Origin of the sequence: Sporosarcina aquimarina (assembly GCF_019748715.1) — a bacterium.
Lineage (GTDB): Bacteria > Bacillota > Bacilli > Bacillales_A > Planococcaceae > Sporosarcina > Sporosarcina newyorkensis.
On sequence record NZ_JACLBZ010000012.1, the window covers coordinates 115,343 to 173,013 of the forward strand.

A 57,671-nucleotide genomic window follows, 5' to 3' on the forward strand; every position below is an offset into this window, starting at 1 on the left:
TCCAAACCAAATAAACGCGTTTCGATTAAATAATAAAAACCAATCCCTACATATAAAGCACTCATTGCAGAAAATGCGACGTCTTCAAAAGTTGAACGGTTTTTCACTAGCACCGTGTAGACCAACAGCAATAAGACCAATACGTATACCATTTCCAACTTCTCTAAATGAAGATTGCCTTCCACTTGTTCAGTCCATTTGGAAGGCAATAAGATGACGAGTAATAGCAACCATGCTAGAAAGCCACGAACCGAGAAAATGGACATATTCCGCATGCGAAGTAACTCATATAAACCAATCGTAGAAATTGCATAGATCGCAATAATAAAAGGCAATCCTCCCATTACGACGACTGGGACAAAAAATGCAAGTGCTACGATTGCAGTTATGATTCTTTGTTTCATCCCTTCTGATCTCCTTCCAAGCTTCCAAATCGACGATCTCGATGTTGGAACTCTTCAATCGCTTGTAACAAACTTTCTTCATTAAAATCTGGCCACAGCACATCAGTAAAGATAAATTCTGCATATGCAAGTTGCCATAACATGAAATTGGACAGACGAACTTCTCCGCTCGTGCGGATTAATAAATCCGGTTCAGGTAAGTGAGCTGTCATTAATCTGGAGTTGATCAGATTTTCATCTATATCATCCGTTTGTAATGCGCCGTCTGTTACTTCTTGTGCAAGCTGCTTCATAACATGAACCAATTCTAATCTACTACCGTAATTCATGGCAAAATTCAATATAAGTCCTTTATTATCCTTCGTTATTTCGATCGCTTTTGTGATGGCTTTTCTAGTATGTCCAGGAAGTGCATCCATATTTCCGATCATTTCTACCTTTATTCCTTTTTCCATTAACTCAGGTAAATATGTATTAAGGAATTCGCCGGGAAGATTCATCAAGAAGTCGATTTCAATTTTAGGTCGTTTCCAATTTTCGGTAGAAAATGCATAGAGAGTCAGAGTTTTAACACCCAGTTCATTTGCGAAATTGGTAATTTGACGGACAGTTTTCATCCCTTCATGATGACCAGCAATTCGTGGCATTTTCCTTTGCTTCGCCCATCTTCCATTTCCATCCATGATGATTGCGACATGGAGAGGAATCTGTCTTTTTTTTACGGCGTCGATTCGTTCATCCAATAACTGAATGTTTGCCGTTTTTTTTCGCATTAGTTTTCTAAGCATAGCGTTCCTCCACTTGGCTCTTTTCGGATACTCCTACAGCCTATCCTACCAAATTGCATAGTAAATAGCATGCAAAAGACAGAAAAGAGCGTCCTAAAAGTAGGACGCTCCTCCTTATAGAAAGTTCTATACTTAAATTTCTAAAATCTCGTTTTCTTTATCTTTTGCAGTCTGATCGATTTTCTCGATGAAGTCATCCGTCATTTTCTGTACTTGATCATTGTAACGACGTAACTCATCTTCTGTGATTTCTCCGTCTTTTTCAATCTTCTTCAGTTCTTCATTACTATCACGACGGACATTACGAATAGCTACTTTTGCGTCTTCTGCTTCACGCTTAACTTCTTTCACAAGCTCTTTACGGCGCTCTTCTGTTAACGCGGGAACAGCTAAACGAATCACTGATCCATCGTTTGATGGTGTGATACCGATATCAGATTTCATAATTGCTTTTTCAATTTCACCAATCGTCGTTTTATCGTATGGCTGAACAACAATAAGGCGTGGTTCAGGTACTGAAATCCCAGCCATTTGGTTTAGAGGCGTCGGTGCACCATAATAGATGACAGAAATTCTGTCCAATAAACTAGCATTGGCTCTTCCAGCTCGGATCGATGCCAATTGTCTTGTATACGCACTATGTGCTTTTTCCATACGTTCACTCGTTTGATTCATAATTTCTTTTGTCATTATTTATTCCTCCTGACCACCGTACCAATGTCTTCTCCAAGCACGGCTTTTTTAATGTTACCATTTTCCATAATTGAGAATACTACGAGCGGTATATCATTGTCCATACATAAGGTTGAAGCTGTTGAGTCCATAACTTCCAGACCTTGACTGATCACTTCTAAGTAGGATAGCTCTAAATATTTTGTCGCATTAGCATCTTTCATTGGATCTGCTGAGTACACACCATCTACATTATTTTTCGCCATTAAAATAACATCTGCTTCAATTTCTGCAGCACGTAAAGCGGCTGTCGTATCAGTAGAAAAATACGGATTTCCTGTTCCGGCAGCAAAAATAACAACACGGTTTTTCTCCAAATGACGGATAGCTTTTCGGCGTATGTAAGGTTCTGCCACTTGTCTCATGTCAATGGAGGACATTACGCGCGTTTCAGGTCCAAGCTTTTCAAGAGCATCTTGCAATGCTAGAGAGTTCATTACCGTAGCTAGCATCCCCATATAGTCGGCAGTCGTACGGTCCATACCCATCTCACTTCCGACTTTACCTCTCCATATGTTACCTCCGCCCACAACTACAGCAACTTCTACGCCTAGTTCAACGACTTCTTTTACCTGACTGGCAACTGATTTTACAACTTCCGGAGACAAACCATACCCTTGTTCTCCTGCTAATGCTTCTCCACTTAACTTTAACACGATCCGTTTATATCTTGGATTACTCATTTAGACCCTCCTGCAATTCCCTATTCTCAAAAAAGAGGAACACATAATGGATGTGCCCCTCTGTACGATTGGTTTTAGACTTAGTTTCCTTTAACTTGGCTCATTACTTCGTCAGCAAAGTTATCTTCACGCTTCTCAATACCTTCGCCCACTTCATAACGAATAAACTCGACTAATGTTCCGCCTGTTGATTTAACGAAATCACGGACTTTCTGATCAGAGTTTTTAACGAAAGCTTGGTCTAGCACACAAATTTCCTCGAAGTATTTTCCAAGGCGGCCTTCAACCATTTTCGCTACGATGTTTTCAGGCTTACCTTCATTCAACGCTTGTTCAGTCAATACTTTACGCTCATGCTCTACTTCTTCTTCAGACACTTGATCGCGTGAAATGTATTTAGGGTTCATCGCTGCAATGTGCATCGCTACATCTTTCGCTGCGTCCGAATCTGTTGAACCTTCAAGAACAGTTAGAACCGCAATGCGTCCACCCATATGCAAGTAAGGTCCGAATGCATCTGCATCTGTTTTTGTACGAATTTCAAAACGACGAAGAGTGATTTTCTCTCCGATTTTAGCTACTGCATTAGAGATATGTTGAGATACCGTCAAACCGCTGTCCATTTTAGCTTCATTCGCTTCTTCAACTGTTGCCGGCTTAGTTGCAAGCAAGAATTCAGAAAGTTCTTTAACTAATTGTTGGAATCCTTCGTTTTTCGCTACGAAATCTGTTTCAGCGTTCACTTCAAGGATTACTGCTTCGTTACCTTGAACTAAAATATTCGCTACACCTTCAGCAGCAATACGATCTGCTTTCTTCGCTGCGCTTGAAAGACCTTTTTCACGCAAGAAATCGATAGCTGCTTCCATATCGCCATTAACTTCACTTAGTGCTTTTTTGCAGTCCATCATACCTGCGCCTGTTTTTTCACGAAGTTCTTTAACCATTTGGGCTGTAATTGTTGCCATTTGAGAATTCCTCCTAATAAAATTCATTTACAAATATTACTTTAAAAAAAGACGATAAGGGGTACGCCGCTTATCGTCTCATCATTTACATTAGTCTGCAGCTACAGTTTCTGTTTCGTTCGCTGTTTCAGCAGTCGCTTCATCGTCTTCACCTTGACGGGATTCAATCAAAGCATCTGCCATTTTGCTTGTAAGTAAACGTACTGCGCGGATTGCATCGTCGTTCGCCGGGATGACATAGTCGATTTCGTCCGGATCACAGTTAGTATCTACGATTCCAACGAGTGGAATATTCAATTTGATTGCTTCAGCTACCGCGATACGCTCTTTACGTGGATCCACGATGAAAATTACATCTGGCAATCCTTTCATATCACGGATACCGCCTAGGAATTTCACCAGACGATCATGTTCTTTATTTAATTGAGAAACTTCTTTCTTAGGAAGTACGTCGAATGTGCCGTCTTCTTCCATTTTCTCAATAGCTTTCATGCGTGCTACACGCTTTTGAATTGTACCAAAGTTTGTTAATGTTCCACCCAACCAACGTTGGTTGATGTAGTACATTCCTGCACGTTCTGCTTCTTCTTTGATCGCTTCTTGTGCTTGTTTCTTCGTACCTACGAAAAGGACTTTTCCTCCATCAGCACCGACTTGGCGCATGAAGTTGTAAGCTTCCTCTAATTTTTTCACCGTCTTTTGTAGATCGATGATGTAAATGCCGTTACGCTCCACAAAAATGTATTTCTTCATTTTCGGGTTCCAGCGGCGTGTTTGGTGTCCGAAATGAACACCTGCTTCTAGTAATTGCTTCATTGAGATTACTGACATGGTAATTCCTCCTATTGGTTTTTGTCCTCCGTGTACTTCCTGCGAAAAAGCGACCATAATGGCACCAACTCTTTCTTCCGCACACGTGTGTAGTAATACCATCTACTAAAATAACACAGATATAAACCTTTTGCAACAGAAGCCAATTGTTTTAGCCAAATTTCAATAATAATTCAATCTCAGTCTGACCTTTTCCAAGCTCCTTTGCAATTTCCTGTACCGACTTACCTTCTGCAAGAAGCTGTTTCGCCTTGTCCCGATCACTTAATGGAGCTATTTCTAAAGAATCTGTCGTGGCAGCATTCTTCTGATACGAACGCAATGCGAATTGAACAGGGACTGGATGTGATTTTTGCTGAACTTTTTCTGGTTCAGCAGCAGTTTCTTCGTTCTGTGAATAAGTCTGTGGAAAAGCAACCTTAGATGACGGTTTATTCACCGGTCTTTTATTCAACTGTTCAATCAACCGATCATTTTCTTCTTTGATTTCTGCCAAATAAGCCATGATAGACTGATCCATCTCGTGCATAAGTTTTTGCTGTTTTTTCTCCAAGTTATTGAATTTGGAGACTTTCATATACAGTAAGGTCATAATCATAAAACTAATGATTTGTAAAATAAATAAAATAGCTACTACGATTCCCATGATATGTCACCCATTATAATCGAAAAACGAGCCCTTAAAAGGATGTTTAACTCGCTGTTCCGCTTTCTCCTGTTTTTCTCTCTTCTGCTGTTCAGATTGCTCATCTGGTTGGGAGTCGTCAGCATCCAGCTTGGCATATGGATCGGATTCAAGGACAGTTTCTTGGTTTTTAATCACTTGTTTTTCCATCGACGTATTGGCATGTTGCTGTGCAATTTGTGATTGTTGCTGTTTTTGCTCAGCAATTTTACCTGCTTCAAACGTTTTAGGTATGGCAATTTGCAATTCGATACTTTTCAAGCTCATAAAATCCCTCCATCCGTAATCTCAGCTGCCAACAATGAACGCAATTTAAACAAAGCTTTCGAATGAATCTGAGAAATTCTAGAAGTTGATAAACTTAAAATTTCACCTATTTCCGTTAGTGTCATATCTTCTTGATAAAATAAACTTAAAACAAGCTGTTCATTTTCATTCAACTCTTTAATTTTTATCACCAGATCACTAATTAATTCTTCTTTGACAGCTAACTGTTCTGGTGTTTTTATGTGATCATCCCGTAAGACAAACGTTTGGTCATTCTGCTCGTCGTCATCGTTCATCTTTTCATCAATCGACAAAACGTTAGCAAAATACTGTTCATGAACAGTCTGGTAAACTTCATCCGCTGTCATGCCAAGATGATCTGCGACTTCTTCAGGCGTCACGGACCGTAAATAAGATTGTTCGAGTTTGCTGATCTCCTCATCCAACTTTTTCGACTTTTCTCTGGAAGAACGCGATAGCCAGTCTTCTTTACGCAAGCCATCTATAATTGTTCCTCGGATACGAAAGGATGCATACGTATCGAATTTCAAATCTCGGGTCGGGTCAAATTTTGTTAAAGCATCAAACAGGCCTTGATAGCCTAGAGATTTAATTTCATCTCGCGAGACATTTTTCGGCAACCCCGCACTAATTCGTTGAACGTGATAGTTCACTAATGGTGTGTATAGTTGGACTAGTGCGTCACCTGCATCAGGATCACGGTCTTCGAGCCATAACTTCCACTGATGCCGTTCAGTCGTTTCTTGCTTTGTCATCGAATTCACGCCTTTCCTGTCAGCTACCGTCTGTCTACTTTTATCTCTTATCTAGTAGTATAGCAAATCTCCATAAAGAAAGGCGACTAATGAAATAGCCGCCTCTGTTTTACATTGAACGCTTAGATTTCCTGCGTACCCGCGTTAACGGTACGTATATGGAGAATACAAGTCTCCGGATCAAATTCAATCGTTCGTCCGCTCGATCCCCCGGTATCTTCTGACACAATAGGAATGGAAAGTCTTTTCAATTCTGCTTTTACCGCTTCTACATTCCTTGGACCGATTCTGATCGTGTCATTGGAACCAAATTGGAACATTTGTGCGCCGCCAGCAATTTTCGCCTTCAGACTAAATGGCCGAACTCCTTTGGCTTTTAACATTTCCATCATGGCGTAAATCCCGGTATCCGCAAATTTAGCGACGTTTATTTTTGTGGATTTTCCTAATTGGCTATCAGGCAACATGACGTGGACCATGCCTGCAATTTGCTTTGTTTTATCGTATAACACTACGCCTACACACGAGCCCAGACCAGACGTACGGATTGTCTGGGGTGTTTTGGCTATATTCATATCCGCAATCCCGACACGTACTACTGTTTTTGTATTCAGCATTTACAAAACACCTAAAGAACTGAAAATCGTGCGATACGAGGGTGGGTCTGGTAATAAGAAAAAATGTCCCGCTAAACTCGAAATACCTTGTTCCCCTTCTTGCAAAATTTCAGTTTCGATGACAATGACTTCATCGCTGTACTGAGATACTTCAATCAGCCCAAAACTGACGATCGCACCTACCATATCCACACTTAAAGAAGGTACGGTTGGATAAATATTCAAAGAGGTGAAATCGGAAAGTGCAGATAAATAAGAACCTGAAAGAATATTACCTAATTCTTGCAATGCAGAAGCACCTAAACCTAAATCTTCTACTTGGGAAAACACAAATGTTGGATCGCCGATCAATTTACGAATAAACTCTGTAGCGGATTCAATCGTCAACACGAAGAACATACTGCCAGTCAAATCTCCTTCAATTCGCAAGAAAATCCCAGCAACAATCTTTTCAGTGCCTCCTGCAAGTTCGAACATTTCATCAAAGGAAACCAACTCTACATTTGGGACCCGCATATCAATCTTATGCCCTAGCAGCTGAGACAAAGATGTCGCTGCATGAGCTGCCCCTATGTTGCCGATTTCTTTTAACACATCGAGATGCATTTCAGTAATTTCATTGTCAGAGTTCATCTGCATTCACCTTTTTGATCGGTTGAAGCACTTTTTCTAAATTCAACATGACGAGCAGACGTTTATCCACTTTAGCCACCCCAGAAATGAATTCTGATTCTACAGAACCGACTACTTCCGGCTGAGGTCCAATCACGCTTGTAGGTACGTCCATGACATCATTGGCGTCGTCCACGATTAAACCAACTTCCGAATCAGCATGTGAAACGATAATAATGCAGCTTGATTCATCAAATTCTTTTGGTTCCATATCAAAGCGTTCACGTAAATCTACTACTGGCGTCACGACACCTCGCAAATTCAACACACCTTTAACATATGAAGGCATTCTAGGTACCCGTGTAATGGATAAAGATTTCTCAATTGATTCCACCACATCCAAACCAATCGCATATTCCTTATTCATCAGTTGGAAGACAATTACTTTCATATCACTTACTTCAACAGCTTTTGCCATGCTTCTAGTCACCTCGATTTATTTAATCAGTGCATTACAGTCGACAATTAATGCCACTTGGCCGTTTCCGAGTATGGTGGCGCCTGATATTGCAAAAACACTCTGCAAGTAGTTTCCAAGCGATTTCAAAACAATTTCTTGTTGCCCGATAAATGAATCTACGACCAAGCCTGCTAGACTTTCTCCTTTGCGCACAATTACGATGGATTGGAAATCTTCCTCTTCGCGACGATTTTCCATTTCAAAAATCTCTTTTAAATCCACCAATGGCACGATAGTTCCTCTGAAATCAATGACTGGCTGATTGTGAGCGTTCAAAATATCTGATTTTTGAACGATTGCCGTTTCAATGATTGAAGAGAGAGGGATTGCATATATCTCTTGATCTAATTCCACTAGCATTACGGAAATGATTGATAGTGTTAGCGGTAATTGAACTTGGAATAACGAGCCTTTACCTTCTTTGGAATCAATCGAAATATGGCCGCCAAGTGACTCGATTGTGCTTTTCACAACATCCAAACCAACTCCGCGTCCCGAGACGTCTGTAATCGCTGCAGCAGTTGAGAAACCAGATGCCAGAATCAGTTCTGCTACTTGTCGGTCGGATAAAGTAGGCGCGATTTCTTCACTTACAATTCCTCGCTCGATCGCTTTGCCTAATACGCGCTCACGATTCACTCCGGCACCATCATCTTCCAGTTCAATAAATACATGGTTCCCTGAATGATAAGCCCTCAGCGTAACAGTGCCTTCTTCCGGCTTACCTTTCGCAATACGCTCCTCAGGACTCTCAATGCCATGATCTAGCGCATTTCGAATTAAGTGGACGAGCGGATCGCCGATTTCATCGATAACTGTCCGATCGAGTTCAGTTTCTGCACCGATGATTTCTAAATTTATTTTCTTGTTTAAATCACGTGCCAACGTACGAACCATTTTAGGGAACCGATTGAAAACTGTCTCCACAGGAACCATCCGCATATTTAATATAATATTTTGTAGGTCGCCTGAAACTCTCGTCATTCTTTCCACTGATTCATTCAATTCGGGGTTATGCAACTCACTTGCAATCGATTGAAGGCGCCCCCGATCAATGACGAGTTCTTCAAATAAGTTCATTAAGATGTCTAAACGATCGATGTTTACTCGGATAGTCTTATTTGAAGAGGCGTGATTCGTCTTCTTGACTTGAGTAGCTTCCTTTGGCGCAGCTTTTGCTTTCTCTGTTGCCGCAGGAAGGGTGTCTGCGATATTTGGTTTTTCTTGCGGTTGCTCATCATGCTGTTCAAATTCGATTTGTTTATATTTCTTGATATATTCATCTGTAATATGCTTAATACGAACTTCTTCGATTTCTGAAACCTTCATAATTTTAGCTTTCAAGTCGTCCGCATCTTCATGAGTCAATAAGACAATCGTAAAGTTTTGATCGAACTCTTCGTTTTCAAGCTTCTCTACAGTCGGAACGGTTTTGATTACTTCGCCGGATTTTTCTAAGATCTCAAATGTCATGAACACCCGGGCTACTTTCAGCAGACAATCCTCACGTAACTCAACAGTTATTTCGTAGGCATTAAAACCTTGTTCCGATGATTGCGAGATCACCGTCAATTCAAAGTCATCGTAGTGAATTCCTGACGACGTAACGACTGCGGTTGCACTCTCTTCCGTAGTGGCAGCAATTGATGCATTTTCTTCTAAGTCAAGCGGTTCTCCCGCCTCAATTCGATTTAGAGTATCCACTAAGACACTTACGTCTTTTTTCCCATTACCGCCTGCCTCGATATCGAGCACCATCAGTTCTAAATCATCGGCAGCTTCAAATACGACATCCAATATTTCAGTTGTTACGCTAATTTTGGAATTACGGATGGCATCCAAGACGTTTTCCATCTTATGTGTCAAGTCTGCTATATCTTCGTAGCCCATAGTTGCGGACATACCTTTCAATGTATGGGCTGCTCTGAAAATTTCATTGACAATTCCTAGATCGTCCGGGTTGTTTTCTAAAGCAAGCAATTGTTCGTTACATGCTTGCAAGTGTTCTTTACTTTCTTCGATGAACATATCCAAATACTGATTCGTATCCAATGTAAAGCCCCCTAGTCACTTCAAATTTTCCATTATTGCCTCTGCGATCTGTTGAACATCTTTTATCTCATCGCTCAATCCTGCATCTATTATGGCTTTTGGCATCCCATAAACTACTGAGGTATTCCTGGATTCCGCTATCGTCACCGTCTTGCACGAAGAGCGTAATAACTCCATGCCTTCTTTCCCATCAAAACCCATTCCGGTCATAATAGCCGTAACATACTCTAATTCCGGATGCTTGGCGGCTGATTCCAATAAAACATTGACTGCTGGGCGATGTCCGGAACGCGGAGCTTCATTGCCGTCCAGCAAGACTCTATAACCTGCAACTGTTTTTTCAAACTTTAAATGCAGCCCGCCTGGAGCGACATATGCTGTTCCGTTATATAGTAACTCTCCATTTTCAGCTTCTTTCACAGTGATTTCACTCAATCCATTTAAGCGTTCAGCTAGCGACTTTGTGAATCCCGGCGGCATATGCTGAACAATTAAAATAGGTGCAGGAAAATCCGCAGGTAGGCGTGTAATCACTTCTTGTAAGGCTCGAGGCCCCCCTGTCGATGTGCCTATTATAACAAACGTTTTGGTAGTTTGGGCTTTATTTTTAGAAAAACTTGCTAAATTAGCAGGCATTTCTGTGACACTATTCATTCTGACTGGGGCTTCCTTCTTTTCTGCTGGTAGTGTATAGCGAGTTTTCTTCGGTGTTATTTTCCTAGTCAACGATGTGATTCGGACATTAGAGGCAGCAAAAACTTTTTCTACTATTTCTCTCTCGATTTCGTGAAGATTCAAAGAAATAGCGCCGCCCGGTTTGGCAATGACATCCACCGCACCATACTCAATAGCGAGTACAGCATTTTCGGTGTTGTGTTTCGTTGTACTCGATAAAATGACAACAGGTACTGGATGATGATCCATCATTTCCTTCAGTGCCTGTAAGCCATTCATCACAGGCATTTCAATATCCATCGTCACAACATCCGGTTTCAGTTCCTTCACTTTCTCTATGGCATCTTGTCCATTCCTGGCTATCCCAATGACTTCCATCATCGGATGTCGGTTCAACATATCTGATATCAATTTCCGCATAAAAGCTGAATCATCTACGACAAGTACTCGTTTTTTCTTGCCAGTAAGCACATCAGACACGCCCTTTCCGAAAAATGTTCTTTAATTTGCCAAGGAATCCTGAAGACTCAATAGAATTACTAGATTGATTGCCAAGTAGAAATGACTCAGTTATAGCTTTCATCCGTTTGGTAATTTGTGCATTCGGATACAACTTCACAAAGGGGGTTTGGGCTACGACTGCATTACGTACATTCATATCGTCCGGTAAAAATCCTAAAATATTTGTCTCCGCAGATAAGAACTTACGCATGGCCAGCTGCAACCGAGCCACGGAATCACGTCCATCTTCTTCTCTCAATACCCGATTACTGACAATATGAAAAGTTTTATCGGCTTCTTGCAGGCAAATGAACTTCATCATTGAATAGGCATCCGTGATCGATGTCGGTTCAGGAGTCGAAATTAAAATGATTTCGTCTACCGCCAAAATTAAATCCAGTGAACTTTTTGTAGCGCCTGCACCCATATCAAATAAAATCACATCATAGTCAGACTGCAGAATGGAAAACGCATCAATCAAACGATCGAACATGGATTCAGACCACTCCATCACCGTTTCTAAACCTGATCCACCTGCAATAAAAGCCAATCCGTCTTCAAGAGGAGTAATAACATCGTACAACCCTTTAGAGCCTGTCAAATAATCCTTCAAACTGTGATTGGGTGTGGCACCAAATAAAATATGAATATTGCCCATGCCAATATCCATGTCAATTATCAATACTTTCTTCCCTTTTTGTGCAAGTGAATAGGAAAAATTGGCGGTAAAGTTGGATTTCCCTACGCCGCCTTTCCCACTAATAATTGCTACAGATCGAGCTGCTTTGCCTTGGGCTTTTAACATTTTCAACCGCAATGCTTCTGCTTGATCATGCATCTTGATCACCTGCTAACAAAAGAGAAAATAACTTTTCCACGTTTGCCTCTATTATATCCTCAGGTACTTCTTGACCGTCTGTATAATATGCCGTACCAATTTTGTGCTTCAGCATCAAATTGATCATTGATCCAACAGAACTTGTTTCATCCGTTTTTGTAAAAATGAATTTTTCAATCGGGAATTTTTTGAATCGGTCAATGATGATATCCATATCTTGTTCTTTTGATGTAGTGGAAAGGACAAGATATGTCTCCATATCCAATGAAAAGTCTACGAGGCTCTGCAAATCTTCTACAAACTTTGCTTCCTTATAATTACGACCTGCCGTATCAATGAATATCAAATCGCGGTCTTGCAACTTTTCAATCGCAGCACGAAAATCTGTTTCATTGTAAGCAATTTCTACAGGCGCTTGCAGTAGATTAGCATACGTTCGTAATTGTTCAATCGCCGCGATACGATATGTATCTGTCGTGATAAAAGCAATCTTCTTTTTTTCCTCAAGTAATGCGCGAGCTGCAATTTTTGCGATCGTTGTTGTTTTCCCGACGCCGGTTGGTCCTAACACATTGATATATTTTTTGGTATAAGAAATTCCGCCGAACGGTACATCTTTCAGTTTGGCGGAAAACCATTCTTTCATTATTTGAAGTTGTTCGCTATTGGTGAAATCTTTTTTCTCTTTTTTCATTCGTTCATATAACAAATCACCGGCTTCCACAATGTATTCATGTGCAAGTCCTTGTGATTGCAACTTCATTAATAGTGGCACCAATTCATCTGGAAACTTTTCCAATGTCCGGTCGCTTTGTTGCATTCCCTTGATCAAGTTCTTCATTTCCTGCATTTCTTTTTGTAGCTGTTCTGTCGTATTCGTCTGAACTGTTGATTGAACGACAGGACGTGCAGGCAGCTCAATTGGGTGTTTTTCTATTGTTTGATCAAAACCCGCCACTACTTCCACTGAGCGTTTTTGAAATAAACCAAGGAAGCCTTTTGTCTTTACAACATTTGAGCTGAGGATGACTGCGTCATCCCCAAAATCTCCACGTACTTTTTTCATCGCCTCTACCATCGTAGGGGCTGTATACTTTTTCATCTTCATCAAATATCCACCACTCCTACGCTTTGGACTTCCACAGACGCTTCGAGTTCATTATAAGACAGTACAGGTATTTGCGGGAAATACCGCTCCGTAATTTGACGTAAATACATCCGAATGGCTGGAGAACATAGAATTACCGGTGCTTGATCGAGCAAAGCGACTCGCTCTATTTCCTGAGCAATCCGTTCTAAAATAGCTTGAGATTGCGCAGGATCGATTGACAGGAAATTCCCTTGTTCTGTCTGCTGGATACTATCTGCAATAAGCTTTTCCACTTTACCGGAAACCGTCAATACTTTTAATGCCTCGCTGCCGACCACGTACTGATTGGTGATTTGCCTAGCGAGCGATTGTCTGACGTATTCAGTTAATACATCTACGTCAGAGGTATATTTGGAATAATCAGCAAGCGTCTCGAATATAATCGGCAAATTACGCACAGATACTTGTTCGCTTAACAACTTTGCCAGTACTTTTTGGATTTCTCCAATCGATAACGGTGTTGGTGTCAATTCATCGACTAAAATAGGATAAGTTTCATGCACATGATCGACCAGTTGTTTCGTCTCTTGACGTCCAAGCAAGTCGGCAGCATTGGCACGAATCACTTCGGTCAAATGGGTAGATACCACACTCGGCGGATCCACAACTGTATAGCCCATGATCTCAGCTTCTTCTTTCGCTTCTTCTGTGATCCATTTCGCAGGAAGACCAAATGAAGGTTCCACCGTATCGATTCCTTCAATCAGATCTTCACCACCAGGACTCATAGCTAAATAATGATCCAGCAACAACTCGCCTCTGGCCATTTCATTACCTTTAATTTTGATTCGATATTCATTTGGTTGCAACTGGATATTGTCACGAATACGCACGACTGGAATAACCAGCCCTAATTCAATAGCCAACTGTCTTCTGATCATCACAACTCGGTCCAACAAATCCCCGCCTTGTGTAGCATCGACGAGTGGAATTAAACCGTAGCCGAATTCAAACTCGATTGGATCAACATTCAGCAAATCCACTACGTTTTCCGGCCGCTTCAGACCTTCTGTTTCCACTTCTTCTTCCATCTCCAGCAGCTCGTTTGGATCTTCTTCTGATTTACGAGTCATCATAAAGGCACCTGCCGCTAGCGCAAGAGAAATTGGTATCGTTAAAATATCATTAATGGGTGTCGCCAAACCAAGTAACAGAACGGTTACTGCTGCTACATAAAGCAGTTTAGGCTGTCCTAGAAGTTGGTTGGTAATATCTGTTCCTAGATTCCCTTCAGAGGCAGCACGCGTCACAACGATACCTGTTGCCGTCGAAATGAGGAGAGCCGGAATTTGTGAGACAATCCCGTCCCCGACGGTCAACCGAGAGAATTGAGTTGCCGCTTCCGCAAAAGGTAAATCCATTTGCACGACACCGATGATCATCCCAACCAGCAAGTTGATTAAAACGATGATGATCCCAGCAATTGCATCCCCTTTAACAAATTTCGTAGCACCGTCCATCGCACCATAAAAATCGGCTTCATTACTAACTTTTTCACGTCTCGCACGCGCTTCAGTGTCTGAAATCATGCCTGCATTCAAATCCGCGTCAATACTCATTTGTTTACCCGGCATCGCGTCTAACGTAAACCGAGCAGCAACTTCCGAAACACGTTCAGAACCTTTCGTTATGACAATAAATTGAATTATAATCAAAATCACAAAGACCACAAGACCTACGACAATATTGCCGCCTGTAACAAACGTACCGAACGTGTCGACTACGCCACCTGCGTCACCTTCAGAAAGAATCGCACGCGTTGTAGATACGTTGAGACCAAGTCGGAACAATGTTAATAACAATAACAACGACGGAAAAATGGAAAACTGTAACGCTTCCTGCATATTCATTGCAGTCAATAGGACCAATAATCCTAATGTGATATTGATGATAATCAAAAAACTTAATAACCAAGGTGGTAACGGGATGACGAGCATCGCAACAATCATAATAACCGCCGCAAGTACTCCGATATCTTTAAATTGCATGCCATCCCTACTTTCTTATTTCACTTATATTTTTCGCTGAATGCGATAAACGTACGCTAAAATTTCAGCAACCGCCTTGAAAAACTCTTCCGGAATGCGATCGCCAACTTCTACTTGATCATACATGGAACGTGCAAGCGGCCGATTTTCAACCATGACAATTTCATGCTCTTTGGCGATCATCTTAATTTTTTGTGCAATAAAATCTGCACCTTTCGCCACAACAATGGGCGAATCCATTTTCTCATCATCATATTTTAATGCAATGGCAAAGTGAGTAGGGTTCGTGATGACGACATCCGCTTCTGGTATCTCTTGCATCATACGCCGCATCGCCATTTCTCGCTGACGTTGCTTAATCCGGGACTTAATGAGCGGATCCCCATCCATATTTTTATGTTCATCCTTAATATCCTGTTTGGACATTCTTAGGTTTTTTTCATAGTCAAATTTCTGATATAAAAAATCCAATATCGAAATAAAAAGCAAAACGAGTGAAGCGATAATTCCCATCATCCCCACTAATTTAGCGATTGTCAGCAGTGTCATATGAGGGGTTCGGAAAGCCAAGTCAAGCACTTGTCCGAAGTTCATCCAAATAACTAATGTAGTAACCGTACCAATAAACGAAATTTTTAATACTGATTTCAATAATTCTACAATGGCGCGGATTGAAAATATACGCTTCAATCCTTTAATTGGATCAATCTTTTTTAGATCAAATTTTAATGGTTCACCAGTAAATAACAAGCCAAATTGCAGTAGATTGGCTGCAACACTTGCAACTACAGCTATCACCATAATAGGCAATAATATAATCGCCATCTGTTTGACGATATCCATATAGACTAGCATGACTTGATCTTCGTTCAACGTATGTATAGGTATAAAATGCGTAAAAGATTCACGAAAAAAAACAAAGAAATTATCTCTCATGAATCCTGCCGCAAAAAACATGAACAGGAATACAGAGAGTAAAACAATCGAACTTGTGACGTCCTGACTTTTCAGTACTTGCCCTTTTTTTCTAGAATCTTCCCGTTTTTTCGGAGTGGCCTTTTCAGTTTTCTCGCCGGCGAAAAATTGTAAATCCAGCCTTAGTAACAATTTAGCCACCTCCCAGCAGTACCATCAAATCTCTCATTGTCAGGATCATCACTTCGAACAGTTTTTTCATTAAGGTAATCAGCACACCCGACATCGTCACGATTGCGAGAAAACTGACACCGATCTTGATAGGGAATCCGACAACAAATATATTCAGTTGCGGAACTGCCCTTGCCGTAATCCCAAGAGCCAAATCTACTAAAAACAAAGTAGCGACAACAGGAATCGCCATCTGAAACGCAATGGCAAAAGCTTTAGCAAATGTCAGAACCATGAATTCCGCCATTCCCTCGCTGCCAAACGGCGGCCACAACTCATTGACTGGGACAAACTCGTAACTGTAGAAGATACCGTCCAGCAGCATATGATGTCCGTTGACCGCAAGTAATAGCAACATCGCCAATGAATTGAAAAACTGGCCGAGCAAAGGAGATTGAGCACCAGTTTGCGGATCGATGACGTTGGCGATGGCAAAACCCATTTGAAAGTCGATGAACCCGCCCGCCACTTGAATGGCAGCCATAATAATAAAGGCGGCAATGCCAATCGACAGGCCGATAACCGCCTCTTTTATTACAAGTAATATGTATTGTCCATCAATTTCCATAACCGGCATTTCCACTGTATAGGACATCATCCAAGCGAGAACCGCAGCAAAGATCAAGCGCTGAGTCGTTGGAATCGATCGATAAGAAAAAAGCGGCAGCGTAACGAAAAAAGAAGTAACACGCGTTAATATAAGTAAAAATGCAGGCAATGATGGGATGAGTTCATTCATTTAATCACCCGATGTACCTAGAGAGATTGGAAAAGATGTCACTCGCGTAATTGGTAACGTAAGAAAGCATCCAAGGGCCGAAAAATACGATGGCAACCATGACCGCTATGATTTTAGGCACGAATGCCAATGTCTGTTCTTGAATCTGAGTAGTTGCCTGAAAAATACTGACGGCTAACCCAGTCAATAACGCCACGATCAAAAGAGGTCCAGCAGCGAGAAGAATAACCCATACTGACCGTTCTGCAATGGAAATAACAAATTCACTCGTCAACTAAAACCCTCCCTAAAAGCTTTGTAGCAATGACTGGATAATGAGATACCAACCGTCCACTAAAACAAACAGCAATATTTTAAACGGCAATGAGATCATGACAGGCGGAAGCATCATCATTCCCATCGACATGAGGACACTGGCGACAATCATATCAATTACGAGAAACGGGATAAAAATCATGAAGCCCATTTGAAATGCGGTTTTGATTTCACTCAATGCGAAAGCAGGCACCATCATCGTTAATGGAATCTCTTCGATTGTTTCTGGCCGTTCCATTTGGTTGTAACGCATGAATAATTCCAAGTCTTTTTGTCTTGTATGTTGACTCATGAATTCCTTGAATGGCCCACTGGCGCGTTCGTACGCCTCGTCTAATGAAATTTCCTCATCGAATAATGGCGTCAAGGCTTCTTCATTCACTTGCGATAAGACAGGTGCCATAATGAAGAAAGTTAAAAATAACGCAAGTCCCACCAGCACTTGGTTAGGCGGCATCTGCTGAGTCGCAAGTGCTGTACGAACAAAAGACAACACAATAATGATCCGTGCAAATGAAGTCATCAAAATTAAAATAGCGGGTGCCAGTGACAGGACGGTCAGCAGCAGAAGCATTTTAATTGAAGTGGAGACATTGGCCGGATCACTGCTTGAAAATGAATTTAGAAAATCAGTCATCCCGGTCGCTCCCTTTCCCCTTCATTCGATCCAACTGCTGCTTGCGATCCGCTTTGATCTCTTCCATTTTGGATGAAAACAACTGACTGAAATCGGAGGCTTCTCCTACCGGGTCCCCAGATTTTGATTTCGCAAAAAATCTTTGATAAACCTGTGAGATTAACCCTTTTTGTACTTCACTGCCCTCTTGATCATAGCGTGCCAGCAAGTCGGCAATTTCATCTGGGTCTTCAATTTCCTTAAGAAGTTGGACATCTTCTCCTACGCCTACAACGAAATAATGATTACCCATTTTTACTAATTGGATTGATTTATGCTGCCCAAGCGACACACCGCCCAAATTCGTCATCAAGCGAGTTTGATCGAAGTTCCGGTTGCGTTTATTTAGAAAACGCAGCAACCATACAAGTAAACCTATGACGAAAATGAAGGCGAGAAACGTTCGGATATAATCCCAAGCAGTTAAACCCTTCGGCGGATCCATTGTAGTCTCCGGATCGGAAATTTTATTACTGTCTGGATTGTCCAAAAGGGGAGTATCAGAGCTACAATCTTTTCCTTTTCCGATGCAATCGGAGATTTTTGCGTCAGGATCTGTTTCCGCATATGCTTGGGGCATGAAAACAAGACAGACAAGCAACACAATAAGCCATTTGGTAACTATTTTTGCTATCATAAGGCGACTTAGCTCAACGCTTTGTCGATCGCTTCAATAACACGGTCTGCCTGGAAAGGCTTAACGATGAAATCTTTTGCTCCCGCTTGGATTGCATCAATTACCATTGCTTGCTGACCCATAGCAGAACACATAATGATTGTTGCAGAAGGATCCGTACCTTTAATCGCTTTAAGCGCCGCAATACCGTCCATTTCTGGCATCGTAATATCCATTGTCACGAGATCCGGTTTTAATTCGTTGTACTTCTCCACGGCTTGTGCACCATCTGCCGCTTCACCTACTACTTCATAATCGTTTTTCGTCAAAATATCTTTAATCATCATGCGCATAAATGCCGCATCGTCTACTACTAAAATTCGTTTTCCCATTCCTATTCCCTCCAGATATCTACTATCGTAAGTTATTCAAGCGGTCCATTTGGCTCAGTATATCCGTAATGCGGACTCCGAAGTTTTCATCGATGACCACTACTTCGCCTTTTGCAATAAAGCGATTATTGACTAAGATGTCTACTGGTTCCCCAGCCAATTTATCCAGTTCGATAATTGAACCGCTGGACATTTCCAATATTTCTTGTACAGAACGCTTTGTTCTGCCCAATTCCACAGTTACTTGAAGTGGTATATCAAGCAACATATTTAAATTATTTGCTTCATCTTTACTTAAGCCAGGTGCTTGGAAGCTTGCAAATTCTGCCTGCTGCACTTGTACTTGCGGCTGTGTCGGTCTTGGTGCTTGTTGAACCTGTTGCTGCGGTGGTGCTTGATACATTGGTTCAGGCTGCGGTGCAGGTTGCTGAACCTCTTGTTGCGCTGGCGTTTCTTGATCTACAGGCTGTGTTGGGGCCGGCGGTTCTTCCGTAACCGTCGCAGCCTCCTCTTCTCCCATTAGAGATGAGACAAGTTTCTTCCCAAATTCCAGCGGGAATAATTGCATAATATCCGAGTCGATCAATTTGCCCACCTTCAAATTAAATGACACACGGATCAGCAAATTATGCGGTGGAATATGTTCTGTTCCTTGATCTAGCTGAATGTTCATCAAATCAATGGTAGGCGGTGAGATATCCACCTTTTTATTAAATATGGTCGACATGGATGTAGCAGAAGAACCCATCATTTGATTCATGGCTTCCTGTACAGCACTTAAATGGATATCGCTCAACTCTTCATTCGGGGAAGTACCGTCCCCGCCGAGCATCAAATCAGCTATAATTGCTGCGTCGCTTTGCTTAATAACAAGTAAATTGACACCACTCAAACCTTCGGTGTATTCGACTTTTATGGCGACATACGGGTGGACAAACTCTTTGTCCAACTCATCGCGATTAATCAATGAAATCTTCGGTGTTGTAATGTCTACTTTCTGTCCGAGTAACGCGGACAAAGCAGTCGCTGAACTACCGAATGAAATGTTCCCGACTTCTCCAAGGGCGTCTTGCTCCATATCTGTTAAGTAATCGCCGATTTGGATGTCTGCTGATTCCGATGCCGGTTCTTCAGCTGGCTCCAGCGTTTCACCGCGCAATAACGCTTCAATTTCTTCCTGTGAAAGAATGTTATCACTCATCATCCTCATCCCCTCCCGTCTTCAAAGTATCCAGTATTTGAACAGCCATCCGGTTTCTCAATTTCCCTGGCTGTGCGGTAAATTTCGGTGTTTCTCCTACCCGAATGACGAGCGGATCTTCAATTTTTGTATCCAATGAAATGACATCTCCCATTTGCAGGTAAAGAAAATCTTCTATAGAAATTTCTCCTTTTCCTAAATCAGCAACTACCGGTAATGTCGCTTTTTTAATGCGCCTCTCCAGAAGTATACTCTGTTCTGGAGTTGGCTCTTTTTTATTCGTCTGCATCCAATAACTGACAGATAAGTTCGGAATGATAGGTTCAAGTGCAATATGCGGAATACACATATTAATCATACCGCTCGATTCGCCTATGACGATATTAAAAGAAATAACGACGACCGTTTCATTTGGAGAAATCATTTGCAAAAACTGCGGATTGACTTCCATCTCCGCAAGATATGGATCAATTTCAATCAGTCCCGACCAAGCCTCTCGCAAACTATCAAATGAGCGTTCAAATAAGTTCGTTAAAATCTTTGTTTCAATCTCTGTCATATTATCTACTTTTCCTGAACTAGAGCCAAATCCACCCATTAACCGTTCAAGCATGGAGTACGCAACATTGGGGTTCACTTCCATCAAGATATTGCCTTCTAGAGGCGAGACATCAAATATATTGATCAACGTCATATTCGGAATCGAACTGATAAATTCTTCAAATGGAATCTGATCTACCGACGCCACATTGATTTGAATGTATGTGCGCAACTGAGCAGAAAAATAAGTCGTCAGCAATCTCGCAAAGTTTTCATGGATCCGTGTCAGACTGCGGATCTGATCTTTTGAAAAACGCAATGCCCGTTTAAAGTCATAGACCCGTACTTTTCGGGTTTCTTCTTCTTTTTTCATTTCTTCCGCTGACATTTCACCTGTCGATAAAGCAGACAGCAGCGCATCGATTTCATTTTGGGACAGTACATCTCCCGACATAAGCCCACCTCCTCTTGCGTAAGCACCTCTTACAGATCATATCGCCCGTCATTGAATAATGTAAGAGACAATATACACTTTCTCTATTTTACCATCTTGCATCAGTTCATTCAGCTGGGCTTTGATGGAGTCCTGGAACTGCTGTTTCCCTGCTTTTCCTTCAAAATCTTTGGCAGTCAATTCGGAAAGCTCTTGAATGACCAAATTCTTCACTTGGAAATCACGTTTTGTCAATTCTTCTGCCGCTTTTTTACTGTCTGTTTGGATTTTCAAAGATACACGAATGAAGTTGCGTCCTGATAAATTGGTCGTGATTTCTTCAATGTCGACAGAGGACTCAAGAATTTCATCGATGTTCGGCCCTTTTTCTGCTTCTTCATCGCCTTTATTAAAATTCAAAATTAGAACAACTGCCACTACGCCAATGAGCGTAATACTTACTAAAATAATTAATGAGATCGTCAATAATTTATTCTTCATCTTCTTCACCCCGGATATGCGGATTCGACAGCAACTGGACCGCTTGATAAAATTCAATGATCCGGCTGTTCACTTCCTCAACCGTATCATGGACAATATACTTTGACCCTGTCGTCAATGTGATCGTCGTGTCTGGAAACGACTCGACCTTCTCTATGTACAAAGCATTTAATGTGAATGTCGTTCGATTCAATCGCGTTACTTTAATCATATGTAAGGGGCCAGGCCAAGGCCGGCCCGACCCTCCTTTTTCATTCTATGCTAGTCTTATCGTTTCAAGTTTACGAGTTCTTGCAGGATTTCGTCTGATGTTGTGATGATACGGGTGTTGGCTTGGAAACCACGTTGTGCGACGATCATTTCTGTGAATTCTTCTGAGAGATCGACGTTGGACATTTCTAGGGAGCCGGATTTGATGGCGCCGTGGCCTCCCTCACCCAGAGGTTCACCCAAACTTGGAGCGCCAGAGTTTGTAGTTTGTTGATAATAGTTACCTCCTGTTTTTAGTAATCCTCCAGGGTTATTGAACTTTGCAAGTGATATTGTTTGATCATCAACCAATTCACCATCAAGAACGTAACTAACAACACCATTTTGTCCAATAGAAAGCGAAGTTGCATCAATAGGTACTTCAATAAAGCTTCCATCCTCTTGTACTAAAAAGCGTCCTTCTCCATCTACAATTCTAGCACTTTCAGCATCTTCTCCCTCGCCCTGATCTAAATAAAAAACACCTGCTCTTGTATATAGATACTCATCATCCGTATCACCTTGAACTCTAAAAAAACCATCGCCTTCAATGGCCATATCTAATGTGTTTCCAGTAAACTGAGTAGATCCGGGAGTGTGAAGTGTGTCAATTGATGCAATCTGACTTCCTAAACCGACCTGTTTGGGATTTACTCCTCCTCTATTACCTGTAGGACCAGTAGCCCCCGCCACAGTCTGCGAATACAAATCCTTAAACACCGTACGCCCCTTCTTAAACCCATAAGTATTCACATTCGCAATATTGTTACCAATCACGTCTAATTTCGTTTGAAAGTTTTTCAATCCTGATATTCCTGAGTACATTGAACGAATCATAATGTAGTTTCCCCTCTCGGTTTTGTGAGTAGCACCGCTTCATTCGGTCGGCGAGTGCGTTGGCATCCTCGTAAGGTCCTGCCATGTTTAGCTAAGTAGTATGGTGCCGTCGATATTCGTAAATAGTTGGTCTTTTGCTTCCATGCGGTCCATCGCGGTGATGACGGTTGAATTTTTCGCACTGACGATAAGTGCAGCTTGATCGGTCAACACGAGCGATTCACGTATTCCCTTCCTCTTCGCCTCGTCCACTTTCTCTGAGATGCGTGTCCATTCTGCCTCGGTCATTTGAATGCCTCGTTCTTGCAGACGATCGTTTGCGTGTTTGCTGATCTTCAGCTTCTCCGGTTGCGTCGCTTGCTGCAAGTGTTCGATGAATGACTGATTCGGCTTGGCTGTCTGTTGGTTTTTCCCTTGGTGTATGAGTGGCTGTGATGGAATGCGATGGAAATCAATCTTAGTCATGACATCGCTCCATTCAATTATTGTTCACTAATAGATGTGAATTGGTTTCCTTCGATTTTACTGTCATTATCTAAAATATAGTGCAACGTGCCGTCTTTATTCGTAACAGAAACTACCTTCCCTGTTCGTTCTACGTCGCCATCCATATAACCGACTGTCTTGCCAATAAGCATACTGGCCTGTACAAGGTTGTTCGGTTGGCTTCCGGAACCTCCGCCTGAACCAGTTGATAATACTTCAGAAATATTACCTGGAGTTAATTCTTTTCCATCTTCCAATGTAAACACGATCGAACCATTAACATATTTGATGGATTGAATATTTCCGGTTCCTTCATTGATAATCGGCTTGCCGTCTTCATCCTTTTTGTCTGTCACTTCATGCCATTTAACGTCTTTGCCAATAAAGCTGTTATATTGAATCAATTGACTTTGATTTTGCGCTTCCGCAAACTTCTCAAATGCTTTTGCCATGTTCATCGTTTGTTCAAGTGACGAAAACTGAGCCATTTGTGCAATGAATTCATTGTCTTTCATCGGATTCGTTGGATCTTGATTCGTTAACTGTGCAATAAGAATTTTCATGAAGGCATCCTTGCCCATCGTGTCAGGGCCAGTCTTTCGTTCATCTCGCTGCTTATTGATCAGATACATCGAATCTGTGATCGGTTTATATCCTTCTGATGAATTTATTTCGTTAGGCAATTTTTATACCTCCAGTTCAATCATGAACTCTTCAAAAGTCCGTTCTTGTTCATCCTGATTTTGATCTTGTTCTGTTAGCTGTTCTTTCTGTTGCTCGTTTTGTTTATTGAATGCCTGTTCCCGATCATTCTTAGAAGGTTCTTGTATTGTTTGTGACAAATCGATACGCTCTACCTGTAAGTTTTGCTGGTTGAACGCATGTCGCAACTGATGTATTTGACTGTCGAGCATTTCACGTGCCATCGCAGTAGATGCCAAGATTCTTGCCGTCATTACGCCATTAATTTCAAGCAACTCAATACGCACTTGTCCCAGATGTTCAGGGTAAAGCTTGACCATCAGACGATTTGTTCCACCTGTCTGTCCGAAATTTGCCCGGTTCAAAATCGCCTGAAACTCGCGCATTAACGCTTCACTTCGGCTTTCCGGTACTTTTTCCGTCTGGGTCATTTGGAATGTGGGCCTTCCTTCGGTTTGTGTAATTGCAGATTGAAGGACAGGCGCTTCGTTTGACCTGGTCTGTTGCTCTTGCTGTTTGGTGTCGGCTGTTGGCTGTTCCATCGCAAATCGGATTATAGACTGAGCAGACGCCGGCAACTGTATAGTTTGTTTACCTTCAGCTGGAACCACCTTTCCCTCTAAGTGACTTGCAAATTGTGATAGTAAAGGCTGGATCGTTCTGATCAGATCTTCCTGTCTTACGAACAGGTCCATCTTAGGTGCTATCAATTCAATTGCTTTAAAAAATGCAGTGATTTCTAATGTGGCTTTTTCAGGTAACTGTTGTATCGCTTCAATCAGCTGCACAGGCGGCAAGTTCTGTAATGTCTCCAGTACGAACCAAATATCTCCTGTTGCTTGCATTTTGATGATTGCGTCGTCGGTCACACCTGAATTCTCTAGTGCCTTCGTCATTACTTCTACTAGTTTATCAGGATTTTCACTAATAAGAGCTGCCAATTGTTGCAAACTTGGAAACTTCTCTAGGTTCGATAGATCAGCAAAGTCTAAAACTTCCAAATCTATCACTTTGCCTAGCGACGATAGCTTAGATGAATCAAATTCGTTCATATCTAGCGTTTCCTTGAGCGTCTCAGCCTCTCTCCCACTATTCATTTGCCCTAATTCTTGCAATAGCTGGGCCACCGTTCGAGATGTTTGTTCGCCTTGTTTCAATTGTTCAAGAATACCCGCAAGCTCCTCTAACGTTTCCGCTTGCAAAATACCTTCCATCAATTGATTCGTTTCTATATCTTTCCCGGGTGACTGCTGTGCATCCGACGTTTGAGATGCACCCATTAAACTTTGGAACACACTGCCGAAACCTGCTCCCTTTGCATTTGCAGATGAAGAGACTTGAGAACTAGCTGGAACACTAGAAGAACTGACTCCCATTAATAGTCCTAAATTCACTCTCTCACCTCCTTCTACTATGATTATACTACTTTGTGAGCATGGAAGTATATTTTGCAGCTTCTTCCGGTGCCATTTTTTCAAGTATCGCTGCTAAAGTTGCAGGTTTTAAGTTGGATAAAATCTGTACAGCTTCCGCATCGCCCATTTTCGTAATAACAGGAGCAGCGGATTTTGCCGACATTTGCTCATATGTGGTGACAATTTCTTTAAAATCTCGTTTAGATTCGCTTTGTGCAAGCTTCAATTTTTCGATTTCTTCGTTCAGTTTCTCTTTTTCTATTTCCAGCGTTTCATTTGAATCCTTCACTTTTGTTAGTTCATCTTGGACTTCAAATAACTGTGCTTCTTTTTCTTGAATTTCTGCCTGCAATGAAATGACACGTTCTTCTAAAATCAAATCACCTTCGATTTTTTCATCGGGCGCTTTTTCTTCTAAAAAAGGGATCTTAGATGTCCATTCTTTTGCCTGATCGAATACATTGATATCAGCAACTTTGGCGATGATTAATACGACAGCTGTTGTGAACATAAGGGGGATAATAATCCACGCCAATAAAATCTGAAAAAAACCGGCAGACTTTTTCTCTTTTGATTCTACTGATTTCGTTTCTTTTGTCTTTTTAGCTTTAGCCACTTTATCACCTGTCTTCTTTCGAGCGAAATTTCATCGTAGACAGTTCGTCGATCCGATTTGCCTCCACATGGTCCATTTCTGCATCATATTGTTGTTTGCCTTTTTCTTTCATTTTTTCAAATTTCTTTACTTCTATATTCTTTTCTAATAACTGCGACTCGTACCAGTTCATTTTTGAACGTGATTTCACCACTTCCTGTTGGATATAATCAATTTTCATATCCAATGTGTTAATAAAACGTGAATAGTGGTGCAAATCATCGATAGAAAAACCTGTGCTCATCCGCTGTTGCTGTTCTTCAAGCGTGTCTTCTTTCTTCTTCAGCTGATCATACAGCTCCCTCGCCACTTCCTCAAATTGCTGAATGGCCTCTTTATAAGCCATTTCTGTTTCATCCCGCTCTTGCTCGCGCAATGTCAGCACTTTTTCAAAACGATAGTGGTAAGAAGTCATATGTTGCCGCCTCCTCCAGAAGCTAAAGCTACTATCTCATTCACTGTATCTTCCAGCTGGACATTATCTTTATAGCTTTGCTTCAAAAAGTTCGTGATAATCGGCTCATATTCAATTGCTTCATCTATTTCTTTGGATGTTCCTTTTTTATAAGCTCCGATATTGATCAAGTCTTCTGATTTATCGTAAGTGTAATAGAGTTCACGCAATCGTTCTGCTGCCTTGACGTGTTCAGGGTCTGCAATATGATTCATTAGACGGCTGACACTTTTCAAGACATTGATTGCAGGGTACTGTCCCTTATTTGCAAGCGTTCGGTCAAGCACGATATGGCCGTCAAGAATCCCCCGGACTGCATCTGCAATCGGTTCGTTCATGTCGTCACCGTCCACAAGCACTGTATAGAAAGCAGTAATTGCGCCTAGTTCATTGGTGCCTGTACGTTCTAGAAGTTTCGGTAAAATAGCAAAAACAGAAGGTGTATAGCCGCGCGTTGCAGGTGGTTCACCAACAGCCAGCCCAATTTCTCGCTGCGCCATTGCTACCCGCGTAACCGAATCCATCATCAGCATCACATTCATACCTTTATCCCTGAAATACTCCGCGATCGCAGTAGCTGTAAAAGCACCTTTGATCCGCATGAGCGCAGGTTGGTCCGATGTGGCCGCCACAACAATCGTACGCTTCAACCCTTCAGGTCCCAAGTCACGGTCAATAAACTCTCGTACTTCCCGGCCACGTTCTCCGATTAGTGCAATAACGTTTATATCCGCTTCAGTATTGCGAGCAATCATTCCGAGCAATGTACTTTTCCCGACACCTGACCCTGCGAAGATTCCGACCCGCTGGCCGTTTCCTACTGTCAGCATGCCATCAATAGCTTTAACTCCGACTGCAAGTTTATCATTAATTGTCGGACGCGTAAGGACATTCGGGGGGCTGTTTTCTGTCCGCACAGTTGCTAAACCTTTTGGCAATGCACTGTGATCAATCGGATTACCCATGGAATCGAGAACTTGTCCTATCAAGTTCATTCCAACCTTTACTTCAAGCGGTTTACCGAGCGTTTCAACTAGGCAGCCGCTTGAAATATTACTGATGTCCGTATATGGCATGAGCATGACGACTTCTTCACGGAATCCCACTACTTCCGCTTTAATAATCGAACGCCCTGTATCTGGTACATTTAAATGAATGTGACATACATCACCAATAGAAGATTCAGGCCCTTGCGATTCAATCATCAACCCGACTACTCGGATAACTCGGCCATACTTTTTCATCGTGTTGATATTTGGAATAATTCGGATAAGATCTTCGGCTTTTCTCAAAATTACGCACCACTTTCCATAATTTCAACAAGCTGTTCTTTCAGTTCGTTCAATTGTTCATCGACGCTTACTACTATGCGGCCGTGATTGGTTTCTATAAAGCAATCCGTGGCGTCAAAGTCTTCATTGACAAAAATCAAGAATGGCGTTTCAGGCGGAAAGATGGAGGATAATTCTGCTCGATTATCGGTCACCATTTTAAAGTGTTCTGTGGGAACAAATAGTTTAATTTCTTTCATTTCTTGTGCTTCTTTTATACCCTTCCGGACAATTGAAAGATATGTTTCTTCATCCTCTTCAATCGTTTGGTTGATAATTTGTTCAGCTGAACGAAGCGCAATATCCAAAATGACTCGTTCTTGGTTAATCAAATATTGCGTAGCGTTCTGATAGGACAATGTCGTTGTTTCATTTGCGGCTTGGATCATTTCCTGCATATCTGATATCACTTTATTGCGTCCATCTTCGAAGCCAGCCTGAAACCCTTCGTCATAAGCCTGCTGCTGCAATTGCTCTTTTTTATTTGACCAGGCAGAGCGCATCGACTCGATATCTGCTGCTGCACTTTCCATTCGCTTTTGAATATCAGCATTCGCAATATCGCTGCGTTGCTGAATTTCTTGAAGCATCTGATTACGCTCAGCGAACATCGCTGCATTGTTTACCGGTGCCTCAGAAGAAACTTGAGGCACCGGTTCATTTTGCAAACTGCGAATCGAGATTTCTTTCACTTGATTTTGTTTTACTACCGTACGTTCTGAACGAAATAGATTAGACAATGATGTCATCTCCTCCGCCGCGTGCAATAATGATTTCGCCTGCATCCTCTAGTCTGCGAACAATACCTACGATTCTTGATTGTGCCTCTTCCACGTCCCGCAGTCTGACCGGACCCATAACTTCCATTTCTTCCTGGAAGGATTCCGCCATCCGTTGTGACATGTTTTTGAATAGAATATCTTTTACTTCTTCGCTTGATACTTTCATAGATAAAATGAGGTCTTCATTCTCACACTCACGAACAACCCGCTGAATGGAGCGGTTATCCAATGTAATGATATCTTCGAAGACAAACATTCTTTTGCGTATCTCTTCTGCCAACTCCGGATCTTGAATCTCCAGTGCATCGAGGATTGTTTTCTCGGTTGCCCGGTCGACACCGTTCAATACTTCTACTACTGCATCGACACCGCCTGTTTCCGTGAAATCTTGCGTGACAGTAGATGACAGTTTACGTTCAAGCACCGCTTCGATTTCACTGATCACTTCTGGGGAAGTTGACTCCATAGTTGCAATACGTTTAGCTATATCCGCCTGCATTTCTTGTGGTAATGAAGATAAGATCAATCCTGCTTGCTCCGCTTCTAGATAAGACAGGATGAGCGCAATCGTCTGCGGGTGTTCGTTTTGAATGAAGTTCAAGATTTGCGAAGGTTCTGCCCGTCTAGCAAAATCAAACGGTCGTACTTGAAGCGACGAGGTCAGACGGTTAATGATCGCCTGTGCATGATCTTTACCGAGCGCTTTTTCAAGTACCGTCTTCGCATATCCAATCCCGCCCTGCGAAATATAGTCTTGCGCAAGGGCAATATTATGAAATTCTTCTATGATTTCCTCTTTTACAGCGGAATCTACTTTTTTGACACCTGATATTTCCAATGTCAATCTCTCAATCTCTTCTTCATTTAAGTGCTTATAAACCGCCGCTGAGACTTCAGGTCCGAGAGAGATAAGCAATAGGGCAGCTTTTTGTTTGCCTGACATACCTTTGTCTTTCTTTACCAATTTTTACCCCTCCGTTACTCCTCAGCAATCCACGTTCTTAATAACTTCGCAAATTCTTCTGGTTTATCTTTCGCCATTTTTTCGAGCTGTTTTCTACGTGCAGTAGCTTCCGTCTCTTGTTCCAAGTTAATATCATCCACTTGGATTGCTTCCATTTCTTCCGCCAATGCCAGTTCTTCTTCTTCTTCCTCTTCCGCATCTCTGCGTCGCTTACGCAAGAACAGAACAACAAGGACGATAATTGCTAGCAACAAGACACCGCCAATTACGTAAACCCACCAAGGAATAGCTGTCTTCGTTTCTTCAAACGCCATATTTTTACCTTTTAGAGGTTGAACAGACAATGCAATTTTTTCAGCCAGCATTTCATCCGTCAATTCTCCAGCTGCTTCTTTATCTAAAGAAGTACGTACAATTGTTTCTAGAATCCGTTCAATATCTTGCTCCACTTCAGTGGAAAGTGAAGTAGGATCGTCCGCTGTCGGCGGCTCAATCATTACTTGTATGCCGATGTCCCGGATTTTATAAGGACTCTCCACGATATCCTTTTTGATTCGGTTCACTTCATTATTGATCGTCTCTTCTAAACGCTCATAATCGCCGTTCCCCATGTCGCCTTCAACATAGGTAGTTCGATTGTCGGTCGGATCTTCCGCTTCAGGTGTACCGCCTACAGCTGGATTCGTTCCAGAAAACGATTCTGTAATCCGTTGAACACTTAACGCAATACCTTCCATGTTTTCTTCATCGACAGGTGTTACAAGGTTTTCTTCACGCTTTTCTACTTTAAAATCGATATCTGTTGTAACAGAAACAACCACTTTGTCTTGCCCCATCATTGTGCCAAGCATCGTTTGCACTTGTCTCTGTAGATCTCGTTCAATTGTCTTTTTCACGCCCATTTGATCTGTTACACTCTGTCCGTAAGAATTTCCTGAGTCATTTAGATCAAAGTACTCAAAATACTGGTTCTGTATAAGAATATTGTCAGTAGATAAGTTCGGTAAGCTTTTAGAAACCAAGTTATAGAGTGAGGTGATCTGTTGCTCTGAGAAAGTTTGACCAGGGTTCGTTTTCAGCATGATTGCAGCACTGGCCTCTTGCGTGCTGTCATTTACGAAAATACCCTCTGTCGGTAAAGTAAGCATGACTTTTGCATCCTTGATACCTTCTATACCCTTTATTAAATTCGCTAGTTCCGTCTGCATCGCTGCAAGTTTGATCATGTTGAATTCATTGTCTGTCGTACCGAATCCCGCATTTTCTGAGAAAAAAGAGTAATCGATCAGCCCGGAATCCGGAAATCCTTCCGCTGCTAACGAAACTCGCAGATTGTCCAACTGCTTTTCCGGTACTGATATAGCTGTACCGCCGGGCTCCACTTGATACGCGACACCCTGACCATCTAACACTTCCTTGATACGGCCTATCTCAGACGGCGATACTTCCGAATAGAGGGTTACATAGGTGGTCCTAGACAAATACACCGTTAAAAAAATGGCCAATGCAATAACACCGGCTGCTGTAGCAATATATGTGATTTTTTTACTTTTCGAGCGGCTTTCCCAGAACGCCTTGAGGTCTGCTCTGAGCTTTGTAAATCTTTCTTTCATTTTAATCCCCCGGTCAGCCTAGCTAGGCAAATTTTTAAGTCTGCCTAGTGTTTCACTATCTGTTAGACAGGCATTCTAATAATTTCTTGGTAGGCTTCTACCACTTTATTGCGTATTTCGACAGTCGCATTCAGTGCGACGCTTGCTTTTTGAGCAGTGATCATGACGTTGTGCAAATCGACGTCTTCTCCTTTAATCAACTTGACCGTCATTGTATCAGAAGCTTGCTGCGCTTGATCTACTTGTTGAATTGCGTCATTCAACATAGTGGAGAAACTTTGCTGAGCCTCGAAAGGGGTTTTCTGTGTCTTTAGTTCAGGCTGTTGTACAGACATGGCGGATGTAGCCCCAGTGATTGATTGAATCGGCATCCATATTCACTCCTTTTCTAAAAGCTTATGCTGTTTATTTTCCGATCTCTAACGCTTTCATTAGCATCGATTTATTTGCATTCAGTACGGTTACGTTGGCTTCATAGGATCTCGTCGCAGACATCAAATCGATCATTTCACGCAACGGATCAACATTCGGCATTTGTACATAGCCTTCTTCATTTGCATCAGGATGTGATGGATCAAAAACCAACTTAAAAGGCGTTTCACGGTCTTCTTTCACTCGTGTTACTGCTACGCCATTGCCTGCGCCGCCGTGGGAGTGAACACCTTTTGCCGCTTGCAGGAAAGAAGCAAATTGTCCTTCTTTCGGTTGCAAAGTCACTGTTTTTCGACGGTACGGCTCCCACTCACCATTCACTTGTTTTGCACGTGTGGAGTCGACATTTGCCATATTGGACGAAATGACATCCATCCTAAGGCGTTGCGCAGTGAGGGCTGAGGAAGATGTATTCAAACTGTGGAATATACTCACAATCAGCGACCTCCTTTAATAACGCTTTGTAATGTGTTGAACTTCCCACTTAAACGTTCAATTAACGCTGAGTTATAGATTTGATTCGCCGCTAAATCCGCCTGTTCTTTGTCCATATCCACCCCGTTGCGATCTTGTCGGTAACGGAGATTCGATACATCAAATGTTTTGCTTCCCGCAGAACGAGTGAAGTCCATATGTCTTACATCCGTTTTGTAGGCTTCTATGCCCTTGCTAATTTCATTAGAAAACACTTCTTTAAAATTTACAGATTTTGCCTTGTAATTAGGCGTGTCGACATTTGCAATATTCTGCGAGATAGCTTTGCTTTTGGCAGATGAATAATCCAGGCCTTTTTCAAGCATCGCAATGGTGCCTCCGTAAATATTCATAGGCTCTATTTCCTTCCTTCATGTAGTACCATTTCACCTTAATCCGACAGCATTTTTCGCAAAAAGTGTACTACTTACCATTTTCTTTATATATAAAGGATATTTTCTATTAATCTACTAGTCTATTGTAACGGATTCTGCTGAATATTGTCCAATATATTTCAAAAAAATTCATGGCTCTTAATTGATTTTTTTCCAATTACACACAACTTTGTCACTGAATATTCATTACTTTTATTCCTCTTACCCATATACATAATTTTATAAACACTAGTTCGCTTACACCGTAGTGTGCTTTACCAAGAAGCTCGGTCTTACTTACCATAGTCTTTTTCCTTATGACAAATATCTCTTAAATACGACAAATTGTAAATAGATATAAGATCCTAGGAAATATTAATCATATGTTTTTTGCAATAGTAAGAAAACAAAACATTCCACATGCCAAAGAACATATAAAAGCACTACTCCTAACGAGAAGTAGTGCTTTATTTTTATGAATTATGTTTTTCTAATTCCGTCAAGAACTTATCATTCAATACTTTAATATACGTACCTTTCATCCCTAAAGAGCGGGATTCAATAACACCAGCACTCTCTAATTTACGAAGTGCATTGACTATAACGGAACGAGTAATTCCTACACGGTCTGCAATCTTAGATGCAACTAGTAACCCTTCGTTGCCGTCCAGTTCTCTAAAGATGTGCTCAATCGCTTCGTGTTCACTATATGAAAGTGAATTGATCGCCATTTGTACAACAGCTTTACTACGAGCTTCATGCTCGATCTCTTCAGACTTTTCACGCAATATTTCCATTCCTACAACTGTCGCGCCGTACTCTGCAAGGATAAGATCGTCCTCAGTGAAACCTTCCTTCAATCTAGCCAGGATCAATGTCCCTAAACGCTCACCGCCACCGATAATCGGTACAATCGTTGTCAAACCATCTTTGAACAAGTCTTTATTCTCTACCGGGAAGACGGTGTGCTCATTGTTGATATCAAGGTTTGGAGATGTCTCCTGGATAGCAAATAAATTATTTGTATACTCTTCAGGGAATTTACGATCTTCAAACATTTTTTTCATCCGATCGTTTTCGATTTGATGGTGTACCTCTAAGCCAAGTAGTTTCCCTCTACGGCTTACGATAAACGCGTTACAATCGATGACGTCACTTAATTCCTCTGCCATCTCTTTAAAGTTGACAGGACCGCCGGCGCCTTCTTGTAACATTGCATTAATTTTTCTTGTCTTTACTAATAAACTCATTTCTAAAGTTCCTCCTCAAAATTTACAGTTGACTTTAATGAATATTCTAAAGGTTTTTAATCATTAAATAAACAGTTAAGCCTTCATTAAAGTATAAAATGTGACAAATCTTTGTTTTTAACAATTCCTTCTAACTTTTCATCTACATAAGCAGGTGTGATCTTAATGGAAGCCGGACCGATGTCAGCTGCTTCGAACGACAGATCTTCCAACAATTTTTCTAAAATCGTGTGTAATCTTCTGGCACCGATGTTTTCTGTTTCATTGTTTACTTCAAATGCAATCTCAGCAAGTTTGCTGATTGCATTATCCGTAAATTCAATTTCTACTTCTTCGGTTGCAAGTAATCGCTCGTATTGTCGTAACAACGAAAAATCAGGCTCTCGCAGTATGCGCTCAAAATCCTCTTTTGTCAATTTATCCAGTTCTACGCGAATCGGGAATCTCCCCTGCAATTCCGGGATAATATCCGATGGTTTGGACATATGAAAAGCACCCGCTGCAATAAATAGAATGTAGTCTGTCTTGACAGCGCCATACTTAGTTGTAACTGTCGAGCCTTCTACGATAGGTAAAATATCGCGCTGGACACCTTCTCGAGACACTTCGCCTGAAGATTTCTGGTTGCTGCTCGCGATTTTATCCATTTCATCCAAGAAGATGATGCCTGCCTGCTCTGTTAATTCGATCCCTTTACGCGCCACTTCGTCTTGATCGATCAACTTATCCGCTTCTTCCGCCTCTAATACGACCCGCGCATCTTTTACTTTCATACGGCGTTTTACTGATTTTTTCGGCATGAGAGAAGAAAGAGCGTCTTGCATACCTGTACTCATTTGTTCCATCCCTGAACCTTGTAGCGCATCAAATAGCGACGGTTGCTGTGCAGTGACCTCAACAGTTACCATCTGTTCCTCTACTTGACGATTTTTCAGCAGCTCAGCTATTTCGGAACGTTTACGTCTTATTTCTGTTTGTTCTTCCGGATTTTCTTCTTCCGGCTGTCCTTTTTGACCGAAGAACATTTCGAAAGGATTTTGTCCGCTATTTTTCTTTTTCGCTTCTGGTACAAGGAGTTTCACTAAGCGCTCTTCCGCAAGCTTCTGCGCTTGTTCTTTGACGGATTCACGCAAATCCTCCTTGACCATGCGAACACCGACCTCTGTCAAGTCACGAATCATGGACTCCACGTCGCGCCCTACATAACCTACTTCAGTAAACTTCGTCGCTTCCACTTTGACAAATGGAGCATGAATTAATTTAGCGATTCGGCGTGCAATCTCAGTTTTCCCTACACCTGTAGGACCGATCATCAGGATGTTTTTAGGGATGACTTCTTCTTGTTCTTCCTCTGTTAACTGCATTCTTCGATAGCGATTACGCATTGCGACAGCTACTGCTTTCTTCGCTTTTTCCTGACCGACGATAAAACGGTTCAAATAAGCAGTGAGCTCTTTTGGCGTTAATTCTTGTTTCATCACCAATCAAAGCACCTCCACAATGATTTCATGATTCGTGTAGACACATATATCAGCAGCGGTCTCTAATGAAGCTTTTGCAATTTCCTCGGCAGTTAAACCTGTACTATATTTCTTTAAAGCTCTTCCCGCCGCCAGCGCATAATTTCCGCCGGAGCCGATTGCCAGAATACCGTCATCCGGTTCTATCACTTCACCTGTACCAGAGACGAGTAAAAGAGTTTTTTTATCCATAACGAGTAACATCGCTTCCAGCTTACGTAAAATCCGGTCTCCCCGCCATTCTTTCGCAAGTTCAACAGATGCCCTTTGCAAATTACCGTCGTACTCCATGAGTTTCGCTTCAAACAGATCAAACAGCGTAAAAGCATCTGCCACCGATCCAGCAAAGCCTGCAAGAACTTGACCATTGAATAATCTGCGCACTTTCTTTGCTGTATGTTTCATGACGACCGCGTTGCCCATTGTTACTTGCCCGTCGCCTGACATGGCACACTTGCCATCATGATGAATTGCAAAAATCGTTGTTGCATGAAATTCCATTGTCTCTCCTCCTATGCACGAGGGTGCGTTTGTAAATACGTTTGGCGTAAATGTTCATTCGTAATATGGGTATACACTTGTGTGGACGATAAATGACGATGACCGAGCAGTTCCTGTACAGACCTTAGATCCGCGCCCGCTCCAAGTAAATGAGTGGCAAATGTATGACGGATCATATGCGGTGTAATTTTCGTATGTAAAGAAGCTCGTTCCATCAAATCATTTAATATATAACGGACCCCCCGATCAGTTAATGGATCACCTCGCAGATTGACAAAAAGCATAGAGTGTTTCTTTTGCTTCATCAATTGCGGACGGCTATTATCCATATATTGCTGCAAAGCATCGTCAGCAAAACTGCCATAGGGGACGAATCGTTCTTTTCGTCCCTTCCCCATTACTTTGACGATTCCCAAATAATGATCTACATCCTGCATTTCCATGGTCACGAGTTCACCGACCCGAATACCCGTCGCATACAGCAGTTCTAACAATGCACGATCACGCAAGGAGCGATAATCTTCTCCCACCGTCACATCAAAAAGCTTTTCGAGCTCCTGTTCATAAAAAAAAGCAGGAAGACGCTCCTCTTTTTTCGGATGAAACAGCAATCGGAAAGCCTGGTCTTGAATACCATATCGAGCATTGGTAAACTTGAAGAAAGAGCGAATCGAAGAAATTTTCCTGGAGATTGTCGTTCTTGCAAAAGAGCGATCATATAAACGGGTGACATAAAGCCGCGCAACTGGATATTCCACATCATCTAAAACATTGATATGTTCTTCATGCAAGAATGCTAAAAACTCTCGCAGATCTTTTTCGTATTCTGCTACGGTGTACGAAGAATAGTTTTTCTCCAAACGAATATAAGATACATATTCATCCGCCAAGTCCTTTATTTCCGGAATCATTGGATCACCTCGCCACTTTTAGTAAGTTATCCAGAGTGCTGCGAAAGATTCTAAAAATTCTTGAATGTATATAGTTTGGAATTTAAAATCTAATCCAAATGTTCTCCATCAAACACTATACAATAGCAAGGATTTTTCGGCAACTTTGAAAACTACTTCATCCTCAATTATTCCCCTAAACATCCGTTTTGACACATATTGTTCAAAATACTTATCAAAATTAGTCGATTGTCAAACTATGTTAGCTCTCTTAACAGACGTTTCTGCCAAGGTTTAGTTTCCCACCCAATTTAAAGCATATAAAAACCTTACCCACTGAATGGGTAAGGTTTGGGTTAAATTGTCGTAGTTTCTTTGAATTGCTGTAATGCATCCAATGCACGATTGGCATGTTTTTCCGCACGTTCCGCTTTTGATTTGATACGTTCGCCCAAATCAGGAAACAATCCGAAGTTGATATTCATCGGTTGGAAGCCTTTTGGATCAGCTTCTGTAATATACCGCGCCATACTGCCTAGCGCTGTTTCCCTTGGGAAACGAATTGGCTTGTCACCTTTCGCTAAATGAGCGGCATTGATACCTGCAATGAGTCCGGAACCAGCTGATTCGACATAACCTTCTACACCTGTCATTTGACCCGCGAAGAAAATTGTCGGCTGCGACTTTAATTGATACGTACAGCTCAACACTTTTGGAGAGTTGATGAAGGTGTTTCGATGCATTACACCATACCGCACGATTTCAACATTTTCCAAACCAGGTATTAACTGCAACACTTCTTTTTGTGCTCCCCATTTCAGATGCGTTTGGAAGCCCACGATATTATATAATGTGCCAGCCGCATTATCTTGCCGGAGTTGAATGACAGCTTTAGGTCGTTTGCCAGTCTTCGGATCTTCCAGTCCAACCGGTTTCAATGGACCGAAAAGCATCGTTTTCTCTCCACGCTTCGCCATAACTTCAATCGGCATACACCCTTCAAAATACATCTCTTTTTCGAAATCTTTCAACGGCGCCACTTCTGCCGTGATAAGAGCTTGATAGAACCGATCAAACTCTTCAGCATTCATTGGACAATTCAAGTAAGCCGCTTCCCCTTTATCGTAGCGGGATTTCAAATAAACTTTTTCCATATCAATGGAATCACTTTCAACAATAGGAGCTGCAGCATCATAGAAGTACAAATAATCTTCCCCCGTCAACTGACGAACTTCCTCAGCTAACGCAGGCGATGTCAATGGACCAGAAGCGATGATTGTAATTCCTTCAGGTAATTTCGTCACTTCTTCGTTAATGACTTCTATATTCGGATGATTGCGAATCTGCTCCGTTACATTCCCGGCAAACTCATGACGGTCTACCGCAAGTGCACCGCCAGCAGGCACTGCACAGCGATCTGCCGCTTGAATGATCAATGAATTCATCTGTCGCATCTCTTCTTTGATGACACCTACTGCATTGGTCAAATTATTCGCCCGTAAGGAGTTACTGCACACTAGCTCCGCAAATTTATCTGTATGGTGTGCCGGCGTCTGCTTGACCGGACGCATCTCGAATAATTTTACTTGGATTCCCCGATTGGCCAGTTGCCAGGCAGCCTCACTTCCAGCCAGGCCTGCACCGATTACATTTACAGTTTGCGTCATTTCAAATCCCTCTTCCTCGTTTTGCTCACTTGCGTATTTAACTTTGTGGCTGTTCTTTATAATCACATTCTGTACATTGTATTTGAACACCCTTTTTCAGGCGTTTTTCTACCAATGTATGTTGACACTTCGGACAAGGCCGTGAAATCGGCTTATCCCACGATACATAATCACATTCTGGATATTGATCACAACCGAAGAATATTCTCTTCGTTTTGCTCTTACGTTCGACCACTTCGCCTTCCTTACACTTAGGGCAAGTCACACCGATTGGCTTGATAATTGCTTTTGTATTTCGGCAATCCGGGAAATTGGAGCAAGCCATGAATTTACCGTAGCGTCCCATTTTGAATACCATCGGAGATCCGCATTTCTCGCAATCTTCTCCTGCAGGCTCATCTTTGATCTCGATTTTCTCCATCTCTGCATCTGCAACTTCTACGTGTTTCTCAAAATCACGATAGAACTCATCAATGACTTTTCGCCACTCGACACTGCCTTCTTCGACATTGTCAAGACTGCGCTCCATCTGGGCTGTAAATTCGATATCAATAATGTCAGGGAAGTATTGATTGACAGCTTGATGAACTATCCCGCCTAGTTCTGTCGGGATGAAACGTTTAGCATCCAATGTGACATACCCACGTTTTTGGATCGTATCCAATGTCGGCGCGAACGTGGAAGGACGGCCTATCCCCAATTCTTCCAAGGTCTTCACTAGGCGTGCTTCGGAATATCTTGGCGGAGGCTGCGTGAAGTGCTGTTTAGGATCCACTTCTTCGTATTTGACACGCTCCCCTTCTTCAAGCGGCGGAAGAATATTCTCCTTTTCCTCTTGTTGATCGTCATCGCCTTCAATATACACTTTCATGAAACCAGGAAATTTCACCTGAGAACCTGAGGCACGGAAACGAATATCACCATTCAGAAAATCAGCAGTTACTGTATCCAAAATAGCAGGCGCCATCTGACTTGCTACGAATCGTTCCCAAATCAGTTTGTACAGACGCAATTGATCTCTCGATAAAAACGCTTTCATGGCTTCAGGTGGCCGCATTGCGGAAGTAGGACGGACTGCTTCGTGCGCATCCTGTGTGTTCGCTTTGGCTTTTGTTTTCCGGCTGTTGGTAGAAATGAACTCTTCTCCATACATGGTGTGGATATACGATTTCACTTCATCTTTCGCCGTATCGGAAATTCTTGTAGAGTCGGTACGCATGTAGGTGATTAACCCAACCGTTCCTTCTTTTCCAATCGCAATTCCTTCATATAGTTGCTGAGCGAGCATCATCGTTTTCTTCGCACGGAAGTTTAGTTTACGCGCAGCTTCTTGCTGAAGGGATGACGTAGTGAACGGCAATGCTGGATTACGTTTCCGCTCTTTTTTCACTACTTTGGATACTTCAAATTCGTCCGTTTGAAGTGAATTGACGATTTTTTCGACTTGCTCTTGATTCGTCAGCTTCACTTTCTCATTCGCATCTCCGTAGAATGCAGCTTCAAATGTCTTTTTGCCTTTAGTAAATTGAGCTGTAATGCTCCAGTACTCTTCCGGCTCAAACGCATTGATTTCATTTTCACGGTCGATGATCAAGCGCAATGCGACAGATTGAACGCGTCCAGCCGATAATCCTTTTTTTACTTTTTTCCAAAGGATCGGACTGATGTTGTAACCGACTAGTCTGTCCAGAATACGTCGCGCTTGCTGTGCGTCGACTAGATTCATATTGATCGGACGCGGATGCTTAAATGAATCTTTAATCGCATCTTTCGTTATTTCGTTGAATACAACGCGGCAATCGGATTCGATATTCACGCCAAGTTGATGGGATAAATGCCAAGCAATTGCTTCCCCTTCGCGATCCGGGTCAGCCGCGAGAAAGATTTTTTTCGCTTTTTTTGCTTCTTTTTTTAATTCTTGAAGTATCGGTCCTTTTCCTCGGATTGTAATATACTTCGGTTCATAATTATTTTCGGTATCTACACCCATTTGACTGCGGGGTAGATCACGTAAATGTCCAAGTGATGCACTGACTTTATATTTCTTCCCCAAGTAGCGCTCAATGGTTTTCGCTTTAGCAGGTGATTCTACAATTACTAAGTAATCTGCCATACATTTCCCTCCTCAGAGAGATTTTTTTATATTTATTCATCAAAAGAATATCTGTTGCAAAATGTATAACAGTTTCTCGGATAATGCAACCTTTTAAACATTTTACGAACAGGTACACTGGCAAATTACTGTAATAAATCGATAATCTGAAAGCCGCTCCATAATGGCTTGGCGCCTTCATCTAACAACTTATTCGGACCGGCGGATAAAGGCGAATCGATAGCACCCGGCACTGCGAAAATTTCTTTTCCGTGATCCAGCGCATGCTCCACTGTACTCATCGTTCCACTTCTCTCTACAGATTCTGTAATGACGATGGCACTCGACAGCCCGCTAATAATTCGATTGCGCATTGGAAATGTCCATTTAGCGGGTGGGATATACGGTGGATATTCCGTTACTAATAGATGATTCTCAGCCATCTCCTGCGCAATTCGTTCATTTTTCTTGGGGTACATATACGAAAATCCATGACCTAATACGCCAATTGTATCTCCGCCAAAATGCATAGCTGCTTGATGGGCCATAGTGTCCGCGCCCGCTGCCAAACCTGAGACGATCGGTATCTTTTGATCAACTAAAGGCGGTACAATGAAATCGAGCGCTTTCTTAGAATACACCGTCGCTTTTCGGGAACCAATAATTCCCACACGCAGCCGTTTTTTTAGCAAAGATTGATTTCCCTTAACATACAATACCGCCGGTGGATCGCATAACTGCTTTAATTCTTCGGGATAATCCGGATGGAAATAAGGGATGGGGGTGCAATTGATTTGCTGTAATAAATCGATAAGAGGAAGCTTGGAAACTTCCATATATTGTTCTTTAAATCGTACAGCTTTCTCTTCTGAAAGGCCTAGAAGTTGTTTCAAATAATCACTTGAATACGCTTCCATTCTGTCTAAGAACGAATTTTCCTGCACTAATAACTGAAATTTATTATACGGTACGGGATGAATATAATGAAGGTTTATTAATTGTTTTTGTTGTTCAGTAAATTGCATCGATAGCTCCTTTAATCGACACTACAAGCAAAGCACGAAAAAAGGGTGCAGCATTATCGCTACACCCTCTAGTTTACTTCGTTTTACATTTTTCGTACAGACCTTTTTCTTTTAGAACTTTAATAAGCGTTTCGCCGATGACAGATGGCGTTTCTGCCACTTGTATATCCGCTGCTTCTAAAGCTTTGATCTTTTCTGCAGCTGTTCCTTTACCGCCCGAAATAATGGCGCCTGCGTGGCCCATACGCTTTCCTGGAGGTGCAGTCTGACCGCCGATGAATCCTACAACCGGCTTTGTCATATGCTCTTTAACCCAAGCAGCAGCTTCTTCTTCAGCTGTTCCGCCGATTTCACCGATCATAACGACTGCATACGTTTCAGGGTCTTCATTGAATTCCTTCAGTACATCGATGAAATTCGTACCGTTAACAGGGTCTCCGCCGATCCCAACAGCAGTTGTTTGGCCGATTCCTTCTTGTGTCAATTGGTGTACCGCTTCATAAGTCAGTGTACCAGAACGTGATACTACACCTACATGGCCTTTTGTATGAATATAGCCTGGCATAATACCGATCTTCGTTTCATCTGCCGTGATAACACCCGGGCAGTTTGGACCGATAAGACGAGTCTCTTTGCCTTCCATATAACGCTTCACTTTGATCATGTCGAGTACTGGGATATGCTCTGTAATACAGATCGTCATAGCCATTTCTGCATCGACCGCTTCCATGATCGCGTCTGCTGCATACGGCGCAGGTACGTAAATGATGGAAACAGTTGCGCCCGTAGCTTTCACAGCCTCTTCAACTGTATCGAAGACCGGTACTCCTTCAACTGTTTGGCCGCCTTTTCCAGGTGTTACGCCGCCGACGATTTTTGTACCATATTCCAACATTTGCTGCGTATGGAACAGGGCAGTGGAACCTGTAATTCCTTGTACAATTACTTTGGTGTCTTTATCTACATAAATACTCATGCTTTGTACCTGCCTTTCTTATCCTATCAACTCAACGATTTTTTTCGCGCCTTCAGCCATTGAATCCGCAGCTACAATATTAATACCGGACTCTTCAAGCAAAGCTTTCCCGCGTTCAACATTCGTTCCTTCTAGACGTACAACAAGTGGTACTTGAAGTTCTACTTCTTTCGCTGCTTCAATAACACCTTCAGCGATGACGTCACATTTCATGATTCCACCGAAAATATTGACGAAAATGCCTTTTACGTTCGGATCGGATAAAATGATTTTGAACGCACCAGCGACTTTTTCTTTCTTCGCGCCGCCCCCAACGTCAAGGAAGTTAGCGGGTTCGCCGCCATAATAGTGAATCGTATCCATTGTTGCCATTGCAAGACCCGCACCATTAACCATACAGCCGATATTCCCATCTAAAGAAATATAGCTTAAGTCCAGTTTAGATGCTTCGATTTCTTTTGGATCTTCTTCGTCAAAGTCACGCAATTCGACAATATCTTTATGGCGGAATGTTGCGTTATCGTCAAAATTGAATTTAGCATCCAAAGCCAGTACTCGCTGATCTTTTGTTACGACAAGTGGATTAATTTCGACAATTGATGCGTCTTTTTCACTGAATACTTTATATAGACCTAAAAATAGGCTGACTGCTTTATTGATCAGTCCGCTTGGAATTTCCATATTGAACGCCATTCGACGTGCTTGGAAAGGTGCCAATCCTACTACCGGATCAATGACTTCATAGAAGATTTTTTCAGGATTCTTCTCAGCCACATCTTCAATTTCCACGCCGCCTTCAGCAGATCCCATTAACGTAACGCGATCTGTTGCGCGGTCCACGACTAGACCGATATAAAATTCTTTTTCGATGTCGATTCCTTCTTCGACAAGAAGTCGTTTTACTTCTTGTCCTTCAGGACCTGTTTGGTGTGTAACAAGCTGTTTTCCGATTAATTCGGCTGCTACTGCACGGACTTCATCAGGAGTTTTGACGATTTTAACTCCGCCAGCTTTCCCACGTCCACCCGCATGGATTTGTGCTTTTACCACAATAGGCTCAGTTCCGATTTCTTTCGCTACAGTCATTGCTTCTTTTGGCGAAAATGCAACACGGCCCTTCGAAACAGCAACACCGTACTCTCTCAATAGCTGCTTCCCTTGGTATTCATGGATGTTCATAAGTACTGCCTCCATTCGATTTGCAATTACTTGAAGTTCAATTACTTTATTATTGTAAACAAACCGTCACATTTTGTCCAAGAATGACTATTGTGAAGTGAAAGTCTCTATTTTTCAACTATTCCTACTACCTTTTTCGCGGTCTAAACGATAAATATAGGCAAACACTTCCGATACCGCCTGATAAAGTTCTTCCGGAATCGTTTCATTGACATTTAATTGTCCGAGTAATTCTAGCAAACTGGGATCTTCCTGAACCGGAACATCGTGCTCTTTAGCTTTTTCAAGAATATTTTCCGCAATCATCCCTTTTCCTTTTGCAATGACCTTTGGCGCGTCTGATACTTCGGGGTCATAAGAAAGTGCAACCGCTTCTTTCCTTACATAGCGCTCTTCTTTCATATCCGATAATCCACTCCTCCTTCATCAGTATACAAGGAGCCAACTGGTTTTTTCACTGATTGTGGTGTTTCAGTAAATGGTTTAAATGATACACCTGAAAGTTTATAGCCCACTTGTTCCAAACCGTCTTTCAACATGGTTTGGAATGTCAATCCGGTCGTACGCAATGACTCTTGCTCATTAAAAATAGTGAGATTCACCACTTTATTCTGTACATGCATATCTACTAACGTCGTTGATAAAGCTTCTAATTCCAAATAAAATAAAATTCTCGCAAAAGCTGGATCAATCTGACCATTCTCTTTCATGCGGCCATTCCACTGCAGTGTGGCATCGATCTTTTTTCCGAATAATTCTAGCGGCACTTGCATGATCAACTGTTGCTGGACGCTCGTCTCCGCTGTCTGGATGATCGTTCCATTCATCCGCAAAACCATCGTTTCTGCAGCCTCACGCAACGGCGGAGACAGAGAGGGATCTTGCAGCAAAGTCAGTAGCTGGGGTTTTAATGTATTGGCCAGATTCGCTAAATTCGGTTCTTTTCCGTTCAGTAAAGCTTCATAATTGAAACCTAACGTACTTAATACACTTTGTATCGCTTCTTTCATAACTGGGCCGTTCATTGCTTGGGACACTTGCATTTCTGCTGTTTGGACCAGTTGTTTCAGTTGTGTGTTGCCGGATCTTTCCGCATTTTGGATAAGCATTCGTAATGTCTCATCCGCTTGATCAGGTGGGATCGATACGAGTGCCATCAAAGCTTGCTGTACATCTCGTGGTGCAACCGAATTAACAGACGACAACCCGCTGACTTGTTGCAAGAACGTTTGGCTGAATTGTTCAATGAAAGCCGCTTTGACACTGTCATTCATTACCGGCTGTTGCGAGATTTGATTGATGACGGTCTGTAAAGCAACTTTTGCTGATTCAGGAAGGATAGGATTTGTGTTGATTTGCTGAGCTAGATTTTGAATAATTGTTTTTGCTGTTTGTTGCTCAGCCGCTGGTGTTTGGCTCAACTTACTGAGTAATGCCTGCACAGCTTTTAATGTAGCCGCTTGGCTGTCCATATTGACTCTTTGGTCGGTTTGTGTGGCTGCGCTAGAGCTTGTTGACGGCGCTGTACCATCTACCTGGACCCGAACACTTCCGTTTACTTTGCCGGACGCTACAAGGCTTCCAGCAGCCTGATTTGTTGCAATCTGCGGTTGCTGAGGAGCTGGAGCCTTTGCGTCACTTGATTGTGTCATCAATTGGGCTACTGCTTGCGGCAGATTGGCGAGTGACGTCTGAGCAGGAAGGATGCCCGCCGTTTTCAATAGTTGCAGAGCAGCAAAACGGTCTCCTTTACTCGTTTGAGGATTCAATAATTGTGTTATCGTCTGACCGAGTAACTCTTTGCCGACGGATTGGCTTGCAGGATTGGCTAACGCCTGCAATGCATTAAGTATTTGTTCACGTATAGCGGGTGCAAGATTCTGTTCAGTCTGTAACGCGCTTTGTAGTGAAGTAAGACTTTGAGTGATCGTGCCTGTCTGCGCTTGCATCAGCGATTGAAATACAGCAGGCGTGAAAGGAAGACGCATGTTGGCCATTTTTCCAAGGGTTGCGAGTGCCTGCTCTTTCATCCCGTCTGGCACATTTTTGAGTAAATTGGCAGCGTCCAATAAATTTTCTTTCGTCATCGGGAACTTTTGTTTGATAACTGCAGCAAGTAATTCTTTCATTTCTGCCGTCTTCGGTAAATTCAGCGACTCCGTCAGTTGTGCCAATTGCCCTGTTAGACCTTCCGATCCGCGCATAGGTCCCGCGATCACTTGCAACTGTATTTCCGGCTCTGTCCCATTAACTTTGAAATAATACGTATCGCCCGCTTGCATTGGCACTTCCAATTTTGCGTACAACTGCTGATTCCCTACCTGGACTTGCGCCATCTGCCCCGGAAATAATTGTTGCACTTTTCCATGGATCATCTGGCCTTCTCTTAAAGTCAGCGGTTGGGAATCTGCGGAAGCAACTTTGACGGACGAAATGGATAATGGATTCATATTCATTGGCGATTCCTCCACATCGTTTTGATTGGTTCGAATGATTTTCGATGTTGCGCAGTAAATCCATGCGTTTCCAGTCCTTGCAAGTGTTTTGCCGTTCCATAGCCAGCATTCTCATCAAAGCCGTACCAAGGAAACTGTTCATGTAACTCCGTCATTAGATCATCCCGCGTCGTTTTAGCCAAGATGGAAGCCGCTGCGATAGACAGACTCTTTTCGTCACCTTTAACGATGGAATACGCAGGACAGTCAAGCATCAAGTTCATAGCATCCGCAATAACCGTGTGCGGTTTTACAGATAGCTGATTGACTGCTGCTTCCATTGACTGCTTCGTTGCTTGGTAAATATTCAGTTCATCAATAACCGTTGCCGACTGTACGTGAATTGAGTATGCTACCGCCTGTTCTTTGATCAGCTGTGCAAATCGCTGCCTCTCGACTTTCGAAATTTTCTTCGAGTCATCTACACCTAGTAGAACAGAACTCTCTTCAGGCAGGATTACAGCTGCCGTGACGACCGGTCCGGCTAATGGACCCCTTCCAGCTTCATCAATTCCTGCAATAAGTGAAATTCTTGTCGTTTTATATGCATCATCAAATGCTTTCTTCTGTAAGAAGTCGTTGATCAATTGCTGTCTTTTCTCATATCGTTTTTTCCATTGTTTAATCGCGAGCTGCACACCTTTTCGTTCATCCGTTCGAAGTTCATCCAGCCACTCATTCGGTTCTTCTAAGTCTTGCAATTGGTTTTTTATTTGCTGAATCGTTGTCAATTTCTTCACCTGTCCATCCATATAAACTGAAATAAATAACTTACACTCAAAGTAAAGCGTAGAACCTGTTAATTTCCATTCCAGGCGGACGCTTTCCGCGGGGCGCGGGCAAGCCTCCTCGTCACTTCGCTCCTGCGGGGTCTCGCCATTCGCGCTATCTCCCGCAGGAAAAGCCGTAACGTAGAACGGTTTTTGCGAGCATAAGCGAAGCGTTGAAAGCACATCTTTGCCCTTCGCCGCCTTCCACTCCAATCAACTAAGTGTCCATTTTTGAACAAACTCATGTAAAAACTTAAATTCAACATAAATAACAAAATTCTTATCTATGTATTATATCGGTTTAATAATCAATTTTTCGAATAAAAAAGCAACTGCCGGGAAATGACGTCCCAAACAGTTGCTCTAATTTGTTATGATTCTTCCGGAAAATCAAACGTTAGCTTACCCACTTGCTGATCACGTATATCTTGAACAATTAAATCTGCCACTTTATCGTAATCAATTTCTGCACCTGCGCTGTAAACTTTCCGCCGCTCTCCAATTTGATCGAAGATCGCTAAAATATCTTCGCCAATCGTAGTCAGTTGATAACGTGCTTCCAGTCGTTCCGGATAATGTTCCGATAAAAATCGAAGACCATAGACAGCCAGTTCTTCCATGTTCAGAACAGAATCTTTGATCGCGCCTGTCAATGCCAGCTTGAAACCAACTTCAGGGTCTTCAAATTTTGGCCAAAGCACACCTGGAGTATCTAATAACTCCAGCTCTTTGCCATATTTAATCCATTGCTGCGCTTTCGTCACACCTGGTTTATTTCCTGTTTTCGCAATGTTTTTCTTAGCTAATCGATTGATCAGTGTCGACTTCCCTACGTTTGGTATACCGACAATCATCGCACGTATGGCACCTGGACGGATTCCTCTTTGCTTCATTCGGTCAAATTTCGGCTGAAGGATTTCTTTTGCTGCCTTCGTGACAGTTTGCAGACCTTTGCCTTCAAATGAATTGATCGCCACTGTTCGAAAGCCACGCTCTTCAAAATAAGCAATCCAGCGCTTCGTCTGCACTTCATCTGCTAAATCCATTTTATTTAAAATCAGCAGCCGCGGCTTTTGCTGAATCACTTCGTCGATCATCGGATTACGTGAAGACAGCGGCAGTCTTGCATCTATTAATTCAAATACGATATCGACGAGTTTAAGCTTCTCAGATACTTCCCGTCTTGCTTTTGCCATATGGCCTGGAAACCATTGAATAGTCATTCGAATCGTCTCCTTTCTTTATTTCACAAAACCGAAATCTTTGATCGGCCAAAATATTACGCTAGTGCTGCCAATGATTTCATCTATCGCAACCGGACCGATATGTCTGGAATCTTTACTTTTTCGACGATTGTCTCCCATAACAAACACATGGTCTTCCGGCACAACACTCGCCTGGATTTGCGGTATGTCTTGCAGCGTGAAATCTTCAGTCAACGTGCCATCTTGAATTTCCGCTTTGTATTTATCAAGATACGGTTCTTCATAAGGTTTATCATTAATATAAAGAACGTCATCTTTGTATTCCACTGTATCTCCTGGTAACCCAATTACACGCTTAATATAGTCTTTTTGTTCAGGTGCATGAAATACGACGATATCAAAGCGGTGTGGTTCTCCAATGGTATAACCGATTTTATTGACGATCATTCGATCCCCATGCTCTAGTGTCGGCATCATGGAAATACCGTCGACGACGATCGGTGTGAATAAAAAGACTCGTATAATTGCAGCCAATCCAAATGCGATCAAGAGTGCTTTGATCCATTCCAGCCCTTCACTTTTCGTTTTTTTCTCTTCCATCAATCTAGCCTCCTGCCCTTGTCTGCTATTATTGTAACGCCTAATTACTTTATGCGCAAAAAGAAAGGAGGCCAAATGCAAGGCCTCCTTCGTTTTGCGCTTATCTGATTAGCGGAGTTCTTTAATACGTGCTGCTTTACCACGTAGACTACGTAGGTAGTACAACTTAGCACGACGAACTTTACCGCGACGAGTTACTTCGATCTTAGCAAGTTTTGGTGTGTGTACAGGGAATGTACGCTCCACTCCAACACCGTTTGAAATTTTACGGACAGTGAATGTTTCACTAATTCCACCACCGCGGCGTTTGATTACAACACCTTCGAATAACTGGATACGCTCACGAGTACCCTCAATGATCTTTACGTGTAAACGTAGTGTATCTCCAGGACGGAAATCAGGGTGTTCAGTACGTAACTGATCTTTTGTAATGTCTGCAATTAGTTTTTGCATGATTTTCTCTCCTTCTTTTCTGAAGTTCTTGCACGCCTTACATTTGCAGCGGAACGTCAGTAAATAGGCACTTTTTTAAAAAGCGCTTCACAAATCATATCATAAGCTCTCTGTTCAATCAAGCAATTTCAGTCTATTTTTCGTTTCCATTGCTGATAAAGTTTTTGCTGATGTTCGGTCAGCGGGGCTTCTTCCAACAACTCCGGACGCCGCTCTGCCGTACGCTGAAATGCTTGCTCTTCCCGCCACTTATCGATTTCGGCATGATTCCCTGATAACAGTACAGCCGGCACGTCGAGGCCGTTGAAAGAGGCAGGGCGTGTATACTGTGGATGTTCCAGCATGCCAGTGGAGAAGGAGTCGTGGACAGCCGATTGATCATTGCCGAGCACATCAGGTAATAAGCGAACCACGCTGTCGATCATCGCCATTGAAGCCACTTCTCCTCCGGTCAAGACGAAGTCGCCAAGGGAAAGTTCATCGGTCACCAAATGCTCACGGATCCGTTCATCATATCCTTCATAGTGGCCGCAGATGAAAATCAAATGCTGCTCCTGTGCGAGTTCTTCCGCTTTCTTCTGTGTGAAGCGCTCTCCTTGAGGACACATCAAAATTACACGCGGCTTACTTTCACTGGTGCTTGTCAATGATTCGACGGCGGCAAACAGCGGTTCCGGCTTCAATACCATTCCTGCACCGCCGCCATACGGATAGTCATCCACTTTTCTATGTTTATTCGTTGAGTAGTCACGAAAGTCTGTGACGCGGAAAGAAGCGGCTTGCTGATCCTGCGCCTTTTTCATGATCGATGAATGAAGGACGCCTTCGAACATTTCAGGGAACAGCGACAGTACATCGATTTGCATCATGAAAGCAGACCTTCCATCAGTTCGATGGTGATAACCTGTTCTTCAATGTCGATGTCTTTTACGACATCTTCTATATAGGGGATGTAATGCGGTTTTCCTTCTGCCGGTGTAACCGTCCAGACATCATTGGCGCCCGTCTCGATAATTTCAGTAACTTTTCCGATGTCTTCCCCTGTTTCAGTGATGACACGGCAGCCGATAATTTCATAGTAGTAGAATTCATTCTCTTCCAGCTCGGTCAATTCTTTCTCCGATACTTTGACGATGCCGTCACGCAGTTTTTCCACGTCGTTGATCGTCGGATAGCCTTCAAATGTTAAAAGGTTGAAGTTTTTGTGCTTACGATGACTTGCCACAGTGACGTAAATCGGAGTCTTGCTCTTAGGCATAAAGATCGCAAGCTCACTGCCAATTGCATAGCGCTCATCCGGGAAATCCGTTGTAGACATAACACGAACTTCCCCTTTAATACCATGCGTATTCACAATCTTACCTACATTAAACCATTCCATTACTTCTCCTCCGTTATTTATAATTTACACGCTAATCAGCACGCTCAAAAAGATTAGGGTAAGTGGGTAATATACCGTTGATCTGCGTTCCAGGCGGACGCTTTCCGCTCCGATCAACTAGCGTATTTTCCTAGCATTAGTAAATTGAAACTCCATTCAGAGAGAAATATAAGTGCAAGAAGTAACATCTCAGAAAGAATGGCCTTCTTTTTCTCAGGATTCGAGTACACTTACCGTATATAGATAAGTCTATTTGTTCTACAGTTCACTATCTAGGGATTTGCGCGGAAGACGGGGCGACTCCGGGAGGATCAGCACGAGTCTTGAGACCCTGGACTGAGCGGAGCGAGGGAAGCGGCTCAAGCCACACCCTCCGGAAAGCGTCCCCGTCTGGAGCGTAAATCCCCGGACCATAAGCCAACGTCCTCTTGACTCATTTTCCTCATACAAAAAAACATTTATACGTGCAAAAAAGGAAGGAACCGGGGCTCCTTCCTTTTGGATCAATCCAAAATATCCAAATACACTTTTTTGCCGTGGTGGCTGCCTGCTGCTGAATAAACAATCGTACGGATCGCTTTTGCCACACGACCTTGCTTTCCGATCACTTTTCCCATATCCTCCGCATTCACTGATAACTGATAAACAACACGTTGTGACTGTTCATCTGCTACCACCTTCACGTCATCCGGGTAATCGACTAACGGCTTTACAATTGTTTCAATCAGCTGCTTCATGTCCACCCCTCCAAATTACTTGCTGTATTTAGCGTTATGGAATTTTTCCATGATGCCTTGTTCTGAGAACAAGTTACGCACAGTATCAGATGGCTTTGCGCCATCTTGAAGCCATTTCAAAGCCAATTCTTCATTGATATTGACTGTTGCTGGCTTAGTAAGTGGATTGTATGTACCCACTGTTTCGATTTGACGGCCGTCACGTGGTGCACGTGCATCAGCTACTACAATACGATAAAAAGGAGATTTCTTAGCTCCCATACGTTTTAGACGAATTTTAACTGCCATTTTATCTACACCTCCGAATAGTTTCACACAAGATAGTATATTATCAAGGTTTCGTTTGTTTGTAAAGTGTTTTTTCTTAACACCTGTTATTTTATTTGAAAAACGAATCAAAACCAGGCATTTTGCCCTTCTTTTTACCCTTTTGTTGCATATTGGTCATCTGCTTGACCATTTTCTTCATTTCTTCAAATTGCTTCAGTAAACGATTCACTTCTTGAATCGATGTACCGGATCCGACTGCAATTCGTTTCTTTCGGCTCGCATTGATGATATCCGGACTTTCGCGTTCAGCAAGCGTCATCGAATAAATGACGGCTTCCACACGCCCCATTTGGCCTTCGTCTACTTTTGCGTTGTCGAGCCCTTTGATTTTATTGGCGCCGGGCATCATTTTTAAAATTTCATCGAGCGGACCCATTTTTTTTACTTGCTGCAGCTGATCAAGAAAATCATCCAGCGTAAAGCTTTGTGTGCGAAGTTTTTGTTCCAGCTCTTTTGCCTTCTCTTCGTCCACATTTTCTTGTGCTTTCTCGATTAATGACATGACGTCGCCCATGCCGAGTATCCTTGAAGCCATACGCTCTGGATGGAATGGCTCAAGCGCATCCATCTTCTCACCCATACCGACAAATTTGATTGGCTTTTCGGTAACGGAACGAATGGATAGAGCAGCCCCGCCTCGTGTATCGCCATCTAGTTTTGTCAGGACAACACCTGTGATGCCGATCATTTCGTCGAAGCTTTTCGCTACATTGACAGCATCTTGACCTGTCATTGCATCGACAACTAAAAATACTTCATCCGGTTTCGTCAATTCACGAATGTCTTTTAGTTCTTGCATCAACGCTTCATCCACATGCAAGCGGCCGGCTGTATCAATGATGACGACATCGTTATGCTCTTTTTCCGCTTCTTCCATCGCCCGGCGAGCAATTTCAACAGGGGACTGATCCGTCCCCATAGAAAACACAGGAACCGAAATTTGCTTTCCTAACGTTTCAAGTTGTTGGATCGCCGCTGGACGATAGATATCCGCTGCAACCAGCAATGGATTTTTATTGTGTTTCTTGCGTAGTACGGTTGCCAATTTCCCTGTCGTCGTTGTTTTACCCGCACCCTGTAATCCGACCATCATAATGACCGTTGGTGATTTCCGGGCAAACTGAATTGGATTTTGTTCTCCACCCATCAAGTTCGTCAATTCATCTTTAACGATCTTTACAACTTGCTGTCCAGGCGTCAAGCTCTTCATGACATCCTGACCGACTGCGCGTTCGCTGACCGTTTTGACAAAACTTTTTACGACTTTCAAGTTAACGTCCGCTTCAATCAATGCAAAACGTACTTCACGCATCATTTCTTTGACATCAGCTTCATTGATTTTCCCTTTGCCTGTAATCTTATTCAGCGTTCCTTGCAGGCGTTCGGCTAAACCTTCAAATGCCATAGACAATCCCCCCTAATCAAAATCTTTCAAGGTATGTAATAGCTCAAGAACTTTGGTGGAAGAGGAATCGTCTGCCGGGATAATTTGCTGTAATTGCTCAACGACTTCAAGACGTTTCTCGTGCTTTTCGAATAGATTGAGCTTTTCCTCATAATCTTCCAGCATAGCTTCCGTTCTTCTCACATTATCATACACCGCTTGTCTCGACACGCCATATTGTTCGGCGATTTCACCGAGAGAAAGATCATCCAAATAATATAATTGCATATATGATCGCTGTTTATCCGTTAATAATGATTGATAAAAATCAAAGAGGAAGTTCACTCTTGTCGTTTTTTCAAGCATGACGTCAACCCCTTTTCCTCACCTTTTCATACTAGCGTTCACACGCATGTCTGTCAAGTATATTTACTTGTCTTCTTCGTTTTCCGCCTCTTCTTCATCGCGATCTTCCATTTCCAGACCATCTGCAAATAAACCATACACATATTTTTCCGGATCGAACGGTTGTAAGTCTTCAATACCTTCCCCAAGACCAACAAATTTCACAGGAATATCCAGCTTGCTGCGGATTGCCAGGACGATACCGCCTTTCGCTGTCCCATCAAGTTTCGTCAATACGATGCCAGTCACTTTTGTTGCTTCATTGAATGTTTGAGCTTGAATTAAAGCATTTTGTCCAGTCGTTGCATCGAGTGCCAACAACACTTCATGAGGCGCGCCTTCGATTTCGCGGCCAATGACACGATGCACTTTTTCAAGCTCACTCATCAAGTTCACTTTGTTTTGCAAACGACCTGCAGTATCACAAATTAAGACATCAACATTTCGTTTTTTGGCAGATTTAACTGCATCATATATAACAGCAGCCGGGTCGGAGCCTTCTGCCTGACGTACGACTTCAACTCCTGTCCGTTCTCCCCAAACAACGAGCTGATCGATTGCGCCTGCACGGAATGTATCGCCTGCAGCGAGCATGACGGTTTTCCCTTCCTTTTGCAAACGGGCTGCCATTTTACCAATTGTGGTCGTTTTCCCTACACCATTAACTCCGACCATTAAAATGACATTTAAACGGCCTTCTTCGATATTCAATTCATTAGACATTTCTTCACCAGCATTATAAATCTCCACGAGCTTTTCAGAAATCAATGATTGCATGCCGGTTGTATCTTTTATATTTTTGCGTTTCACTTCATCCTTCAATAAATCAATCAATTCCATTACTGTTTCAAAGCCCACATCTGCTTGCAAGAGCACTTCTTCCAATTCTTCAAAGAACTCCTCATCCACCACACGGAAACGTGAGACTAGGTCATTGACTTTCGACGTGAATGAATCGCGTGTTTTGGTCAAACCATCTTTAAACTTCTCTGTAACGGCTTCATTGGTACCTGTAATTTTTTCTTTCAGCTTCTTGAAAAAAGACAATTAACCCCACTCCTTAGCTACTGATTTCTTCTGCCACTTCTGAAAGTTTGACAGATAACAGTTTGGATACACCAGATTCTTGCATAGTGACGCCATACAGCACATCCGCACCTTCCATCGTACCTTTCCGATGTGTAATGACGATAAACTGTGTCTGTTCTGAAACCTTCTTCAAGTAATTACTATATCTCACCACGTTCGCTTCATCCAGCGCGGCTTCCACTTCATCCAAAATGCAAAATGGTACCGGGCGGACTTCCAAAATGGAGAATAACAGTGAAATGACGGTTAATGCACGCTCTCCGCCCGAAAGAAGACTTAGATTTTGCAGTTTCTTACCTGGCGGACGTGCGACAATATCGATTCCTGTTGTCAGCAAATTAGATGGATCCGTCAGAATTAAATCTGCTTCACCGCCGCCGAACATATCTTGAAACACTCGATGGAAATGACTTCGAATGGCTTCGAACGTTGTCTGGAAGCGACTCTTCATCTCTTGATCCATTTCAGACATCGCTTCTTGCAACGTATTTCTTGCCTCGACCAAATCATTACGCTGTGCACTTAAAAACTGATGACGTTCTGAAACTTCTTCAAACTCATGAATCGCGTTCGGATTGACTGGACCGAGATCCGCAAGTTGCTGCTTATAAGAATCCACCGCTGTCCTAAGCTGCGGGATATCCGTTTCATCTGTTAAATAAGCGGTATCTGGCAGTAAACCATATTCTTCATCTAAACGATTCGTCACTGTCTCATGCTGTGTCTCGAGCCTCGACAACTGGATTTTCACCGTATTCAATCGGTCATTGATCGTATGAACCTGCTGTCGAAGCAACTTAAGCTGAGATTCATGTTGATTGACGAGCTCAGTTTGCTGAAGCCGCTTCGCTCTCTCCACTTCAATCGTTTCTTCCAACTGCAATTTTGCGGTGTTCGACTGTTTCATATTTGCTTCAATTTCTTCAGGTGAAAGTTCCGTACCGACTAGACGCTCTTGGATATATCGTTGTTCTTCCTGCAGGCGTAAGATCGTCTGATCCAACTCAACCATCATGTCACGCGCTTCTTGAATCGTACTGGATTGATAGGTACTTTGTTCTTTCAAGACTGCGCTCTTTTGCTGCAGCTCATGTAATTTCTGTCGTAATGCCTCTTGCTCTTCTCTGCGATTTTCTACCAGACGCTCTAAACTTTCCAATTTGGCCGTAATTTCATTCAGCTCATGTTGGATTGCAGAATGCTGTGCAGAGAGCCTTTCCTTTTTGTCCGTTAATTCTTTTTCGGCAGATACGGTATCATTCCTGCCCATTTCAATGGTCGATATCTCCATTTTGACAGAACGGATCTCCATCTCCGTTTCCTGCAATGAAGTATGCGCAATGGATTTCTGCCGTTGCAGTTCTTCCATTGTTTTCTGCAATTGATCCCGACGCTGTAGGCCCACTCCAACTCGCTCTCGTGTCCGCGACATTTTATGATTTGCTTGCCGAATCGATTCATCCATTTGTTGCAACTGTCCTGAGATTGTTTCCAATTCCGCTTTCCGTGAGAACAAGGTAGACTGCCCTTTCGCACCGCCGCCTGTCAGAGAACCTCCTGCGTTGACGACATCTCCATCCAGCGTGACAATACGAAATCGATAGCCAATGGCCTTGGCGATCGCCGTTGCTTCTTTTAAGTCATTCGCCACAATCGTTTGCCCCAATAAGTTTTTGGCAATAGATTCATATTTCGCCGCTGTCTGAGTCAATTCAAATGCTGTACCGATAAAACCTGGCTGACGACTTAAAAGCTGTCTGCTGTTCATCGGCAACTCACGCGGTTTTATAATATCCAACGGAAGGAACGTCGCTCGGCCTAAGTTTTTCGATTTCAAATAGCCGATCGCTTTCCTTGCATCGCGCTCCGATGCTGCAATGATGTGCTGCATCGCACCGCCAAGGGCTGTTTCAATTGCCTTTGCGTAAGCGGGTTCAGTCGAGATCAACTCCACTACCGCCCCTTCAATTCCTTGAATACGTTGCTGATTTTTCGCGTGCAGCACTTCTTTCACACCTGAATAAAATCCCGAAAGATCTTTTTCCAAACTTTCAAGAGCCCGCATTCTTCCTTGCATTTCCGACTGTTTACGCACGGCTTGCTGCAAAAACTGCTGTTGCGTAGTTAGAAGTTCTTCTGATTCTTTCAACTGCAATAGACATTTTTCAACCGACTGTTCCGTCTCATTAATCTGCTGTTGAATACTTTCTTTTTGCCGGTTCTTTTCGTGTTGTTCTTTGATTAATACTTGCATGCGTTCTGAGAGCAGGGCAGTTTGGACAGTGATTTTTTCAGTTGAAGATTTTTCTCCTTGCAATCGCTCTTCCACATGCTTCACTTCATTGCGTAAAGTCGCTTCTTCATTCAGTTTTTCAATATAAACGGACTTCAAATCGTCGATCTGTTGTTCCGTTTCCTTGAGCGAACTATTCAGCATGCCGGTCACTTGATTGATATCCTTAGACGCGTGGGATAACTCTTTTTTTAATACTTGTTGTTTTGATTGCATTGCCTGTAATTTTCCTTCAGTAAGTTGTTTGTTTTTTTCCGCAGTCTGCAACTCTGACTGAATCCGATCTAGTTGCTGTTTTGTATTCCGATTCTTTTCGAGCGACAGCAACCGTCTGCCTTCCCATTTTTCCGCCTCAGACGTTTTATTTATTAACTCGTTTTGCAAACTTTCAAGCGTGGACTCTAGTTTCTGCAAGCTTTTCTTATCGTGCTCCAGCTCTTTCTCTCTTTCAGTCAATTGGCTATTCAATTTCATTTGTTCATCTGCATCGGCTTTCATCGCTGTTGACTTTTCAAGAATTTGTTGCCGAAGTGTCCAGGCATCATAGTTTAATAAACGAACATCCGCCTCTCGAAGTTCAGCCAGAAAATGCTCTGCTTGACGTGCAGCCGTCGCTTCTTTTTCCAAAGGACCAAGACGATCATCGATTTCCTTCAGAATATCTAAGATTCGATCTAAGTTATCTGTGGTCTCAAAAAGTTTATGTTCTGCTTGCAGCTTACGTGTCTTATATTTCAATACGCCTGCCGCTTCATCAAAGACATTTCTGCGTTCATCTGCACGGCTATTCAGGATTTCATCGACTCTGCCTTGAGAGATGATAGAAAATGCTTCTTTTCCCAAACCTGAATCCATGAACATGGACGTAATATCTTTTAGTCGGCAGGCTTGTCCGTTGATCAAATAAGCACTTTCTCCTGAACGAAAAACACGGCGGGTGACACTGATTTCTGTATAGTCGAGCGGGAACAGATTTTGGCTATTATCTAAAATTAACGTGACTTCCGCAAAATTG

63 protein-coding genes (2 of these 63 running past the window's edge) are annotated in these 57,671 nt (G+C 42.5%); all 63 read right to left on the bottom strand.

The features are described from left to right. Window positions 1-404: the 5' portion of a phosphatidate cytidylyltransferase gene (locus H7J92_RS06360; RefSeq protein WP_221836047.1), read on the bottom strand. Its footprint begins 391 nt before the window's first position; 404 of the gene's 795 nt are visible here — the first part of the coding sequence; it begins with the start codon at window positions 402-404; its stop codon lies beyond the left edge, outside the window. Further along, complete coding sequence (gene uppS / locus H7J92_RS06365) at window positions 401-1,192, bottom strand: undecaprenyl pyrophosphate synthase (RefSeq protein WP_009497366.1); 792 nt, start codon at window positions 1,190-1,192, stop codon at window positions 401-403. Before uppS ends, H7J92_RS06360 begins: the two co-directional genes overlap by 4 nt. 132 nt (window positions 1,193-1,324) lie before the next feature. Next, entirely contained in the window at window positions 1,325-1,882 is a 558-nt protein-coding gene (frr, locus tag H7J92_RS06370; protein ID WP_009497367.1) for a ribosome recycling factor, read from the bottom strand. Beyond that, complete coding sequence (gene pyrH / locus H7J92_RS06375; RefSeq protein WP_221836048.1) at window positions 1,882-2,607, bottom strand: UMP kinase; 726 nt, start codon at window positions 2,605-2,607, stop codon at window positions 1,882-1,884. Before pyrH ends, frr begins: the two co-directional genes overlap by 1 nt. Window positions 2,608-2,687: 80 nt before the next feature. After that, window positions 2,688-3,575: a translation elongation factor Ts gene (tsf, locus tag H7J92_RS06380; protein ID WP_040758242.1), complete on the bottom strand. Its 888-nt coding sequence runs from the start codon at window positions 3,573-3,575 to the stop codon at window positions 2,688-2,690. Between the two features lie 90 nt (window positions 3,576-3,665). Further along, window positions 3,666-4,406 carry a 30S ribosomal protein S2 gene (rpsB, locus tag H7J92_RS06385; protein WP_040758243.1) on the bottom strand — a complete coding sequence of 247 codons (741 nt, stop codon included), beginning with the start codon at window positions 4,404-4,406 and terminating at the stop codon, window positions 3,666-3,668. Window positions 4,407-4,557: 151 nt separating this feature from the next. Further along, window positions 4,558-5,052 carry a helix-turn-helix domain-containing protein gene (locus tag H7J92_RS06390; protein WP_221836049.1) on the bottom strand — a complete coding sequence of 165 codons (495 nt, stop codon included), beginning with the start codon at window positions 5,050-5,052 and terminating at the stop codon, window positions 4,558-4,560. Window positions 5,053-5,058: 6 nt separating this feature from the next. After that, window positions 5,059-5,358: a hypothetical protein gene (locus H7J92_RS17650; protein ID WP_009497372.1), complete on the bottom strand. Its 300-nt coding sequence runs from the start codon at window positions 5,356-5,358 to the stop codon at window positions 5,059-5,061. Continuing rightward, window positions 5,355-6,134 (bottom strand): FliA/WhiG family RNA polymerase sigma factor, encoded by a 780-nt coding sequence (locus tag H7J92_RS06400; RefSeq protein WP_009497373.1) that lies wholly within the window; start codon window positions 6,132-6,134, stop codon window positions 5,355-5,357. The genes H7J92_RS17650 and H7J92_RS06400 overlap by 4 nt, the downstream gene beginning before the upstream one ends. Window positions 6,135-6,256: 122 nt before the next feature. Beyond that, entirely contained in the window at window positions 6,257-6,751 is a 495-nt protein-coding gene (locus tag H7J92_RS06405; protein ID WP_221836052.1) for a chemotaxis protein CheD, read from the bottom strand. Further along, window positions 6,752-7,384 (bottom strand): chemotaxis protein CheC, encoded by a 633-nt coding sequence (locus H7J92_RS06410; protein ID WP_009497375.1) that lies wholly within the window; start codon window positions 7,382-7,384, stop codon window positions 6,752-6,754. Next, entirely contained in the window at window positions 7,374-7,841 is a 468-nt protein-coding gene (locus H7J92_RS06415) for a chemotaxis protein CheW (RefSeq protein WP_221836061.1), read from the bottom strand. The genes H7J92_RS06410 and H7J92_RS06415 overlap by 11 nt, the downstream gene beginning before the upstream one ends. A gap of 18 nt (window positions 7,842-7,859) precedes the next feature. After that, entirely contained in the window at window positions 7,860-9,935 is a 2,076-nt protein-coding gene (locus H7J92_RS06420) for a chemotaxis protein CheA (protein ID WP_221836072.1), read from the bottom strand. Between the two features lie 15 nt (window positions 9,936-9,950). After that, window positions 9,951-11,090: a protein-glutamate methylesterase/protein-glutamine glutaminase gene (locus H7J92_RS06425; RefSeq protein WP_221836073.1), complete on the bottom strand. Its 1,140-nt coding sequence runs from the start codon at window positions 11,088-11,090 to the stop codon at window positions 9,951-9,953. After that, entirely contained in the window at window positions 11,083-11,949 is an 867-nt protein-coding gene (locus H7J92_RS06430) for a MinD/ParA family protein (protein ID WP_078817740.1), read from the bottom strand. The genes H7J92_RS06425 and H7J92_RS06430 overlap by 8 nt, the downstream gene beginning before the upstream one ends. Beyond that, window positions 11,942-13,057 carry a flagellar biosynthesis GTPase FlhF gene (gene flhF / locus H7J92_RS06435; RefSeq protein ID WP_009497380.1) on the bottom strand — a complete coding sequence of 372 codons (1,116 nt, stop codon included), beginning with the start codon at window positions 13,055-13,057 and terminating at the stop codon, window positions 11,942-11,944. The genes H7J92_RS06430 and flhF overlap by 8 nt, the downstream gene beginning before the upstream one ends. Next, complete coding sequence (gene flhA / locus H7J92_RS06440) at window positions 13,057-15,087, bottom strand: flagellar biosynthesis protein FlhA (protein ID WP_078817741.1); 2,031 nt, start codon at window positions 15,085-15,087, stop codon at window positions 13,057-13,059. Before flhA ends, flhF begins: the two co-directional genes overlap by 1 nt. A gap of 24 nt (window positions 15,088-15,111) precedes the next feature. Further along, entirely contained in the window at window positions 15,112-16,203 is a 1,092-nt protein-coding gene (gene flhB / locus H7J92_RS06445; RefSeq protein WP_009497382.1) for a flagellar biosynthesis protein FlhB, read from the bottom strand. Continuing rightward, window positions 16,196-16,972 carry a flagellar biosynthetic protein FliR gene (fliR, locus tag H7J92_RS06450; RefSeq protein WP_078817742.1) on the bottom strand — a complete coding sequence of 259 codons (777 nt, stop codon included), beginning with the start codon at window positions 16,970-16,972 and terminating at the stop codon, window positions 16,196-16,198. The genes flhB and fliR overlap by 8 nt, the downstream gene beginning before the upstream one ends. Before the next feature lie 4 nt (window positions 16,973-16,976). Then, complete coding sequence (fliQ, locus tag H7J92_RS06455; RefSeq protein WP_221836075.1) at window positions 16,977-17,246, bottom strand: flagellar biosynthesis protein FliQ; 270 nt, start codon at window positions 17,244-17,246, stop codon at window positions 16,977-16,979. A gap of 12 nt (window positions 17,247-17,258) precedes the next feature. Beyond that, entirely contained in the window at window positions 17,259-17,924 is a 666-nt protein-coding gene (gene fliP / locus H7J92_RS06460) for a flagellar type III secretion system pore protein FliP (protein WP_221836078.1), read from the bottom strand. Further along, window positions 17,917-18,600 (bottom strand): flagellar biosynthetic protein FliO, encoded by a 684-nt coding sequence (locus H7J92_RS06465; RefSeq protein WP_078817744.1) that lies wholly within the window; start codon window positions 18,598-18,600, stop codon window positions 17,917-17,919. The genes fliP and H7J92_RS06465 overlap by 8 nt, the downstream gene beginning before the upstream one ends. Before the next feature lie 8 nt (window positions 18,601-18,608). Next, window positions 18,609-18,971 (bottom strand): response regulator, encoded by a 363-nt coding sequence (locus H7J92_RS06470; protein ID WP_078817745.1) that lies wholly within the window; start codon window positions 18,969-18,971, stop codon window positions 18,609-18,611. Window positions 18,972-18,993: 22 nt separating this feature from the next. Beyond that, window positions 18,994-20,172, bottom strand: coding sequence for a flagellar motor switch phosphatase FliY (fliY, locus tag H7J92_RS06475; RefSeq protein WP_221836208.1), 1,179 nt, complete (start codon window positions 20,170-20,172; stop codon window positions 18,994-18,996). Continuing rightward, complete coding sequence (gene fliM / locus H7J92_RS06480) at window positions 20,165-21,166, bottom strand: flagellar motor switch protein FliM (protein ID WP_221836081.1); 1,002 nt, start codon at window positions 21,164-21,166, stop codon at window positions 20,165-20,167. Before fliM ends, fliY begins: the two co-directional genes overlap by 8 nt. A 48-nt stretch (window positions 21,167-21,214) precedes the next feature. Beyond that, window positions 21,215-21,646, bottom strand: coding sequence for a flagellar basal body-associated protein FliL (fliL, locus tag H7J92_RS06485; RefSeq protein WP_221836083.1), 432 nt, complete (start codon window positions 21,644-21,646; stop codon window positions 21,215-21,217). Continuing rightward, entirely contained in the window at window positions 21,636-21,857 is a 222-nt protein-coding gene (locus H7J92_RS06490) for a flagellar FlbD family protein (protein WP_221836087.1), read from the bottom strand. Before H7J92_RS06490 ends, fliL begins: the two co-directional genes overlap by 11 nt. A gap of 56 nt (window positions 21,858-21,913) precedes the next feature. Then, window positions 21,914-22,732 (bottom strand): flagellar basal body rod protein FlgG, encoded by an 819-nt coding sequence (gene flgG / locus H7J92_RS06495; protein WP_221836090.1) that lies wholly within the window; start codon window positions 22,730-22,732, stop codon window positions 21,914-21,916. Window positions 22,733-22,819: 87 nt separating this feature from the next. Next, window positions 22,820-23,197 (bottom strand): TIGR02530 family flagellar biosynthesis protein, encoded by a 378-nt coding sequence (locus H7J92_RS06500; protein ID WP_221836094.1) that lies wholly within the window; start codon window positions 23,195-23,197, stop codon window positions 22,820-22,822. Window positions 23,198-23,214: 17 nt separating this feature from the next. Continuing rightward, window positions 23,215-23,901 (bottom strand): flagellar hook assembly protein FlgD, encoded by a 687-nt coding sequence (flgD, locus tag H7J92_RS06505; RefSeq protein WP_246602619.1) that lies wholly within the window; start codon window positions 23,899-23,901, stop codon window positions 23,215-23,217. A 3-nt stretch (window positions 23,902-23,904) separates the two neighbouring features. Next, a complete protein-coding gene (locus H7J92_RS17940; protein ID WP_221836096.1) occupies window positions 23,905-25,314 on the bottom strand; it encodes a flagellar hook-length control protein FliK in 1,410 nt (469 codons plus the stop codon). A gap of 28 nt (window positions 25,315-25,342) precedes the next feature. Beyond that, window positions 25,343-25,951 (bottom strand): MotE family protein, encoded by a 609-nt coding sequence (locus H7J92_RS06515; RefSeq protein ID WP_221836099.1) that lies wholly within the window; start codon window positions 25,949-25,951, stop codon window positions 25,343-25,345. Between the two features lie 4 nt (window positions 25,952-25,955). Further along, on the bottom strand, window positions 25,956-26,405 hold the full coding sequence (gene fliJ, locus H7J92_RS06520; protein ID WP_221836111.1) for a flagellar export protein FliJ: 450 nt from the start codon (window positions 26,403-26,405) through the stop codon (window positions 25,956-25,958). Next, window positions 26,402-27,736 carry a flagellar protein export ATPase FliI gene (fliI, locus tag H7J92_RS06525; protein ID WP_009765510.1) on the bottom strand — a complete coding sequence of 445 codons (1,335 nt, stop codon included), beginning with the start codon at window positions 27,734-27,736 and terminating at the stop codon, window positions 26,402-26,404. The genes fliJ and fliI overlap by 4 nt, the downstream gene beginning before the upstream one ends. Window positions 27,737-27,738: 2 nt before the next feature. Beyond that, window positions 27,739-28,515 carry a flagellar assembly protein FliH gene (gene fliH / locus H7J92_RS06530; protein WP_221836113.1) on the bottom strand — a complete coding sequence of 259 codons (777 nt, stop codon included), beginning with the start codon at window positions 28,513-28,515 and terminating at the stop codon, window positions 27,739-27,741. Further along, entirely contained in the window at window positions 28,508-29,521 is a 1,014-nt protein-coding gene (fliG, locus tag H7J92_RS06535; RefSeq protein ID WP_078817751.1) for a flagellar motor switch protein FliG, read from the bottom strand. Before fliG ends, fliH begins: the two co-directional genes overlap by 8 nt. Window positions 29,522-29,535: 14 nt before the next feature. Continuing rightward, window positions 29,536-31,134: a flagellar basal-body MS-ring/collar protein FliF gene (gene fliF / locus H7J92_RS06540; RefSeq protein WP_221836114.1), complete on the bottom strand. Its 1,599-nt coding sequence runs from the start codon at window positions 31,132-31,134 to the stop codon at window positions 29,536-29,538. A gap of 62 nt (window positions 31,135-31,196) precedes the next feature. Continuing rightward, window positions 31,197-31,505, bottom strand: coding sequence for a flagellar hook-basal body complex protein FliE (fliE, locus tag H7J92_RS06545; RefSeq protein ID WP_078817753.1), 309 nt, complete (start codon window positions 31,503-31,505; stop codon window positions 31,197-31,199). A 34-nt stretch (window positions 31,506-31,539) separates the two neighbouring features. After that, window positions 31,540-32,001: a flagellar basal body rod protein FlgC gene (flgC, locus tag H7J92_RS06550; RefSeq protein WP_009765515.1), complete on the bottom strand. Its 462-nt coding sequence runs from the start codon at window positions 31,999-32,001 to the stop codon at window positions 31,540-31,542. A gap of 2 nt (window positions 32,002-32,003) precedes the next feature. After that, a complete protein-coding gene (flgB, locus tag H7J92_RS06555) occupies window positions 32,004-32,393 on the bottom strand; it encodes a flagellar basal body rod protein FlgB (RefSeq protein ID WP_221836115.1) in 390 nt (129 codons plus the stop codon). A 494-nt stretch (window positions 32,394-32,887) separates the two neighbouring features. Continuing rightward, window positions 32,888-33,664 (bottom strand): GTP-sensing pleiotropic transcriptional regulator CodY, encoded by a 777-nt coding sequence (gene codY, locus H7J92_RS06560; RefSeq protein WP_078817755.1) that lies wholly within the window; start codon window positions 33,662-33,664, stop codon window positions 32,888-32,890. 86 nt (window positions 33,665-33,750) lie between these two features. After that, window positions 33,751-35,142 carry an ATP-dependent protease ATPase subunit HslU gene (hslU, locus tag H7J92_RS06565; protein ID WP_221836213.1) on the bottom strand — a complete coding sequence of 464 codons (1,392 nt, stop codon included), beginning with the start codon at window positions 35,140-35,142 and terminating at the stop codon, window positions 33,751-33,753. 6 nt (window positions 35,143-35,148) lie between these two features. Next, window positions 35,149-35,685 carry an ATP-dependent protease subunit HslV gene (gene hslV, locus H7J92_RS06570; protein WP_078817756.1) on the bottom strand — a complete coding sequence of 179 codons (537 nt, stop codon included), beginning with the start codon at window positions 35,683-35,685 and terminating at the stop codon, window positions 35,149-35,151. 11 nt (window positions 35,686-35,696) lie between these two features. Further along, on the bottom strand, window positions 35,697-36,596 hold the full coding sequence (xerC, locus tag H7J92_RS06575; RefSeq protein ID WP_078817757.1) for a tyrosine recombinase XerC: 900 nt from the start codon (window positions 36,594-36,596) through the stop codon (window positions 35,697-35,699). Between the two features lie 335 nt (window positions 36,597-36,931). Continuing rightward, on the bottom strand, window positions 36,932-38,242 hold the full coding sequence (trmFO, locus tag H7J92_RS06580) for an FADH(2)-oxidizing methylenetetrahydrofolate--tRNA-(uracil(54)-C(5))-methyltransferase TrmFO (protein WP_040758249.1): 1,311 nt from the start codon (window positions 38,240-38,242) through the stop codon (window positions 36,932-36,934). 37 nt (window positions 38,243-38,279) lie between these two features. Further along, the gene (gene topA, locus H7J92_RS06585) at window positions 38,280-40,355 is read right to left on the bottom strand and encodes a type I DNA topoisomerase (RefSeq protein ID WP_221836116.1); all 2,076 of its coding nucleotides are present in this window, start codon (window positions 40,353-40,355) and stop codon (window positions 38,280-38,282) included. Between the two features lie 125 nt (window positions 40,356-40,480). After that, complete coding sequence (gene dprA, locus H7J92_RS06590) at window positions 40,481-41,359, bottom strand: DNA-processing protein DprA (protein WP_221836117.1); 879 nt, start codon at window positions 41,357-41,359, stop codon at window positions 40,481-40,483. A 73-nt stretch (window positions 41,360-41,432) separates the two neighbouring features. Next, on the bottom strand, window positions 41,433-42,335 hold the full coding sequence (gene sucD, locus H7J92_RS06595) for a succinate--CoA ligase subunit alpha (protein ID WP_078817760.1): 903 nt from the start codon (window positions 42,333-42,335) through the stop codon (window positions 41,433-41,435). 18 nt (window positions 42,336-42,353) lie between these two features. After that, complete coding sequence (sucC, locus tag H7J92_RS06600; RefSeq protein WP_078817761.1) at window positions 42,354-43,514, bottom strand: ADP-forming succinate--CoA ligase subunit beta; 1,161 nt, start codon at window positions 43,512-43,514, stop codon at window positions 42,354-42,356. A 114-nt stretch (window positions 43,515-43,628) separates the two neighbouring features. Next, window positions 43,629-43,916 carry an EscU/YscU/HrcU family type III secretion system export apparatus switch protein gene (locus H7J92_RS06605; protein WP_078817762.1) on the bottom strand — a complete coding sequence of 96 codons (288 nt, stop codon included), beginning with the start codon at window positions 43,914-43,916 and terminating at the stop codon, window positions 43,629-43,631. Then, entirely contained in the window at window positions 43,913-45,970 is a 2,058-nt protein-coding gene (locus H7J92_RS06610) for a hypothetical protein (protein WP_078817763.1), read from the bottom strand. The genes H7J92_RS06605 and H7J92_RS06610 overlap by 4 nt, the downstream gene beginning before the upstream one ends. Continuing rightward, window positions 45,967-46,740 (bottom strand): ribonuclease HII, encoded by a 774-nt coding sequence (locus H7J92_RS06615; RefSeq protein ID WP_078817865.1) that lies wholly within the window; start codon window positions 46,738-46,740, stop codon window positions 45,967-45,969. Before H7J92_RS06615 ends, H7J92_RS06610 begins: the two co-directional genes overlap by 4 nt. A gap of 410 nt (window positions 46,741-47,150) precedes the next feature. Further along, window positions 47,151-48,002 (bottom strand): ribosome biogenesis GTPase YlqF, encoded by an 852-nt coding sequence (gene ylqF / locus H7J92_RS06620; RefSeq protein WP_078817764.1) that lies wholly within the window; start codon window positions 48,000-48,002, stop codon window positions 47,151-47,153. Window positions 48,003-48,020: 18 nt separating this feature from the next. After that, entirely contained in the window at window positions 48,021-48,587 is a 567-nt protein-coding gene (gene lepB / locus H7J92_RS06625; protein ID WP_425441341.1) for a signal peptidase I, read from the bottom strand. A gap of 105 nt (window positions 48,588-48,692) precedes the next feature. Next, on the bottom strand, window positions 48,693-49,037 hold the full coding sequence (gene rplS, locus H7J92_RS06630) for a 50S ribosomal protein L19 (protein ID WP_040758253.1): 345 nt from the start codon (window positions 49,035-49,037) through the stop codon (window positions 48,693-48,695). 128 nt (window positions 49,038-49,165) lie between these two features. Continuing rightward, the gene (gene trmD / locus H7J92_RS06635; RefSeq protein WP_078817866.1) at window positions 49,166-49,903 is read right to left on the bottom strand and encodes a tRNA (guanosine(37)-N1)-methyltransferase TrmD; all 738 of its coding nucleotides are present in this window, start codon (window positions 49,901-49,903) and stop codon (window positions 49,166-49,168) included. Then, on the bottom strand, window positions 49,903-50,418 hold the full coding sequence (gene rimM, locus H7J92_RS06640; RefSeq protein WP_221836120.1) for a ribosome maturation factor RimM: 516 nt from the start codon (window positions 50,416-50,418) through the stop codon (window positions 49,903-49,905). The genes trmD and rimM overlap by 1 nt, the downstream gene beginning before the upstream one ends. Window positions 50,419-50,921: 503 nt before the next feature. Further along, complete coding sequence (locus H7J92_RS06645; protein ID WP_009765535.1) at window positions 50,922-51,155, bottom strand: KH domain-containing protein; 234 nt, start codon at window positions 51,153-51,155, stop codon at window positions 50,922-50,924. A gap of 15 nt (window positions 51,156-51,170) precedes the next feature. Beyond that, entirely contained in the window at window positions 51,171-51,443 is a 273-nt protein-coding gene (gene rpsP / locus H7J92_RS06650) for a 30S ribosomal protein S16 (protein ID WP_040758254.1), read from the bottom strand. Between the two features lie 91 nt (window positions 51,444-51,534). Next, window positions 51,535-52,890 carry a signal recognition particle protein gene (gene ffh / locus H7J92_RS06655; protein ID WP_221836123.1) on the bottom strand — a complete coding sequence of 452 codons (1,356 nt, stop codon included), beginning with the start codon at window positions 52,888-52,890 and terminating at the stop codon, window positions 51,535-51,537. Between the two features lie 12 nt (window positions 52,891-52,902). Further along, window positions 52,903-53,235, bottom strand: a complete 333-nt coding sequence (locus H7J92_RS06660; protein ID WP_221836126.1) for a putative DNA-binding protein — start codon at window positions 53,233-53,235, stop codon at window positions 52,903-52,905. A gap of 63 nt (window positions 53,236-53,298) precedes the next feature. Continuing rightward, window positions 53,299-54,321: a signal recognition particle-docking protein FtsY gene (ftsY, locus tag H7J92_RS06665; protein WP_221836129.1), complete on the bottom strand. Its 1,023-nt coding sequence runs from the start codon at window positions 54,319-54,321 to the stop codon at window positions 53,299-53,301. A 13-nt stretch (window positions 54,322-54,334) separates the two neighbouring features. Beyond that, window positions 54,335-57,671, bottom strand: partial view of a chromosome segregation protein SMC gene (gene smc / locus H7J92_RS06670; RefSeq protein WP_221836132.1) — the 3' portion only. The gene runs 224 nt beyond the window's last position; only the last 3,337 of its 3,561 coding nucleotides appear in the window; the start codon falls outside the window, past its right edge; its stop codon occupies window positions 54,335-54,337.

Bases quoted from the DNA above. Each gene is read 5' to 3' on its own strand.
- flhA (WP_078817741.1), bottom strand. From the start codon at position 15,087: ATGCAATTTAAAGATATCGGAGTACTTGCGGCGGTTATTATGATTGTT.
- uppS (WP_009497366.1), bottom strand. From the start codon at position 1,192: ATGCTTAGAAAACTAATGCGAAAAAAAACGGCAAACATTCAGTTATTG.
- ffh (WP_221836123.1), bottom strand. From the start codon at position 52,890: ATGGCATTTGAAGGTTTAGCCGAACGCCTGCAAGGAACGCTGAATAAG.
- H7J92_RS06410 (WP_009497375.1), bottom strand. From the start codon at position 7,384: ATGAACTCTGACAATGAAATTACTGAAATGCATCTCGATGTGTTAAAA.
- H7J92_RS06405 (WP_221836052.1), bottom strand. From the start codon at position 6,751: ATGCTGAATACAAAAACAGTAGTACGTGTCGGGATTGCGGATATGAAT.
- H7J92_RS06660 (WP_221836126.1), bottom strand. From the start codon at position 53,235: ATGCTTGAAAAAACGACAAGAGTGAACTTCCTCTTTGATTTTTATCAA.
- trmD (WP_078817866.1), bottom strand. From the start codon at position 49,903: ATGCAAATCGATGTACTGTCGCTGTTCCCTGAAATGTTCGAAGGCGTC.
- fliP (WP_221836078.1), bottom strand. From the start codon at position 17,924: ATGACTGATTTTCTAAATTCATTTTCAAGCAGTGATCCGGCCAATGTC.
- hslV (WP_078817756.1), bottom strand. From the start codon at position 35,685: ATGGAATTTCATGCAACAACGATTTTTGCAATTCATCATGATGGCAAG.
- tsf (WP_040758242.1), bottom strand. From the start codon at position 3,575: ATGGCAACAATTACAGCCCAAATGGTTAAAGAACTTCGTGAAAAAACA.
- flgB (WP_221836115.1), bottom strand. From the start codon at position 32,393: ATGAATATTTACGGAGGCACCATTGCGATGCTTGAAAAAGGCCTGGAT.
- fliJ (WP_221836111.1), bottom strand. From the start codon at position 26,405: ATGACTTCTTACCACTATCGTTTTGAAAAAGTGCTGACATTGCGCGAG.
- fliR (WP_078817742.1), bottom strand. From the start codon at position 16,972: ATGAATGAACTCATCCCATCATTGCCTGCATTTTTACTTATATTAACG.
- H7J92_RS06430 (WP_078817740.1), bottom strand. From the start codon at position 11,949: ATGCATGATCAAGCAGAAGCATTGCGGTTGAAAATGTTAAAAGCCCAA.
- fliE (WP_078817753.1), bottom strand. From the start codon at position 31,505: ATGCCGATTCAATCAATCACTGGGGCTACATCCGCCATGTCTGTACAA.
- H7J92_RS06490 (WP_221836087.1), bottom strand. From the start codon at position 21,857: ATGATTAAAGTAACGCGATTGAATCGAACGACATTCACATTAAATGCT.
- pyrH (WP_221836048.1), bottom strand. From the start codon at position 2,607: ATGAGTAATCCAAGATATAAACGGATCGTGTTAAAGTTAAGTGGAGAA.
- hslU (WP_221836213.1), bottom strand. From the start codon at position 35,142: ATGAAACAAGAATTAACGCCAAAAGAGCTCACTGCTTATTTGAACCGT.
- H7J92_RS06415 (WP_221836061.1), bottom strand. From the start codon at position 7,841: ATGGCAAAAGCTGTTGAAGTAAGTGATATGAAAGTAATTGTCTTCCAA.
- H7J92_RS06400 (WP_009497373.1), bottom strand. From the start codon at position 6,134: ATGACAAAGCAAGAAACGACTGAACGGCATCAGTGGAAGTTATGGCTC.
- sucC (WP_078817761.1), bottom strand. From the start codon at position 43,514: ATGAACATCCATGAATACCAAGGGAAGCAGCTATTGAGAGAGTACGGT.
- rpsB (WP_040758243.1), bottom strand. From the start codon at position 4,406: ATGTCAGTAATCTCAATGAAGCAATTACTAGAAGCAGGTGTTCATTTC.
- H7J92_RS06645 (WP_009765535.1), bottom strand. From the start codon at position 51,155: ATGAAGCAGCTGATTGAAACAATTGTAAAGCCGTTAGTCGATTACCCG.
- rpsP (WP_040758254.1), bottom strand. From the start codon at position 51,443: ATGGCAGTTAAAATTCGTCTAAAACGTATGGGAGCTAAGAAATCTCCT.
- H7J92_RS06390 (WP_221836049.1), bottom strand. From the start codon at position 5,052: ATGGGAATCGTAGTAGCTATTTTATTTATTTTACAAATCATTAGTTTT.
- H7J92_RS06610 (WP_078817763.1), bottom strand. From the start codon at position 45,970: ATGAATATGAATCCATTATCCATTTCGTCCGTCAAAGTTGCTTCCGCA.
- fliF (WP_221836114.1), bottom strand. From the start codon at position 31,134: ATGAAAGAAAGATTTACAAAGCTCAGAGCAGACCTCAAGGCGTTCTGG.
- fliY (WP_221836208.1), bottom strand. From the start codon at position 20,172: ATGAGTGATAACATTCTTTCACAGGAAGAAATTGAAGCGTTATTGCGC.
- H7J92_RS06605 (WP_078817762.1), bottom strand. From the start codon at position 43,916: ATGAAAGAAGAGCGCTATGTAAGGAAAGAAGCGGTTGCACTTTCTTAT.
- ylqF (WP_078817764.1), bottom strand. From the start codon at position 48,002: ATGACTATTCAATGGTTTCCAGGCCATATGGCAAAAGCAAGACGGGAA.
- codY (WP_078817755.1), bottom strand. From the start codon at position 33,664: ATGAGTTTATTAGTAAAGACAAGAAAAATTAATGCAATGTTACAAGAA.
- H7J92_RS06465 (WP_078817744.1), bottom strand. From the start codon at position 18,600: ATGATAGCAAAAATAGTTACCAAATGGCTTATTGTGTTGCTTGTCTGT.
- rimM (WP_221836120.1), bottom strand. From the start codon at position 50,418: ATGGAATGGTTTAATGTAGGTAAGATTGTGAATACGCATGGTATTAAA.
- fliL (WP_221836083.1), bottom strand. From the start codon at position 21,646: ATGAAGAATAAATTATTGACGATCTCATTAATTATTTTAGTAAGTATT.
- frr (WP_009497367.1), bottom strand. From the start codon at position 1,882: ATGACAAAAGAAATTATGAATCAAACGAGTGAACGTATGGAAAAAGCA.
- H7J92_RS06470 (WP_078817745.1), bottom strand. From the start codon at position 18,971: ATGGGAAAACGAATTTTAGTAGTAGACGATGCGGCATTTATGCGCATG.
- sucD (WP_078817760.1), bottom strand. From the start codon at position 42,335: ATGAGTATTTATGTAGATAAAGACACCAAAGTAATTGTACAAGGAATT.
- dprA (WP_221836117.1), bottom strand. From the start codon at position 41,359: ATGCAATTTACTGAACAACAAAAACAATTAATAAACCTTCATTATATT.
- xerC (WP_078817757.1), bottom strand. From the start codon at position 36,596: ATGATTCCGGAAATAAAGGACTTGGCGGATGAATATGTATCTTATATT.
- H7J92_RS17650 (WP_009497372.1), bottom strand. From the start codon at position 5,358: ATGAGCTTGAAAAGTATCGAATTGCAAATTGCCATACCTAAAACGTTT.
- H7J92_RS06500 (WP_221836094.1), bottom strand. From the start codon at position 23,197: ATGACTAAGATTGATTTCCATCGCATTCCATCACAGCCACTCATACAC.
- topA (WP_221836116.1), bottom strand. From the start codon at position 40,355: ATGGCAGATTACTTAGTAATTGTAGAATCACCTGCTAAAGCGAAAACC.
- rplS (WP_040758253.1), bottom strand. From the start codon at position 49,037: ATGCAAAAACTAATTGCAGACATTACAAAAGATCAGTTACGTACTGAA.
- trmFO (WP_040758249.1), bottom strand. From the start codon at position 38,242: ATGACGCAAACTGTAAATGTAATCGGTGCAGGCCTGGCTGGAAGTGAG.
- fliM (WP_221836081.1), bottom strand. From the start codon at position 21,166: ATGTCGGGAGATGTACTGTCCCAAAATGAAATCGATGCGCTGCTGTCT.
- flhF (WP_009497380.1), bottom strand. From the start codon at position 13,057: ATGAAGATGAAAAAGTATACAGCCCCTACGATGGTAGAGGCGATGAAA.
- flgG (WP_221836090.1), bottom strand. From the start codon at position 22,732: ATGATTCGTTCAATGTACTCAGGAATATCAGGATTGAAAAACTTTCAA.